The sequence below is a fragment of the Campylobacter concisus genome (assembly GCA_002092835.1).
GTDB classification, from domain to species: domain Bacteria; phylum Campylobacterota; class Campylobacteria; order Campylobacterales; family Campylobacteraceae; genus Campylobacter_A; species Campylobacter_A concisus_K.
In genome coordinates, this window is the sequence record LVWL01000019.1 from 1 (window position 1) to 57,671 (window position 57,671).

The 57,671-nt window shown below is 36.7% G+C and carries 54 protein-coding genes, 3 tRNA genes and 8 pseudogenes; 35 read left to right on the forward strand and 30 right to left on the reverse strand.

Features of this window, described 5'->3' with window-relative positions; all coding sequences use genetic code 11:
* Positions 1 to 205 precede the first annotated feature (205 nt).
* Genes A3835_04345 through A3835_04360 form a run of 4 tightly spaced genes read left to right on the forward strand, consistent with a single transcriptional unit; the run spans position 206 to position 4,056 of the window.
* Positions 206 to 883 (forward strand): DNA-binding response regulator, encoded by a 678-nt coding sequence (locus A3835_04345; protein ORI07742.1) that lies wholly within the window; start codon positions 206 to 208, stop codon positions 881 to 883.
* Entirely contained in the window at positions 883 to 2,124 is a 1,242-nt protein-coding gene (locus A3835_04350; protein ORI07743.1) for a two-component sensor histidine kinase, read from the forward strand. Before A3835_04345 ends, A3835_04350 begins: the two co-directional genes overlap by 1 nt.
* A 31-nt stretch (positions 2,125 to 2,155) precedes the next feature.
* Complete coding sequence (locus tag A3835_04355) at positions 2,156 to 2,593, forward strand: pyridoxal-5'-phosphate-dependent protein (protein ID ORI07744.1); 438 nt, start codon at positions 2,156 to 2,158, stop codon at positions 2,591 to 2,593.
* Between the two features lie 20 nt (positions 2,594 to 2,613).
* Entirely contained in the window at positions 2,614 to 4,056 is a 1,443-nt protein-coding gene (locus A3835_04360; GenBank protein ORI07745.1) for a K+/H+ antiporter, read from the forward strand.
* A gap of 243 nt (positions 4,057 to 4,299) precedes the next feature.
* On the opposite strand, the gene A3835_04365 is transcribed toward A3835_04360, so the two are convergent.
* Positions 4,300 to 5,571, reverse strand: coding sequence for an O-acetylhomoserine aminocarboxypropyltransferase (locus A3835_04365; protein ORI07746.1), 1,272 nt, complete (start codon positions 5,569 to 5,571; stop codon positions 4,300 to 4,302).
* 107 nt (positions 5,572 to 5,678) lie between these two features.
* Between A3835_04365 and A3835_04370 the strand changes: the two genes are divergently transcribed.
* The 11 genes and pseudogenes from A3835_04370 (at position 5,679) to A3835_04420 (ending at position 15,109) form a co-directional block, all read left to right on the forward strand.
* Positions 5,679 to 6,011 (forward strand): hypothetical protein, encoded by a 333-nt coding sequence (locus A3835_04370; protein ORI07747.1) that lies wholly within the window; start codon positions 5,679 to 5,681, stop codon positions 6,009 to 6,011.
* Positions 6,008 to 6,631 carry a haloacid dehalogenase gene (locus A3835_04375; GenBank protein ORI07748.1) on the forward strand — a complete coding sequence of 208 codons (624 nt, stop codon included), beginning with the start codon at positions 6,008 to 6,010 and terminating at the stop codon, positions 6,629 to 6,631. The genes A3835_04370 and A3835_04375 overlap by 4 nt, the downstream gene beginning before the upstream one ends.
* Positions 6,632 to 6,679: 48 nt before the next feature.
* Positions 6,680 to 6,934: a hypothetical protein gene (locus A3835_04380; GenBank protein ID ORI07749.1), complete on the forward strand. Its 255-nt coding sequence runs from the start codon at positions 6,680 to 6,682 to the stop codon at positions 6,932 to 6,934.
* Positions 6,927 to 7,357, forward strand: a pseudogene (locus A3835_04385) (hypothetical protein). Before A3835_04380 ends, A3835_04385 begins: the two are co-directional and overlap by 8 nt.
* Before the next feature lie 10 nt (positions 7,358 to 7,367).
* A pseudogene (locus tag A3835_04390) lies at positions 7,368 to 8,259 on the forward strand (octaprenyl-diphosphate synthase).
* Entirely contained in the window at positions 8,259 to 9,542 is a 1,284-nt protein-coding gene (locus A3835_04395) for a glutamyl-tRNA reductase (protein ID ORI07750.1), read from the forward strand. Before A3835_04390 ends, A3835_04395 begins: the two are co-directional and overlap by 1 nt.
* Positions 9,532 to 11,232, forward strand: a complete 1,701-nt coding sequence (locus tag A3835_04400; protein ID ORI07751.1) for a proline--tRNA ligase — start codon at positions 9,532 to 9,534, stop codon at positions 11,230 to 11,232. Before A3835_04395 ends, A3835_04400 begins: the two co-directional genes overlap by 11 nt.
* Positions 11,229 to 11,660: a hypothetical protein gene (locus A3835_04405; GenBank protein ID ORI07752.1), complete on the forward strand. Its 432-nt coding sequence runs from the start codon at positions 11,229 to 11,231 to the stop codon at positions 11,658 to 11,660. Before A3835_04400 ends, A3835_04405 begins: the two co-directional genes overlap by 4 nt.
* 8 nt (positions 11,661 to 11,668) lie before the next feature.
* Complete coding sequence (gene hemC, locus A3835_04410) at positions 11,669 to 12,598, forward strand: hydroxymethylbilane synthase (GenBank protein ORI07753.1); 930 nt, start codon at positions 11,669 to 11,671, stop codon at positions 12,596 to 12,598.
* A 2-nt stretch (positions 12,599 to 12,600) separates the two neighbouring features.
* A pseudogene (locus A3835_04415) lies at positions 12,601 to 12,966 on the forward strand (hypothetical protein).
* A 334-nt stretch (positions 12,967 to 13,300) separates the two neighbouring features.
* Positions 13,301 to 15,109, forward strand: a complete 1,809-nt coding sequence (locus A3835_04420; protein ORI07754.1) for a menaquinone biosynthesis decarboxylase — start codon at positions 13,301 to 13,303, stop codon at positions 15,107 to 15,109.
* Positions 15,110 to 15,254: 145 nt separating this feature from the next.
* Here the strand turns inward: A3835_04420 and A3835_04425 are convergent.
* The 4 genes and pseudogenes from A3835_04425 to A3835_04440 form a co-directional block, all read right to left on the reverse strand.
* Positions 15,255 to 17,346, reverse strand: a pseudogene (locus tag A3835_04425) (RNA degradosome polyphosphate kinase).
* A 190-nt stretch (positions 17,347 to 17,536) separates the two neighbouring features.
* On the reverse strand, positions 17,537 to 18,121 hold the full coding sequence (locus tag A3835_04430; GenBank protein ID ORI07755.1) for an NUDIX hydrolase: 585 nt from the start codon (positions 18,119 to 18,121) through the stop codon (positions 17,537 to 17,539).
* A complete protein-coding gene (locus tag A3835_04435) occupies positions 18,106 to 19,473 on the reverse strand; it encodes a magnesium transporter (protein ID ORI07756.1) in 1,368 nt (455 codons plus the stop codon). Before A3835_04435 ends, A3835_04430 begins: the two co-directional genes overlap by 16 nt.
* Positions 19,474 to 19,482: 9 nt before the next feature.
* Complete coding sequence (locus tag A3835_04440) at positions 19,483 to 20,652, reverse strand: hypothetical protein (GenBank protein ORI07757.1); 1,170 nt, start codon at positions 20,650 to 20,652, stop codon at positions 19,483 to 19,485.
* Positions 20,653 to 20,765: 113 nt separating this feature from the next.
* On the opposite strand from A3835_04440, the gene A3835_04445 reads away from it, so the two are divergent.
* Both A3835_04445 and A3835_04450 read left to right on the forward strand, forming a co-directional pair.
* The gene (locus A3835_04445; GenBank protein ID ORI07758.1) at positions 20,766 to 21,488 is read left to right on the forward strand and encodes a hypothetical protein; all 723 of its coding nucleotides are present in this window, start codon (positions 20,766 to 20,768) and stop codon (positions 21,486 to 21,488) included.
* 3 nt (positions 21,489 to 21,491) lie between these two features.
* Positions 21,492 to 22,313 (forward strand): hypothetical protein, encoded by an 822-nt coding sequence (locus A3835_04450; GenBank protein ID ORI07759.1) that lies wholly within the window; start codon positions 21,492 to 21,494, stop codon positions 22,311 to 22,313.
* A 90-nt stretch (positions 22,314 to 22,403) separates the two neighbouring features.
* Here the strand turns inward: A3835_04450 and A3835_04455 are convergent, their stop codons facing one another.
* The 11 genes and pseudogenes from A3835_04455 to A3835_04505 all read right to left on the reverse strand — a co-directional run bounded on the left by A3835_04455 (position 22,404) and on the right by A3835_04505 (position 32,212).
* Positions 22,404 to 23,429 (reverse strand): hypothetical protein, encoded by a 1,026-nt coding sequence (locus tag A3835_04455; protein ID ORI07760.1) that lies wholly within the window; start codon positions 23,427 to 23,429, stop codon positions 22,404 to 22,406.
* A gap of 2 nt (positions 23,430 to 23,431) precedes the next feature.
* The gene (locus tag A3835_04460; GenBank protein ID ORI07761.1) at positions 23,432 to 24,133 is read right to left on the reverse strand and encodes a serine/threonine protein phosphatase; all 702 of its coding nucleotides are present in this window, start codon (positions 24,131 to 24,133) and stop codon (positions 23,432 to 23,434) included.
* Between the two features lie 139 nt (positions 24,134 to 24,272).
* Positions 24,273 to 25,747: pseudogene (locus tag A3835_04465) on the reverse strand (aldehyde dehydrogenase).
* 127 nt (positions 25,748 to 25,874) lie between these two features.
* Positions 25,875 to 27,044 (reverse strand): two-component sensor histidine kinase, encoded by a 1,170-nt coding sequence (locus A3835_04470; protein ORI07762.1) that lies wholly within the window; start codon positions 27,042 to 27,044, stop codon positions 25,875 to 25,877.
* Positions 27,037 to 27,699: a two-component system response regulator gene (locus A3835_04475; GenBank protein ID ORI07763.1), complete on the reverse strand. Its 663-nt coding sequence runs from the start codon at positions 27,697 to 27,699 to the stop codon at positions 27,037 to 27,039. Before A3835_04475 ends, A3835_04470 begins: the two co-directional genes overlap by 8 nt.
* A gap of 9 nt (positions 27,700 to 27,708) precedes the next feature.
* Entirely contained in the window at positions 27,709 to 27,978 is a 270-nt protein-coding gene (locus A3835_04480) for a pyruvate kinase (GenBank protein ORI07764.1), read from the reverse strand.
* A 62-nt stretch (positions 27,979 to 28,040) separates the two neighbouring features.
* Positions 28,041 to 28,946, reverse strand: a complete 906-nt coding sequence (locus tag A3835_04485; protein ORI07765.1) for a hypothetical protein — start codon at positions 28,944 to 28,946, stop codon at positions 28,041 to 28,043.
* 96 nt (positions 28,947 to 29,042) lie between these two features.
* Positions 29,043 to 30,781: pseudogene (locus A3835_04490) on the reverse strand (response regulator).
* Positions 30,782 to 30,878: 97 nt separating this feature from the next.
* Positions 30,879 to 30,965 (reverse strand) — tRNA-Leu (locus A3835_04495).
* Between the two features lie 72 nt (positions 30,966 to 31,037).
* Positions 31,038 to 31,340: a DNA-binding protein gene (locus tag A3835_04500; GenBank protein ID ORI07766.1), complete on the reverse strand. Its 303-nt coding sequence runs from the start codon at positions 31,338 to 31,340 to the stop codon at positions 31,038 to 31,040.
* Between the two features lie 125 nt (positions 31,341 to 31,465).
* On the reverse strand, positions 31,466 to 32,212 hold the full coding sequence (locus A3835_04505) for a hypothetical protein (protein ORI07767.1): 747 nt from the start codon (positions 32,210 to 32,212) through the stop codon (positions 31,466 to 31,468).
* Between the two features lie 140 nt (positions 32,213 to 32,352).
* Between A3835_04505 and A3835_04510 the strand changes: the two are divergent.
* The 4 genes and pseudogenes from A3835_04510 to A3835_04525 all read left to right on the forward strand — a co-directional run bounded on the left by A3835_04510 (position 32,353) and on the right by A3835_04525 (position 37,173).
* Positions 32,353 to 34,667: pseudogene (locus A3835_04510) on the forward strand (flagellin biosynthesis protein FlgL).
* 131 nt (positions 34,668 to 34,798) lie between these two features.
* Positions 34,799 to 36,889 carry a cell division protein FtsK gene (locus A3835_04515; protein ID ORI07768.1) on the forward strand — a complete coding sequence of 697 codons (2,091 nt, stop codon included), beginning with the start codon at positions 34,799 to 34,801 and terminating at the stop codon, positions 36,887 to 36,889.
* A 108-nt stretch (positions 36,890 to 36,997) separates the two neighbouring features.
* A tRNA-Gln gene (locus A3835_04520) sits at positions 36,998 to 37,072 on the forward strand.
* A 26-nt stretch (positions 37,073 to 37,098) separates the two neighbouring features.
* Positions 37,099 to 37,173: transfer RNA gene (locus A3835_04525), tRNA-Met, on the forward strand.
* Between the two features lie 46 nt (positions 37,174 to 37,219).
* On the opposite strand, the gene A3835_04530 is transcribed toward A3835_04525, so the two are convergent.
* The 10 genes from A3835_04530 to A3835_04575 all read right to left on the reverse strand — a co-directional run bounded on the left by A3835_04530 (position 37,220) and on the right by A3835_04575 (position 45,829).
* Positions 37,220 to 38,092 carry a ferredoxin gene (locus A3835_04530; protein ORI07769.1) on the reverse strand — a complete coding sequence of 291 codons (873 nt, stop codon included), beginning with the start codon at positions 38,090 to 38,092 and terminating at the stop codon, positions 37,220 to 37,222.
* The gene (locus A3835_04535; GenBank protein ID ORI07770.1) at positions 38,092 to 38,325 is read right to left on the reverse strand and encodes a hypothetical protein; all 234 of its coding nucleotides are present in this window, start codon (positions 38,323 to 38,325) and stop codon (positions 38,092 to 38,094) included. Before A3835_04535 ends, A3835_04530 begins: the two co-directional genes overlap by 1 nt.
* 10 nt (positions 38,326 to 38,335) lie before the next feature.
* Positions 38,336 to 39,550, reverse strand: coding sequence for a radical SAM protein (locus A3835_04540; GenBank protein ORI07771.1), 1,215 nt, complete (start codon positions 39,548 to 39,550; stop codon positions 38,336 to 38,338).
* Positions 39,551 to 39,601: 51 nt separating this feature from the next.
* The gene (locus tag A3835_04545; protein ORI07986.1) at positions 39,602 to 40,789 is read right to left on the reverse strand and encodes an ABC transporter ATP-binding protein; all 1,188 of its coding nucleotides are present in this window, start codon (positions 40,787 to 40,789) and stop codon (positions 39,602 to 39,604) included.
* A 25-nt stretch (positions 40,790 to 40,814) separates the two neighbouring features.
* On the reverse strand, positions 40,815 to 41,939 hold the full coding sequence (locus A3835_04550; protein ORI07772.1) for a zonular occludens toxin: 1,125 nt from the start codon (positions 41,937 to 41,939) through the stop codon (positions 40,815 to 40,817).
* 1 nt (position 41,940) lies between these two features.
* Positions 41,941 to 42,387, reverse strand: a complete 447-nt coding sequence (locus A3835_04555; protein ID ORI07773.1) for a hypothetical protein — start codon at positions 42,385 to 42,387, stop codon at positions 41,941 to 41,943.
* The gene (locus A3835_04560) at positions 42,384 to 44,576 is read right to left on the reverse strand and encodes a hypothetical protein (GenBank protein ORI07774.1); all 2,193 of its coding nucleotides are present in this window, start codon (positions 44,574 to 44,576) and stop codon (positions 42,384 to 42,386) included. The genes A3835_04555 and A3835_04560 overlap by 4 nt, the downstream gene beginning before the upstream one ends.
* A gap of 238 nt (positions 44,577 to 44,814) precedes the next feature.
* A complete protein-coding gene (locus tag A3835_04565; protein ORI07775.1) occupies positions 44,815 to 45,120 on the reverse strand; it encodes a hypothetical protein in 306 nt (101 codons plus the stop codon).
* Positions 45,121 to 45,157: 37 nt separating this feature from the next.
* Positions 45,158 to 45,379 (reverse strand): phosphonate transporter, encoded by a 222-nt coding sequence (locus A3835_04570; GenBank protein ORI07776.1) that lies wholly within the window; start codon positions 45,377 to 45,379, stop codon positions 45,158 to 45,160.
* A gap of 123 nt (positions 45,380 to 45,502) precedes the next feature.
* Positions 45,503 to 45,829, reverse strand: a complete 327-nt coding sequence (locus tag A3835_04575; GenBank protein ID ORI07777.1) for a hypothetical protein — start codon at positions 45,827 to 45,829, stop codon at positions 45,503 to 45,505.
* Between the two features lie 286 nt (positions 45,830 to 46,115).
* On the opposite strand from A3835_04575, the gene A3835_04580 reads away from it, so the two are divergent.
* Genes A3835_04580 through A3835_04600 form a run of 5 tightly spaced genes read left to right on the forward strand, consistent with a single transcriptional unit; the run spans position 46,116 to position 47,344 of the window.
* Complete coding sequence (locus A3835_04580) at positions 46,116 to 46,367, forward strand: cobalt chelatase (protein ORI07778.1); 252 nt, start codon at positions 46,116 to 46,118, stop codon at positions 46,365 to 46,367.
* Positions 46,364 to 46,615, forward strand: coding sequence for a hypothetical protein (locus A3835_04585; protein ORI07779.1), 252 nt, complete (start codon positions 46,364 to 46,366; stop codon positions 46,613 to 46,615). Before A3835_04580 ends, A3835_04585 begins: the two co-directional genes overlap by 4 nt.
* Entirely contained in the window at positions 46,612 to 46,848 is a 237-nt protein-coding gene (locus A3835_04590; GenBank protein ORI07780.1) for a histidine kinase, read from the forward strand. Before A3835_04585 ends, A3835_04590 begins: the two co-directional genes overlap by 4 nt.
* A gap of 45 nt (positions 46,849 to 46,893) precedes the next feature.
* On the forward strand, positions 46,894 to 47,100 hold the full coding sequence (locus tag A3835_04595; GenBank protein ID ORI07781.1) for a hypothetical protein: 207 nt from the start codon (positions 46,894 to 46,896) through the stop codon (positions 47,098 to 47,100).
* Positions 47,101 to 47,110: 10 nt separating this feature from the next.
* Complete coding sequence (locus A3835_04600; GenBank protein ID ORI07782.1) at positions 47,111 to 47,344, forward strand: histidine kinase; 234 nt, start codon at positions 47,111 to 47,113, stop codon at positions 47,342 to 47,344.
* Positions 47,345 to 47,396: 52 nt separating this feature from the next.
* Here the strand turns inward: A3835_04600 and A3835_04605 are convergent.
* The 4 genes and pseudogenes from A3835_04605 to A3835_04620 all read right to left on the reverse strand — a co-directional run bounded on the left by A3835_04605 (position 47,397) and on the right by A3835_04620 (position 48,914).
* Positions 47,397 to 47,540: pseudogene (locus tag A3835_04605) on the reverse strand (addiction module antitoxin).
* 82 nt (positions 47,541 to 47,622) lie between these two features.
* On the reverse strand, positions 47,623 to 47,862 hold the full coding sequence (locus tag A3835_04610) for a hypothetical protein (protein ORI07783.1): 240 nt from the start codon (positions 47,860 to 47,862) through the stop codon (positions 47,623 to 47,625).
* A gap of 117 nt (positions 47,863 to 47,979) precedes the next feature.
* Complete coding sequence (locus A3835_04615) at positions 47,980 to 48,312, reverse strand: hypothetical protein (GenBank protein ID ORI07784.1); 333 nt, start codon at positions 48,310 to 48,312, stop codon at positions 47,980 to 47,982.
* 299 nt (positions 48,313 to 48,611) lie between these two features.
* Entirely contained in the window at positions 48,612 to 48,914 is a 303-nt protein-coding gene (locus A3835_04620) for a cytochrome C (GenBank protein ID ORI07785.1), read from the reverse strand.
* A gap of 91 nt (positions 48,915 to 49,005) precedes the next feature.
* Between A3835_04620 and A3835_04625 the strand changes: the two genes are divergently transcribed.
* The 9 genes from A3835_04625 (at position 49,006) to A3835_04665 (ending at position 57,654) form a co-directional block, all read left to right on the forward strand.
* A complete protein-coding gene (locus A3835_04625; protein ORI07786.1) occupies positions 49,006 to 49,521 on the forward strand; it encodes a D,D-heptose 1,7-bisphosphate phosphatase in 516 nt (171 codons plus the stop codon).
* A complete protein-coding gene (locus tag A3835_04630) occupies positions 49,518 to 50,507 on the forward strand; it encodes an ADP-glyceromanno-heptose 6-epimerase (GenBank protein ID ORI07787.1) in 990 nt (329 codons plus the stop codon). The genes A3835_04625 and A3835_04630 overlap by 4 nt, the downstream gene beginning before the upstream one ends.
* Positions 50,500 to 51,918, forward strand: a complete 1,419-nt coding sequence (locus A3835_04635; GenBank protein ID ORI07788.1) for a bifunctional heptose 7-phosphate kinase/heptose 1-phosphate adenyltransferase — start codon at positions 50,500 to 50,502, stop codon at positions 51,916 to 51,918. The genes A3835_04630 and A3835_04635 overlap by 8 nt, the downstream gene beginning before the upstream one ends.
* Positions 51,893 to 52,462, forward strand: coding sequence for a phosphoheptose isomerase (locus tag A3835_04640; protein ORI07789.1), 570 nt, complete (start codon positions 51,893 to 51,895; stop codon positions 52,460 to 52,462). The genes A3835_04635 and A3835_04640 overlap by 26 nt, the downstream gene beginning before the upstream one ends.
* A gap of 1 nt (position 52,463) precedes the next feature.
* Positions 52,464 to 52,859: a transporter gene (locus A3835_04645; GenBank protein ORI07790.1), complete on the forward strand. Its 396-nt coding sequence runs from the start codon at positions 52,464 to 52,466 to the stop codon at positions 52,857 to 52,859.
* A 98-nt stretch (positions 52,860 to 52,957) separates the two neighbouring features.
* Complete coding sequence (locus A3835_04650; protein ORI07791.1) at positions 52,958 to 55,576, forward strand: DNA gyrase subunit A; 2,619 nt, start codon at positions 52,958 to 52,960, stop codon at positions 55,574 to 55,576.
* A gap of 43 nt (positions 55,577 to 55,619) precedes the next feature.
* Positions 55,620 to 56,120, forward strand: coding sequence for a lipoprotein required for motility (locus A3835_04655; GenBank protein ID ORI07792.1), 501 nt, complete (start codon positions 55,620 to 55,622; stop codon positions 56,118 to 56,120).
* On the forward strand, positions 56,096 to 56,488 hold the full coding sequence (locus tag A3835_04660; protein ID ORI07793.1) for a hypothetical protein: 393 nt from the start codon (positions 56,096 to 56,098) through the stop codon (positions 56,486 to 56,488). Before A3835_04655 ends, A3835_04660 begins: the two co-directional genes overlap by 25 nt.
* A gap of 11 nt (positions 56,489 to 56,499) precedes the next feature.
* Positions 56,500 to 57,654, forward strand: coding sequence for an AAA family ATPase (locus tag A3835_04665; protein ID ORI07794.1), 1,155 nt, complete (start codon positions 56,500 to 56,502; stop codon positions 57,652 to 57,654).
* Positions 57,655 to 57,671: the final 17 nt, after the last annotated feature.

Here is a 57,671-nt window from a genome sequence, read left to right on the forward strand (position 1 = left end):
TTCAGCAAGTTCCATATCATCTTCTATCATTAAAATTCTAGTCATGATCTTTCCTGTTGTAAATTTATTTTTAAGGATTATAGCAGATTAAGATTTTAAAAATTTAAAAGGATTAAGAGCTGAAATTTCAGCTCTTAATCCTTTTAAATTTTTAAAATCTTAATCTGCTATAATCCTTAAAAATAAATTTACAACAGGAAAGATCATGACTAGAATTTTAATGATAGAAGATGATATGGAACTTGCTGAAATTTTAACTGAATATCTAGAAAACTACGATATTGAAGTAGTGACTGCTGAAGAGCCATATATCGGACTATCTACGCTGAATACAAGTAAATTTGACCTAGTTATACTAGATCTTACATTGCCTGGTATGGATGGATTAGAAGTTTGTAAAGAGATCAGGAAAAATCACAATATTCCTATTATCATATCAAGTGCAAGACATGATATAACGGATAAGGTAAATGCTCTTGATAACGGAGCGGATGATTATTTGCCAAAGCCATATGACCCACAAGAGCTTTTGGCTCGTATCAAAAGTCATCTAAGAAGGCAGAGTATCACCCCAGCAAGTGAGGCGAGAAATTTAAATAAAGACCTAGTTTTAAAAGAATTTGAGCGTGAAATTTTATTTAAAGGAAACGTGCTAAATTTAACTGCCGCAGAATACGACATCTTAAAATATCTACTTTTAAAAGAGGGCGGAGCGGTTACTAGAGAGGAACTCATCTACAATTGCGAGAGCATAAATGAAGATAGCTCAAACAAAAGTATTGACGTCATCATCGGCAGGATTCGCCAAAAATTAAATGAAAATCCAAAAGAGCCAAAATACATCCACGCGATCCGCGGTATCGGCTATAAATTGGTTCTTTGATGCCAAGATCGTCTATTTTTATAACCATAACTTTTATCTTTGCTCTTGCGCTCGTTTCGATATTTCTAGCTTTTTTATGGCTCATGGGCTTTGATAAGCAAAACTATACAAGAGAGCTAAATAACAAATACTCAAACGTTGCTAGGACAAATTTGTTTTATATGGGTGGCATCATAAATAAAACTCAGTACGACCGTCAGCTTTCAAATATCGATATGCCAGAGATCAAAGACGAGAAGAAAAAAGATGAAATTTTAAAACAAGCGACCGTTTTAGAAGAAATTTCAAGCGATTTAGGCTCAAGTGCGATCTTGCTTTATGACAAGCACCACTACTTAAGGATTGAGCATTTAGACGAGCTAAAGCTTTTAATGGATAAGGAATTTCAGCCTTACAGATACGAGGTGATAAAGGCTGTTTTTCTAGTGGTTGCGGTCATTTTGCTAGGTGCTTACATTTTTGTCATATATAAGATAAAACCACTTAGAAAGCTAAAGCGTCAGATCGTAAAATTTGCAAATGGTGAGCTTGACGGCGTACAAAATGTTGGCAACGGCAAGGATGAAATTTCTGAAGTTTCAGAGGCATTTTATGAGGCAGTTTGTCAGATCAAGGCGCTTAATGACTCAAGGCATCTTTTCTTAAGAAATATCATGCACGAGCTAAAAACTCCTATCACAAAAGGCCTAATAGCTGCTCAAATGATAGAAAAAAGTAAAAATCAAGAGAGGTTAATCTCTGTCTTTCACAAGCTTGAAAATTTGATAAACGAACTTGCTGCGATAGAGCAAATAACATCAAAAATAGGACTTAGCAATAAAACGCCATGTTTTATGAGGGATCTCATCGATGAGGCCATAGATATAGCCATGGTAGAAAAAGAGTGTGTTGGTGTCAGTGAGCTTGATGAGGTTAGGGTGCTTGTTGATTTCAAGCTATTCTCAGTTGCTATAAAAAATATGATAGACAATGGCATAAAATACTCAACTGATAAGCACGTAAATATCGTTGTTAGCAAGGATCATATGAAATTTATAACTCAAGGCGAGAAGCTAAAAAATGATCTTGACTTTTATATCCAGCCATTTATTAAAGGAGAGGATACGCAAAAGAGTTTTGGCCTAGGTTTATATATAGTTAGCAATATACTTGATGCTCATGGACTCAAATTTAGATACGAATATAAAAACGGAATGAATGTCTTTGTTTTTGAAAATTTACAAGATATAATAGTGACTTAAATAAAACATAATAAACAAAAGAGGGCTAAAAATGGCAGCAAAAATTTTCTCACCAGTTGATATCTTATCAATAATAGATCTTGAAATAGCTTTTATAAATCGTTATAAAAATGTAAAAGATTATGCAAAAAATTTATCTTTGATATATTTTTCTTTGCCAAGTACTAAAGAGTATAGTGAGCTCTTTGAAAAATTTTTAAGACAAACTGACGTCGTTGTAAGAGAGAATGAACATTATGTGGTCGTGCTTCATGGAACAAATGAAAGAGGAGCTAGCGAACTATTATCAGGTATTCAGGAGTTTTTAAACGCTGAGCCAATTGATTTGATTGTAAGCTATCCAAAAGACGGAATAAACGCTAAAGAGCTTACTACTAAGCTTCAAGATGAGATAAAAGATAATTACGGCGTATTGCTTGAAATGCTTTCAAATCAAGAAAAATTTGAAGCTTTTGAAAGCATGATTTAATATAATTTTGTGGAGTTTGTTTGGAGAATTTACTACTATTTTTTGCAGTTTTGCTTATAACCAGTATTCTTCTTAGCAAGATCTCTGATAAATTTGGAATTCCATCTTTAATAATATTTTTAGGCGTTGGTATGCTGGCTGGCTCAGATGGGCTGCTTGGCGTAAATTTTGATGATCAAATGATTGCTCAAAATGTCGGCATGCTAGCACTTATCTTTATACTTTATGCTGGTGGGCTAGATACCGATTTTGCAGCGATTAAACCTATTTTTGCTAGGGGTTTGGCTCTTGCAACACTTGGTGTTTTTTTAACCGCACTAGCTATCGCTCCAGTTGCAAAATATTTGCTTGATTTTACCTGGGTGGAGGCCTTTTTGCTAGGCTCCATCATCTCTTCAACGGACGCAGCAGCGGTATTTGCCATACTAAGAGCTAAGAAAATTTCACTTAAAAATAGCATTGCGCCATTGCTTGAACTTGAATCTGGCTCAAACGATTCAATGGCGATATTTTTAACTATGACGATTATTCAAATGATCTCACTAAATAGTACTCCAAGTGCGTCAGAGTGGGCGATTACACTGGTTAAGCAGTTTGGCATAGGTATCGCTATGGGCTATTTATTTGGCGTTGCTTTGCCGGCCATTTTTAATAGACTTCGCCTAAAAAGCTGGGGCCTTTATCCAGTTTTTTCTATCGCTTGGATATTACTTTTATACACACTTTGTTTTAAGGTTGGTGGCAATGGCTACTTGGCTGTTTATATTGCTGGAATTTTTATAAATAAAAAAGAGTTTTCTCATAAGAAAAATTTAGTCGGTTTTCACGATGGTATCGCTTGGACAATGCAGATAGTTGTCTTTTTGACGCTTGGTCTTTTGGTAAATCCTTCCGAGCTTCCAGCAACAGCACTAATGGCGCTTGTTTTGGCCTTGTGGCTTATGTTTTTTGCAAGGCCACTTGGTGTTTTTGCATCGCTTGCATTTTCAAAATTTAAGATAAATGAGCAAATTTTTATCTCCTGGGTTGGGCTAAGAGGCGTTGTGCCAGTTGTGCTAGCTACCTATGTTTATGTCGATGGCGTACGTGATGCAGATATGATTTTTAACATTATATTTTTTATGGTTTTGATTTCTATTTTGATACAGGGCATGTCGCTTGGCTTTGCAGCTGATAAATTTAAGGTTAAAGAGAGTGAGCAAGAGGATGTTAAGGCAGTAGAAAACTCTCCGATCTTAAGCTACACACTTCGTCAGCATACCATCCACTATGGCTCAAAACTAATTGGCAAAGATTTGGCTCAGCTTGAGCTTCCAACTGAGTTTTTAATAATCCTAATAAAGCGTAAAAACGAGTATCAAAAGCCGACTGGCTCAACAATCTTTGAAGAAAATGACTTGCTACTGATACAATGCGAAAATCAAGTGCTTTATCAAGATACGATTAAGTATTTGACTTATTAAAATTTTTGATAAAACTTGCCACATTTCATTTCTCTTTGTAAATTTTTAAAACTTTACTCGCTTGCCTTAGCAGACTACTAAATTTAACTCTCGCAAGCTTTTTTACTAAATTTAGAGTCGTGATATACTCGCTCGTAAATTTTTAAAATTTTTCTAACATAAACACATACAGTGTGTTAGCATAATTGCATGCTGTCTATAACGTAAGTTAAATTTCTAGCCCAAAATGAGCTAGAAATTTCTTTATTCTAGGGCTTGAGCCAGATCAGCTATCAGATCCTCGGCGTTTTCAAGGCCTATACTAACTCTTATCAGCTCTTTTGTGATGCCAGCTTTGATGAGCTCTTCGCTGCTTAGCTGCTGGTGAGTTGTCGAGGCTGGGTGTGTGATGAGCGACTTTGTATCGCCGATATTTACCACGATCTTAAAGAGTTTTACACGCTCTAGTATCTTTTTTGCACGCTCAAAGCTATCAGTCTCAAAGCAAAATAGCCCATTTGCCATGCCGTCTTTAAAGTATTTTTGTGCCTTTGCATGATCTACGTTGTCGGCAAGTCCTGGGTATGCCACACTTTTTATATGTTTGTGAGAGTTTAGAAATTTAGCCACTTTTAGCGCGTTTTGCGAGTGTCTCTCAACCCTAACAGCAAGCGTTTCAAGCCCTTGTATGAGCTGCCAAGAGTTAAACGGAGAGATCACAGCGCCGATGTCGCGCACGATGGCAAGCCTCATTCTTAGCGTGTAGATATCAAAACGATCCGTCATATCAGCATATACGATGTCGTGATAGCTCGCGTCTGGCACGTTAAAGTGCTCATATCTCTTGTTGCCTTTTAGCTTCTCGTTTAGGTGGTTTGCGCTGACGACTACGCCTGCTAGGCTAAGGCCCTGACCGCTCATATATTTGCTAGCACTATGCACGCAAACATCGACGCCGTGGCGAAGTGGCTGAAAGATGATAGGCGTTGGCACGGTGTTATCAGTGATGCTGATGATGCCATATTTGTTTGCGATTTCTACGATTTTTTCGATATTTGGGATAGAAATTTGCGGATTTGAAAGCGTTTCAAAAAATATAGCCCTAGTTTTTTCGTCTATCAAACTCTCCAGATCATCAGCGCTGTCGCTGTCAAAGACTCTAGCCTCTATGCCAAATCTTTTTAGCGTGTGCGTAAAAAGCACCGTCGTGCCGCCATAAATTTTCTTAGCGATGATGATATTATCGCCTGCTTGGGCTAAATTTATGATGCTGTAAAACAAAGCTGACTGACCGCTTGCAGTCGCTATCGCAGCAGCTCCGCCCTCAAGTGCGGCGACCCTTTTTTCAAAGATATCTGTCGTTGGGTTGCTAAGTCTTGTGTAGATGTAGCCGTTATCTTTTAGATCAAACCTAGCAGCTGCTGTCTCGGCACTTCCAAAGTCATAAGCTGTGCTTTGAAAAATAGGCACAGCCATCGTGCCAAAGCCCTCGTTTGTGTCGTAGCCTACGTGGATCGCAGCGGTTTCTTGCCTCATTTTTGCTCCTTGTTTAAGTAATTTTGGCGTAAATTATACATTAGCAAAGCCAAAATTTAGGGGATAAAATCAAATTTTGATATAATTTGCCAAAAAAAAGGAAAAATTTGAACCAAGTCACGGACAAATTTAAGCGTGTAAAATATCTTCGTGCGCTAGAAAAATTTGCAAAATCAGCGATAAACGGGCTAAAAAGAGATGACTTTGACGAGGCTGAATTTCGCCAAAGAGTGGAGAAAAACGCGAAAGTTATCGAAAAAGTAGAGGCTGTTTATCTTGACCAACCATACTCAAAGGCGCTAGAAAGTTTTATAAATTTGCTTATCAAAAATGCCCCAAAAGAGGAGCTTTTAAAGGCGGCAAATCTACTTGATAAGCTAAAAAATCAAAAGACATATAAAAAAGAAAAACATAAAAATAAATTTAAGGATGAGGATTGAAAGTAGTTATTTTTGATATGGATGGCACGGTGATAGATAGCGGCGAGGCGATATATAAAACGGTAAATGAAGTAAGAGATGAGCTAAATTTGCCGCCACTTGAAAAAGAATTTATCATAAAAGCGATCAACGAACCAGGTAGAAATTTAGCCCTTGAGTTTTACGGCATCGACACGCCATGCAAGAGCTTAAAAGAGGGTTTTGAAGAGAAATTTAAGAAATTTTACGATGAGTGTGCGACTACCTATGAGGGCGTAAAAGAGCTTTTGCAAAAGTGCAGAGATGCTCACTATAAGGTCGTTTTGGCAAGCAACGCACCGCATGATACGCTAGAGAAAATTTTAAAGAAAAATGAAATTTATGAGCTATTTGACGAGGTCATCGGCGCTAGTAAGGAGATACCGCAAAAGCCAGATCCTGCGATGCTTCATCTAGCTGTTAGTAAAACTGGGGCTAGCAAGGCGATCTTTGTAGGAGATAGCCTAAAAGACGAGCTAGCCGCCAAAAATGCAAATATGCCTTACGTGCAAGTTTGCTGGGGATTTGGCGAGGAGAGCAAAACTGCCACGTATAACGCCAAAAATGTTAGCGAGGCTTGGGAGATAATATTAAATTTTTAACTTAGTTTTAATTGGCTATAATCTTAAGAAATTTTCAAAGAAACAGCGATGATAGATATATTTGAGGGCAGTGCGAGGGATAAATTTTATGACATTTTGTTTAACGCAAATGCCGTTTTAGTTAAAAACGAGATAGATAAAATTTTTGAGAAATTTGTGGCTATGAGTGAGCTTTGCGAAAAGCATGGCCTTAGCGAAGACGAGATCAGAAATTTTATAGCCTCAGAGCAAGATAAAGTTTATAACGGAGTAAATGACCTATATATCGAGCTTAGCGGAGAAATTTTAAGCCAAAATGAGTAAGATTTTCGCGCTCATTGCTTTGCTGGTCGCTCTTGTCTTTGCAAAAGAGCCAAATTTTGACCCAAGCTCAGTGCATACATTTGAGCTTAAAAAAGATGAATGGGCGAGGGTCTTTATAACTGAAAAGCGAACCCAAAGGGTGAAACGTTTGACTTTCGCTGGACGCTATTTGATAGTACAAATATCACTGTGCAAAGCTTTTTTAGGCGCTATCCAAGGCAGATGGTCTTTTCGCTAAGACAAGGACAAAACACCTATATGCAGCGAGTTTTGCCTGATTTTACGATGCCGCCAAATGAGAGCGTAAGCCTTTATATATCATTTATTGATTTTAAGGATAAAAAGGCGCATTTTAGGGTGGCTCTGCTAGATGAGAGCAAGCGTGTGGATGTGGGTTTTAGAGATCCAGATGAGGATAAATAGAAGGATAAAAATGGATAAAATCGATGAAATAATGAGTGAATTTATAAGAGAGCTTGGCTACAAAGAGGCGTTTGAGATGTTTTTAAAGATAAGCTCAGGCAAGAGCTGCGCTCAAAACTTTTTTTAAAAATCGCGGGCGAGAGTGAAATTTCTCTTAAACTTTGCGCTATCATCGAACTTATCCACCTTGCAAGCTTACTGCACGACGACGTCATAGATGAAGCAAATATAAGACGCGGCAAGCCAAGCATAAATGCACTTTTTGGTAGTAAAAACTCGGTTATGTTGGGCGACATCCTCTACTCAAAGGCTTATTTTGAGCTTACTAAATTTGATCCAAGCATCGCAGCTATCATATCAGACGCAGTCAGTAAACTAAGCATCGGCGAGATGATGGATGTGAAAATGGCTGAAAATTTTAATGAAAACGAGCAAGAATATTTAAAAATGATCTACTATAAAACAGCTGTTTGATAGAAGCCACGGCTATTTGCGGAGCAAAGCTAGCTGGCAAAGATAGCGAGAAATTTGGAATTTATGGCAAAAATTTAGGCCTTGCGTTTCAGATCGTTGATGACATATTAGACATAATTCAAGATGAGAAAACGCTTGGCAAGCCAGCACTCAATGACTTTGTCGAAGGCAAAACGACACTTCCTTACATTTATCTTTATAAGAGCTTAGACGAAGCTGGTAAGATAAAGCTTAAATCGCTTTGGTCAAAGAAACTAAACGCGGGCGAAATTTCATGGCTAAAAGAGGAATTTGTTAAGACAAATTCGCTTCAAAAAGCAGTAAATGAAGCAAAAAGGCTTGGAAATGAAGCGATAGAATCGATAAAAGAGTATAAAAACGCCGAGCTTGAAGGGATCATAAAAAGCATGATAGATAGGGAATTTTAATGCACTATTTAGATATAAGTTTTACATATAAAAATACTGATATTTCAGTTAGAGAAAAGCTTGCATTTGATAGCGATGAGAAAAAAGAGCAAATTTTAAAACTACTAAGATCAAACAAAAGTATAAACGAATGTATGGTTTTAAACACATGCAACCGCGTCGAGATAATTGCAAGCGTTAGTGATCTAGAAAGTGCAACGACGCATGCGTTTAGATGCATGTCTGTATTTTCAGGTGTTTTTGAAGATGAGCTTTATGAGAGGGCTGATATTTATGAAGATAGCGGAGCAGTGCACCACCTCTTTGCAGTGGCAAGCTCGCTTGATAGCCTAGTCGTCGGCGAAACTCAGATCGTTGGCCAGCTAAAAAATGCCTTTAAATTTGCTTACGATAGCTCAGCTTGCGGCGAACAAATCAGTAAAATCATCCATTATGCATGTAAATGTGCTGCTAAAGTTAGAAATGAAACTCAAATTTCTAAAAACCCGATCTCTGTTTCAAGTGTAGCCGTGGCAAAGGCAAAAGAAATTTTTGGTACGCTTGAAGGAAAAACTGCTATCGTCGTAGGAGCTGGCGAGATGGGCGAGCTAGCAGCGAAACACCTAATCTCAAGTGGCGCAGAGGTAATCATTATAAACAGAAGCTCTGAGCGTGTTGAGCAGCTAGTTGATAGTCTAGGAGATAACGCTAGCTGGGATAGCATTTTAAAATTAAAAGAGTATGTAAATAATTACGATCTAATATTTTCAAGCACCGCAGCTCCGCACGCTATCATCACAAACGCCATAATCGAACCAAGAGAATTTCACAGATACTTTTTTGATATTGCCGTACCAAGGGATATTGATCTTATAAATACAGAATTTATTAGCGTCTATACGGTCGATAGTTTAGAGGAGATAGTAAGGAAAAATTTGGCCCTAAGAGAGGAGCAAGCACAAAAGGCTTATTCGATCGTAGGTCAAGGCACAAGCGAATTTTTAAAAATTTTAAAAGAAGATATGAGCGTGCCACTCATAAAATCTATCCGCAAACAAGCTGAAATTTGCGCTAAAAACGAGCTAGAAAAAGCGATAAAAAAAGGATATTTAAAGCATAGTGATTATGAGGAGGCACAAAAGCTCATTCATCAAGTTTTTAAAGCATTTTTGCACCAGCCAACAATGAAGCTAAAAAGCCTTGCGGACGAGGAGAGATCTAGCGAGCTTTCAAATGGAGTTAGATTTTTATTTGATATAAAAGAAGAGCAAAATTTTCAAGTGGGAGATATAGATGAGATTTAGTAAATTTTATGCACCAACGACCAAAGAAGCGCCAAAAGACGCATCTTTGCCAAGTCATAAATTTTTAATAAGAGGTGGATTTGTCGAGCAAATAGGCTCTGGTCTTTATAACTATCTACCGCTTGGAAAGATCATGCATGAGAAAATTTCTCGTATCGCGCGAGAGGAGATGGATGAGGCTGGTGCGCTAGAGGTGAGCTTTAGCGTGGTTACTTCAGGCGAGCTTTGGAAGCAAAGTGGTCGCTACAACGTCTTTGGCAAGGAGCTTTTGCGCTTTAAAGATAGAAAAGAAAATGATTTTGTTATAAGTCCTACAAACGAAGAGGCAGCCGTTGCTTTGGTACGCGGCAAGGTGACTAGCTACAAGCAGCTACCACTAAATTTATACCAGATAAATACTAAATTTCGTGACGAAGCAAGGCCACGCTTTGGCTTGCTAAGAGGACGAGAATTTACGATGAAAGATGCTTATAGCTTTCACTCAAGCAAAGAGGATCTAAAGCGTGAGTTTGACCTTATGGAGGCAACTTATAGTAAAATTTTCACTCGTTTAGGGCTAAATTTTAGAGCTGTTGAGGCTGATAGCGGAGCCATTGGTGGTAGCGGTAGTAAAGAATTTATGGTGCTTGCAAGTAATGGCGAAGATGATATCCTTTGCTGTGAGGCTTGTAAATACGCTGCAAACATAGAGGCTGCTAGAAGAAAAGCTAGAACGACAGATGCTGAAGCGCCAGAGGCTGACGCGGCTAAATTTAAAACGCTAGATACAAAGACTATAAAAGGTGTGGCTGAGTTTTTTAAAGTTAGCGAGTTTTACTGCATAAAAGCTGTTATTAAAAAAGCTATTTATGAAGACAAAGAAGAAGTTGTGGTCTTTTTTGTAAGGGGTGATGACGAGCTTCAAGAGACAAAGGCACAAAATGCTTGTAATGCGCTCGAACTTGTCGATGCTAGCGAAGAAGAGATTATAAAAGCTGGGCTTGTGGCTGGATTTTGCGGGCCAGTTGGGCTAAAGGATGTAAAATTTTACATAGACAACGAGCTAAAAGGCGCAAATAATATGATATGTGGTGCCAACGAAAAGGACTACCACTTTGTTGGCGTTAGCGTTAGCGGATTTAACGAAGAGAGATTTAAAGACCTTATAAAGGTAAAAGAGGGCGATAAATGCCCAGAGTGTGGTGGAAATTTAAAACTTAGCAAGGGTATAGAAGTCGGTCATATCTTTCAGCTGGGCGATAAATATTCAGCTACGATGAATGCGACATATCTTGATGAAAACGGCAAGGCAAAGCCATTTTTGATGGGCTGCTATGGCATCGGTATCAGTAGGCTGATCGCTGTGATGATAGAGGCTAGCCACGATGAGAAGGGCTGCGTTTGGAAAAAAGAGTGCGCACCGTTTGACGTGGAGATCATCATCTCAAATTTAAAAGATGAAGAGGGCGTAAAATTTGCATTTGAGCTTTATGAGAGTCTCAAAAAAGCTGGCGTTAGCGTCATCATCGATGATAGAAACGAGAGATTTGGCGTTAAGATAAATGATTTTGAACTCATCGGCTTCCCTTTTGCGCTACTTGTAGGTAAAGAATTTGCAAATGGTAAGGTTGAGTTCATAACAAGAGATGGTTTAAGCAAAGAAACGATTGGTGCAAACGAAGCCTTTAAAAAGATAAAAGAAAGCTTATGAGATTTTTTGCATTTTTGTTTTTTTTGATAGAAGCGGTCTTTATCTATCTTTTTGTTGATAAATTTGGCTTTTTAAACTACTTTCTTGAGGTTCTAGTCTCTGGATTTGTGGGTATCGCACTTCTTTTAAATGCTGGATTTTCTAGCTTAAATTCACCTCAAGTGGCGTTTAAAAGCTTTTTTGGTGGAAATTTATTTAGCCAGTTAGGGCTTAGCTTTGGCGGAATGCTTTTATTTTTGCCAGGAATTTTAACAGATGTTTTTGGTCTTGCTGTGGTCGTTTTTTCTTTGATATTTAAGAAAAATGTGGCAAAAAACGAGAGTTATCAGGAGTTTAAATTTCAAAATTTTAGCGAGCGTGCCCCAAGAGAAAATGAGGGCGAGATCATAGACGTTGAGGTCGTTGAAGAGCCAAAAAGAGTAAATTAGGAGTGATGATGAAAGAGATAAAAATAGCAACTAGAAAGAGTATCTTAGCACTTTGGCAAAGCGAGCATATCAAGGCTAGGATCGAGGCACAGCACAAGGGCATGAAGGTCGTGCTAGAGGGCATGAAGACAAAGGGTGACGTGATCCTTGACACGCCGCTTGCGAAGATCGGCGGTAAGGGGCTTTTTACAAAAGAGCTTGAAGATAGCATGCTAAAAGGCGAGACTGACATCGCAGTACATAGCCTAAAAGACGTGCCTGTCGTATTTCCAGAAGGGCTTAAACTTGCAGCCATCTGCTCACGTGAGGACACGAGAGATGCTATGATAAGTGAGAAATTTGCTAAATTTAGCGACCTACCGCACGGCGCAAAAGTTGGCACAACGAGCCTACGCCGAAAGATGCAGCTACTTATCATGAGGCCTGATCTTGAGATCATCTCGCTTCGTGGAAACGTACAAACTAGACTTAGAAAGCTAAAAGAGGGCGAATTTGACGCGATTATTTTGGCGATGGCTGGCATAAACCGCCTAAATATCAAGGCTGAAGTGGCACATATCTACACATTTGGCTTTGACGAGATGATACCTGCGATGGGGCAGGGTGCTCTTGGGGTAGAAGCCAGAGATGAGAAGCAAATTTTAGATGAGATCTCTTTTTTAAATGATGAAAATGCAGTCATAGAAACGACCATAGAGCGTGATTTTGTAAGCGTTTTAGAGGGCGGCTGCCAAGTGCCAATAGGCATAAGCGCAAGGCTAAAAGGCGATGAAATTTCTATCGATGCGATCGTTGGCCTGCCTGATGGAAGCGAGTTTATAAAAGATAGCTTAAAGACTAGCAAGGATAAATTTCAAAGCGTTGGCAAGGAGCTAGCGCATAAATTTATAGAAAAAGGGGCGAGAGAGCTTTTAAAACGCGCTGAAGAGATGGCGTAAGCGTGTTTGAGCTAAAATTTAAAGCAAAAGCCATAAGCGCCACCAAAAATAGCAAAGACAACTACTATATGATCGGTCTTGCAGACGACAAATATGACTACAAAAACTATATAATCTTTCAAAGACCGATCAAACTAAAAAAGTGCGATGACGAAAACGCCGAGATAAACGGCCTATACGCCGAGTGTAACGGCGACGTTTGCTACAACGCTTGCAAAAGGGTGAAGATCACTGATAAGAGCATCATTTTTGAGGTGTAAGATAGTCTCATTTGCGTAGATACCGAGGATGTAAAGATTAATGAGTGCTTTATGAAATATAGCAAAGAGATATTTGGCAAACTGCTAAAATGTAACATATCGGAGTAATTAAAAAATTTACTGCCGTTTTCAAAACCACGATGCTATCTAGTGTTTAACCTAACAAAAAATTTGTAATGAAGTACCTTTGAAAAAGATGTAAGTATATCGGCTATGTATGGGCGTACGTTGAGCGTAAGTTTGCGGACATTACGACAATAGAGTACAAATTTAGTGCTTGCGTCTATTTAAACGGCGAGGCAACATCGTAAAGACTGCGTCCAAAACAGCGATCGATACTCTGATAGCTATCGGTGCGTGCGGTAAATAATAGCCATCCGCTTTGCTTCGCCTTTTTCAGCTATTTTTGGCTAAAATCGCCCAAAAATCAAAAAGGCGAAATATGGACTACATCAAGCTTTTAAAAGAAAATAATCTGCTTCGTATTATCGACGAGCCAACAGATATTGATCTTGAGATCGCGCATGCAAGCTATATCGAGGTCAAGCGTGAGGGCTCGCAAGCGCTACTTTTTACAAACCCAGTCTGTAAAAAAACTAGGCGTAAATTTGCCCCAGTGCTTACAAATATCTATGGCTCAAAACGCACACTTGAGCTGATATTTGGGCTAAAGCCTGATGAGATAGCAGAAGAGATAGAAAAGCTTTTAAAGCCTAAAAAACCTGAAAATTTTAAAGAAAAGCTTGATTTTTTAGCCTATCTTTTTAGCATGAGAAAAATTTTTACTAAGAGATTAAAAGGTGAGGGTGAGTGCCAGCAGGTGAAATTTATAGGTGAGGATGCTGATTTGCTATCGCTTCCAGCACTAAAGACATGGCCACATGATGGTGGCGCTTTTATTACGATGGGGCAGGTTTATACGCAAAGCTTGGATGGAAATTTGCAAAATTTAGGCATGTACCGCCTACAAATTTATGACAAAAACCACCTTGGCATGCATTGGCAGATCCACAAAGACGGCGCAAATTTCTTTCACGAATACAAGCGTGCAGGTAAAAAAATGCCAGTCTCTGTAGCCATTGGCGGCGATCCACTCTACATCTGGTGTGGTCAAGCACCGCTTCCAAAGGGAATTTTTGAACTTTTGCTTTATGGTTTTATTCGCAAAGAGCCAGCAAAGCTTGTAAAGTCGCTAACTAATGAAATTTATGTCCCGTACGATGCCGACTATGTGATCGAGGGCTTTGTGGATACGACTAAGTGTGAGCTTGAAGGTCCATTTGGCGATCATACCGGCTTTTATACGCCTATCGAGCCTTTTCCGGTGATGGACGTAACGGTGATAACTAGTAAGCGTGAGCCGATATTTCACGCGACTGTGGTTGGAAAGCCGCCACTTGAGGATAAATATATGGGCTGGGCGACTGAGCGAGTTTTTTTGCCGCTTTTGCGAACGACCGTGCCCGAGCTTTTAGACTACAATATGCCTGAAAATGGCGTTTTTCACAACCTAATCTTAGCCAAGATAAATACGCTCTATCCAGCTCATGCAAAGCAGGCTATGCACGCATTTTGGGGCGTTGGACAGATGAGTTTTGTAAAACATGCCATTTTTGTTGGAGCCGATGCGCCTGAACTTAAAGATTATGATGAAATTACTAGCTTTGTTTTAAATCGTTTTGGTAGTCAGAGTGTGCTAATAAGCCAAGGTGTGTGCGATCAGCTTGATCATGCTAGTCCAAATTCGTGTTTTGGTGGCAAACTCGGCGTAGATGCGACGCAAGACTTTTGTAAATTTAGCCCTGTGGTTTTAAGCGACAGCGAGCTTTTGGCTAAATTTCAAAGCGTTACGCCAAATGTAAAAGAGCTTAAGCAGTTTAAAATGGTTACCAAAACACCTATTTGTGTGGTGAAATTTGAAAAAGATTGTGTGGTAAAAGAGCTTTTTGACAAGCTTTTGACATTTAGAGAATTTTTCAAACTCCTTATCGTTGTGGATATGCAAAATCACCTTGAAAACCCATATATGCTACTTTGGCGTGTGACAAATAATATCGATGCTTTACGTGATATTTTCATAGATGGTGAAAATTTCTGCGTAGATGCCACTAGCAAAGATGAGCGCGAAGGATATACTAGAGGCTGGCCGCTACAAACGGATTGTGACTGCGAAGTAGTTGCTGATCTAGTTAAGCGCAGCATAGTAAAAGACGAGCCAGAGTTATTTAAAAAATTTGAAATATTTGGCTAGCTTTGAGGGGCTTAAGTAAATTTATAAATTTTGCTTTTTGCTGCGGATTTGAAATTTTTAATAAGACTTACTTAATCAAATGCTAGTGTTTTTTATGCTGATTAAAAAATAGCTTTTAGACTAGGTCTAAAAGCTTAATTTGTTTTTAACTCTCTTTTAAGAGTTTGCTTGCGAGCATATCGGCTTTTGCTTTGTCGGTGTCTTTTTTTACGGATTTATAAATTTTAGATATATAATTTTCCAAAACTTCGTGACAAGATATTACTTTTTCATTTTCACTTCTTGCTACTTTTACGTATTCACCGCTATTTTGTAGCTCAAAAGCTAGATCGTTGTCGCTTAGCTGAAGCTCTAAAATTTCAAGTAGTCTCTCTTGAAGTCTTGGCTCAAAAATAGGCGTCATAAGCTCCAAGCGACGCTCTAGGTTTCGCGGCATCCAGTCAGCACTTGAGATATAAATTTTTGGCTGAGCATGTTTAAAATATAAAATTCTAGCGTGCTCTAAGTATTTACCGATGATCGAGCGAACTTTTATATTTTCGCTTTTACCTTTTATGCCAGGCCTTAGTCCGCACACACCACGAACTATAAGATCGATCTTTACACCTGCGTTTGATGCGCGGCTAAGCTCATTTATCACATCTTCGTCGATTAGTGCGTTCATTTTGGCAATGATCCTGCCCTCGCTGCCTTTGCTAGCTTCCACTCTTATCTTTTCGATGATACGCTCTTTTATCTGAAAAGGCGACATGCTAAGAGCGTTTAGACGGCGATTTTTATTATATCCTGAGAGGATGTGAAAAAACGAAGTCGTATCCTGGCTAAACTCTTCTTTGCTTGTAAACAGGCTGATATCAGTGTAAATTTTTGCTGAGCTGCGTTGTAGTTGCCTGTGCCAAAGTGCATATAAAATTTAAGCTTATCGCCGATTTGGCGGATGACCTGGCTAACTTTTGCATGCACCTTAAAGCCTGTGATGCCATATATCACGTGTGCGCCGGCGTCTTCAAGTGCCTTTGCCCAGTGCAAGTTATTTTCCTCGTCAAACCTTGCCTTTAGCTCAACCATCACGGTTACTTGCTTGCCGTCACTTGCGGCGTCTATTAGGCTTTGAATTATTGGTGAGCTCTTATCGACTCTATAAAGTGTCATTCTAATGGATATGACTTTTGGATCTTTGCTGGCTTCTTTTATAAAGCTTACAACTGGATCAAAGCTCTCAAATGGATGCACTAAGAGTACATCTTCTTTATCTATGGCGTCAAACACAGATATGCCATTGCCAAATGGTGGTAGCGTTTTTGGAACGTAAGGCGCATTTGCCAGATGGGTAAAATTTTTACTTCCAGCTATCTCCCAAAGCGAGCTAAGAGTGAGCGGAATGCTTGAAAAATAGACATCTTTATGAAAAATTTTCATATGAAAATTTAAGAAGTCCAAGATATCGGTGTCTACGTTTTTATCGATTTGCATACGAACAAAAGCTCCTTTTCTACGAAGCTTTAGCCCTTGCTCAAGTATCATCATAAAATCATCTGCTTCTTCTTCTTCGATGACGATATCAGCGTTTCTTGTCACTCTAAAAGCAGCCGAGCTAAGTAGCTTATACCCTGGGAAAATTTCTTCTGCGTGGCGATGCACGATCGTTTCAATCGGCACAAAAACATTGCTACTTGGCTGTGTAAAACGTGGCAAGACTCTTGAAATTCTTATCATGCCGTATTTTAAAATTTCTGGATGCTCGATGTCAGCAAGCTTAACTGCAAGCGAGAAGCTAAGGTTGTTTAGGTGCGGAAATGGATGAGTCGCATCGACAGCGATGGGAACGATGACTGGCAAGATATTTGAGAAAAAGTATTCGTCACACTTTTGTTTCAAGCTATCATCAAGCTCGTCATAATTTTTTATAAAAAGCCCCTCTTTACTAAGAGCATTTACTGTTTTTTTATAGTGATCTTCTACTAAATTCTGCTCATTTTGTAGATATTTTCTAATCTCTCTTAGCTGATCAAGTGGCTCATACCATCGCCACTGCTTGTAGTAGCTCCAGCTGCAAAAAGCTGCTTTAAGCCAGCAACTCTGATCATATAAAACTCGTCTAGATTTGTCATATAAATGGCTATAAATTTTAGCTTTTCAAGTAAAGGAATTTCCTTTTCACACTGAGCGAGCACCCTTGAATTAAAGCGTAGCCAGCTTAATTCTCGGTTTATAAAAAGAGTTTCATTTTCGCTCATCATCTTCTCCTTGTGTGTTTTTGAGTTATTTTATGATATGTGCGGTTATAAAGTTCTTACTTTATTTAAAATTTTGGTTACAATAAGCCAAAATTTAAATTTAAAGGCTTGTTATGTCTGATTATGTGATATTGGTTGGTATCTTTTTAGTGGCAGTCGTTGTTTTTGCGCTTATTAAAAAGATATCGTTTTAGCTTTTAAATTTCTCCCACCACAAATAAGCAAAGATAAGCCCAAAGCCTTTGACTTTGCTCTCGTCGAAGGCAAATTCCATCATATCTTCTCGCTTTATGAAAACAAGCTCGATATCTTCGCCGTCGACGCCACCACCAGAATTTACCTTCATGCTCTCATCGATCTTTGCGTAAAACATCGTTTGCATATTACCTCCAAAGCCAAAAGCACCGTATGTCATCGTAATACGCTCTATCTCTTTTAGCTCATAGCCCACTTCTTCGATCGCTTCTTCTCTAGCTGTTTGCTCTTCGCTAAGTCCTTTATCCATAAGCCCTGCGCAAAGCTCATAAGTAAAGCCTTGCTCATTTGTTTTGATGCCTTCTTTTTCTTGTGAGTACCAAACAGCAGGACGAAACTGCTTTACAAATAAAAAGGCATCTTTTTGCTCGTGATATAAAAAAATACTAACGCTATTCATCACCTTGACGCAATCCCAGTCTCTTTGGATGCCATTTTGCATAAATTTCATCTTAAATGGCTTTAAATATTTTGACTCGCCAAGAGGCAGAATTTCTAAATTAGTTATAGTAGTATCCATTTTGCAAGTCCTAAAAAGCTAAAAAATCCTATCGCGTCAGTAAAAGTAGTAAGAATGACGGCTGAGCCGACTGCAGGATCTATGTTAAAGCGTCTTAGCGTCAAAGGTATGATCGTGCCAAAAAAGCCAGCAAAGAATAAATTCGTAACCATGCTAAGCCCGATAACAACGCCAAGCATACCTTTGTCAAACCAAACAGAGGCGATTATGCCCATTACCACACCAAAGATTAGTCCATTTATGAGTGAAATACTAACCTCACGTTTTAAGACATTTTTGGCATCTTTAAACTCTATCTCGCCAAGTGCCAAACGACGAACCGTAACGGCAAGCGCTTGTGTGCCGGTATTTCCACCCATTGACGCAACTATTGGCATTAAAACAGCAAGAGCGACGTAGGCTGCTATTGTTTCGTCAAAAAGTCCGATTATAGATGAGCTAAAAAGAGCTGTTAGTAAATTTACACCAAGCCAAACCGCACGACCACGACCCGCTTTAAATAGAGTATCGTCCTCTTCTGACTCGTCATCAACGCCGGCTAGGTTATAAATTTGCTCAGTTGCACTCTCTTGGATGTAGTCGTGAATATCATCAGATGTGATACGACCAAGCAAAATTCCAGTGCTACTTGTAACTGCAATAACGTTTAGATCGTACTCTTGAAACATATCAGCGACATTTTGCATAAGGTCCATATCATTTGCAACATGTGGCTTGTAGTGATCAATCTGCGCTGACTCAATATTTTGCTTTAGCGTCTTTGTAAAATCAAAAAGTATAAGATCTTCAAGTGGGATAGCGTATTGTAAAACGCCATTTTTATCGATGATAAAAAGCTGAGAGATATTTTCTAGCTTACCTTCTTGCTTTTCTCGTCTAAGTCTTGCTACCGCATTGCCAAGCTTTTCTTCAAGGTGAGCTGAGAAAAGCTCTGTTTGCATGTGAGCACCAGCTCTATCTTCTTCGTAGCTTCTAAGTCTTAAAATTTCATTTTGGTTTTCTCTATCAAGCTCATTAAAAAGCTCTCTAGCTTTATCCTCGTCGATATCCTCGATGTATTGAAGCAAGTCAGTCGCATCATCACTCTCTAGCTCTTCAAGTGCTTCTACGATCTTTTCAGCTGGAAGCTGTTCGATCACATCTTTTAGCATGTGATCAGGTAACTCGATAGCAACATCACCTAAAATTTCAGGGTCTAGCTTCTCAAGATATTGAGCAAAAAGCTCTTCGTCGTGCTTTTTAAGTGTTTTTAGGTGTTGGGCTAGCTCATAAGGTGAGAGTTCGTTATCTTCTAAATTTTCATCTAAATGCTGATCTATCAGCTCTTTTGCTTCTTCTAGTTCTTGGCTCAAGTTTTACCTTTAAAATTCTATTACATTAGGGAAAAATTCCACTTTACGGTACTCTTTTTCATTATTTAAAGCATTTTTTATTAGCTCATCATTTTTGCTAACAACTGCTTTAAATTTAGCTGATTCTTTCTTATCCTCTAGGCTTTTAACAACCTTTATTGCACTTTCTGGATTGATAGGTTTATTGTCCCTATAAAGACCAAAATGTAGATGTGGTCCTGTGCTCATACCGCTTGTACCAACGTAGGCTATGAGCGTACCTTGCTTGACTTTTAGTCCGCCTTTTATGCCTTTAGCAAAGCCATTTAAGTGAGCATAAAGCGTCTCATAGCCACCAGCGTGAGAGATGATAACGGTTCTGCCATATCCACTTTTTTGTCCGACAAATTTAACCGTGCCATCGCCCGCAGCTTTGATTGGTGTACCTTTTGGAGCACCGTAGTCAACGCCAAGGTGCGCTCTATATCTTTGGAGAATAGGGTGCCATCTTTTTAGGGTAAAAGCCGATGTGATTCTGGCGTTTGCAAGAGGGCGAACTAGTAAAAATTTATCATTTTTCTTGCCATTTTTATCATAAAATTTATCTTCAAATTTATACATGACATATCGTTTATTTTTTGTTTCTATCATCGCAGCATAGATTTCTGGAGTACCAAAAGAGCGGCCCATACGTATTTTTTGATTATAAACGATAGCAATCGTATCGCCTTTATTTATCTTTTTAAAATCAATGCCACTTCCTTTAAAAATTTCCTTAAAGCCAAGAGCTAAAGTGCCAGAGCCAGTGTAGTCAAAAATGTCTTCAGAGACTGATTTGTCCACCTTTAAGGCTAAAAATTTATCCTCACTTTGATAAGAGATGGGGAGAAATTCTAGTTTAAATTTATCATTGTCATCTCTAAAAATATGCATTTGAAGCTCGTCACTAACAGGGATTAGTACCTGTTTGGTGTTACCGTTGTCATCTTTATAAATTTGATACTTTGTGCCAGCGATGATCTCTTCTGTTAGCTCTTGATCTTCGGTTGCTAAGTTATAGTAAAGTGAAAGTGGGATTTTGTTTGTCTCTAAGAAATTTAAGAAGTTACTTCCATTTGGCCAGCTAAGCTCGTCGACACTTGGCTTTATAGCGTATAAATTTATAGATAATATTGCAAAAATTATAAAAATACGAGGCATTAATGTCCTTTTAAAAAGCTGGTGGGATTTTAACTAAAACTTGCTTTAATTTTGCAAAAGATAAAGCATTTTAGGCTATAATCGCTCTAAAAATTTAAACTTAGGAGATATTTTTGAAACGTATATTTGTGATTTTATCGCTAGTTTTTGGCTTTGCTTTTGGGGCTGATTTTTCTTTAAATGAGTATAGAACTCCTATAATTAGCGTCGATAGTGATGGCACAGCGACGATAGTTGATAGCCCAGAAATTTTAATCGGCTCAAGCGGTGTTGTGCTTCATAAATTTGACACTGATAGCTCTATCATCGCGAGAGTTAGCGTTATCTCAAAAAATTCTGGCTTTGCTAAGATTAGATTTGAGGTGTTTGATCTACTTGAACAAAAGGCGCTCCCGCTTCCAGGCATTGCACCTGCAAATGGTGATATGGTCGTGCTAAACTATCTTTATAACCGCTCATTAATCATCGTGCCAAATAAAGAAATTTACGAAGAGATCACGTCTGCGTTTCCAAATATGATATTTATTCACCCAGATATTATAGGAGCATATCTAAGCTACGAGTACAAGCCAAATCCAAGCAGAGATGACTTTAGAAAAATGTGTGCTCAAAGTGCAGCTGGCCTCATTTTCGTAGCAATGGATGGCAGAAGCGTTTTTGCTGATTGCCAAAGCTTTAAAGTGCTAAAAGAATTTAAAAGTGGCGAGGTTGAGTACTATCAGCTACCATTTTATACAAGAGTTAGTGACATAGACACCGTCTTTTGGAAGCTAAATAGTGAGCACATCAACAACTACGACGCTCACTACGAAAAACTTTTCGAAGAAGATAACTGATAAATGAGCCGTTTGTCCTTAAGTAAGCAAAATTTAAAGGAGTTTTTAAATTTGCTCCCAACGCTTAAGGACAAAGAGCTTTTTCACTACGCCTCAAGTCTTAGTTTTCATACGATTTTATCGATTATTCCGATACTTCTTATATCGTTTTCTATCTTTACAAAACTGCCTAGTTTTGAGGATTATTACGCCAAGATTCAGGACTTTATCTTTTCGGCTCTTTTGCCAAGTAACCAAGAGATCATCTCAAACTACTTGCAAAATTTCTTACAAAATAGCGGAAATTTAGGCATAGTTGGCTTTGTAGCGATGATATTTACATCGGCCATGTTTTTTAGTGACTACGAGTATGTAGTTTTAAAAGTGACACGTGCAAGTAAGGCTAGAGGATTTTGGTCAGCACTTAGCTCGTATTGGACGCTTATCACGCTCGCACCACTTGGTCTTGCTGGTAGTTTTTATCTTTCAAGTCTCATTCAAGAGATGCTAAACTCAAACGTGATCACAAACTCGATAAATTTTTTAAGCATATTCCCATATCTCATCATCTGGGCGATATTTTGTGTCACATATCTCATCTCAGTAAATGACGAGATAAAATTTAAGAGCGCATTTTTTAGCTCATTTGTCGCCTCGCTTGTTTGGTATATTGGCAAGTCGGCCTTTGTCTATTATGTCCTTTATAATAAAACCTATCTAAGCGTTTATGGCTCGTTTTCAGCCGTACTTTTCTTTTTTGTCTGGATCTATATATCGTGGATCATCTTTTTATATGGGCTAAAGCTTTGTGCTTATCTCTCAAACAGCTCAAAATTTAAAAGATAAATTTAATAGTTAGTACCAGCTGGCAATATATTTTTATAAATTTACCAGCTAGTATGATTTGTATTATTTTATGTAGAATATTATGTAAAATCAGCGTTTAAACTCGCAAATTTCTATCTTTACGCCAAGTTCTTTGCTAAATTCTTTAGCCTTTTTCTCTAGCTCGTCTTTGTCAAAGCAGATAAGATCTATGTAAGATCGCATCTCGCCATTTGCTTCACCTATGATCTCGCAAATTTCACTCTCTTTTAGCGCATCTGAAATTTTGTTTTTGCTATCAACGCCAAACTGTATGTCGCCACCGTGAAATATGGCTAAAAAGCAAAAATTTATGCCAAGCTCAAAAGCTTCGTTATAAGTATCGCTTGCACCGTCGTAGTATTCGTTTAGTAGCTCGCTAAGAGATGTAAATCCTGTGAAAACGTCGTCACGTAGCTTGTTTGAACGAGGCTCTAGCTCATAGACCATAAAATTCTTAAGTGGCTCGTTTGAGGCTTCTTTACCAAATTTCTCATCTATAAGATCGGCAAAGTCGATCAGCGGCACACCTTTTTCTCTTGGCTCGTCTATTATCTCAAACTCTCCAAGCATATTTATCATAATCATCTCGCCAACTACGTTGTCACAAAGTATGAGCGATAATGTATAAGCCTTATTTTCATCTTCGCTTTTAAGCTTGCTTAGAGTCTCGTTATATAGGCACATATCTACACTTTTGTCGTTGAAATTTGCATAGACCATGACCTCATTTGCATCAACGCTTACGCCATACATCTGTATAGTAGCGACGTTTCGTGGTGCACGTGGTTTGCCAAGTGTGCAAGTAAGCTTTGCCTCATACTCTTTTGGCATGCGCGATTTTATAAATTTAAGCCACAAAAGCCTATGTTTAAGTCCTTCTGGAGTGAGTACCAGATCGATCTTTCCATCAATAAGGCCTATCATAAAAGTTGGATCAACTAAACATAAATTTAGCGCTTCTTCGGTCATTTTGCTTGCAGCTTCAAAATTTTTATCTTCTAAATTTTGTTTGATGGCGTCTAAATTTTTGCCAAACTCGCTCCAAAATTTATCAACTCTGCTTGCAAAACTAGAGCTCTTTTTAGAAAACCACATTTTTATCCTTGTTTATTAAAATTTTCAACATTTTTTTGCGTATAAATTTTCATCGATGGAAATTCTAAGGCACTTAGCTTGTCATATCCTTCTTCATTAAAAACACATCCCGTATCGATATTTACGCTATTTGTATAGAGCTTAGCCTCGCGCACTGGCGTGTGACCATAGACATTAAATATGCCTTCAACTTGTATCATATCGCCTCTGCCTGATAGTACATGCCTTCTAAACTCATCTCTTGAACTATCATCATCTCTTAAAGTCCAAAATTTGCCAACGGCCGAGTGCGAAACGACCAAATGCTCGCCATTTTGGTTTTTGTGATCTTTAAACTCTAAATATACTGGGATACTCTCTAAAAATTCTATGTGTTTTTCTCTGAAATTTATGCTTTGAATTAGATATGATCTGTATGTCTCTTCGCCGCCATTATTGTAAAACCAACTTGTATCAAATGGTATTTTGTTTTTTAAAAAGAAATCTTTGTTGCTTAGCAGCCTTCGCTCATGATTTCCCATTACCATTTTATAATTATTTTGTATGATTAGCTCGACTGTCTCGCAGCTACAAGGCCCTCTATCTATCACATCTCCTACAAAGCAAATTTGTGATTTTTCTTTGTTTGGAAACTGATCAATGAGCTTTAAAAGTGTATTAAAACAGCCGTGCACATCGCCTATAATATAAATTTGCTCGCTCAAATTTTCTCCTTTGTGCCAAATTTTAGTCTATTAAGCTTAAAAATGAAGGTTGTTGTTTGATGATAAATTTAGAAAAGGGTTAAATTTAAAAGGTTAAATTTAGAAATTTAAAGCAGTAGGGAGCCTAAGCTCCCTAAAATCATTGTGCGTAAAATCCGCTAACCTTGCCGGTAAGATCGATCATGATATTTTTCATCTGAGTGTAGTGCTCAAGGATGATCTTGTGTGTTTCGCGGCCGATACCTGAGTTTTTATATCCACCAAATGGGCTACCTGCTGGGATTTGGTTATAGGTGTTGATCCAGACTCTGCCAGTCTCCATAGACCTTGCAACTCTTAGCGCTTTTGTGATATCTTGCGTGAAAATTCCGCCACCTAGGCCGTATTCGCTATCATTTACCATTTTGATAAGTTCGGCTTCATCTTTAAATTTGATGACAACGCCAACTGGACCAAAAATTTCTTCCTGAGCCACTCTCATGTCGTTTGTCACATCAACTAGCAACGTTGGCTCGACAAATGCGCCCTTGTCGCAACCATTTGCAGTGTAGGCTTTGCCGCCGACTGCCACTTTTGCACCTTCTTTTTTGCCGATCTCGACGTAGTCTAGAATTTGCTCAGCTTGTTTTTTATTGATTTGTGAGCCCATTTGAGTGCTAGGATCTAACGGATCGCCAACTTTTATAGTGCTAAATTTCTTAACCGCAGCCTCTATAAATTTGTCATAAAAGCTCTCTCTACGAAAATTCTTGAACCTGCGCAGCAAACTTGACCTTGGTTAAACAAAATTCCAAGCTGAAGGCCGTCAAGCGCTTTGTCTAAATTTGCGTCGCCAAAGAAGATATTTGCGCTCTTACCGCCAAGCTCAAGTGTAGCTGGGATGATGCGACGAGCCGCAGCTATGGCGATATCACGGCCGATCTCGGTTGAGCCAGTAAATGCTAGCTTATCAAGGCCTGGATGATTTTTGATCCACTCACCACTCTTGCTACCTTTTCCAGTTATTATGTTGATAAGACCTTTTGGCAAAATTTTATCTATCAGCCTAAATAGCTCAAGCACGCTTAGGCTTGTCTCGCTTGAAGGCTTAAACACGCTTGCATCGCCTGCTGCGATCACTGGAGCTAGCTTCCAAGCTGCCATTAAAAATGGGAAATTCCAAGGCACGATCTGACCCACAACGCCTATTGGCTCGCGTAAAACGATAGAGAGTTGCTTCTCGTCAAGGACGTTTGCGCTGCCTTCTTCGCCCATGATAACGCCAGCAAAGTACCTAAAATGCTCTGCTGCAAAAGGAATATCAACATTTAGCGTTTCGCGGATTGGCTTGCCGTTATCCATGCTCTCAACTTTTGCCAAGTGCTCTTTGTTTTCATCGATGATGTCAGCGATCTTGTTTAAAAGCTTTGCACGCTCGCTAACTGTGGTGTGTTTAAATTTCTTAAAAGCCTCACGTGCAGCACGAACTGCGTCATTTACATCTTCTTCAGTCGCATCTGCGATCTTTGCAAGGTGCTCGCCGTTTGCTGGATTTTTTGCATCAAGTGTAGCGCCGTCTTTTGCGTCGCGCCACTCACCATTTATGAAAAGCCCATATTTTTCTAGTAGTTTCATACTTTTCTCCTTGATTAAGATTTTGTAAAAGGATTATAATATTAATAAAATTTATCAAAAATAAATTTTGGACATAAATTCTCTTTTTTAATAAATTTTATTGTTTAGAGTAGGATTGTTTTAAAATTTAACTCTGCCAAGAGAGTAAAAACGTAGTCTCGCCATCAAGTTCGCTTTGGCATTTTACGACGATATCATTTTTCTTGCAGCACTCTTTAACTAAATTTAGCCCTATGCCAAAGCCGCCTTGATCGTCGTTAAATCTCGTGTAACGATCAAAAATTTTCATCTGATCCTCTTTGCTGATGCCTCGACCGGTGTTACTTATGCTAAAGAAATTTGGCTCTAAAGTAATGCGTACTTTTGAATTTGGCGCTGCATATTTGGAGGCGTTGCTAAGAAGGTTGTCTAAAATTTTGCTCACATCCCCAAGATCTGCATTTATAAAGCTTGGCTTTAGGCTAGTATCTATCTCAAGCCCGCGTTTGGCAAAAAATGGCGAGAAATAGTTCAGTCTTTGTGTGGTTAGCAAATTTAGGTCTATGAGCTCTTTTTTGCCAGGCTTATCTAGGTTAAAGCTTAGATGAACGAGCGCGTCATAAATGTTATTTAGGCTCTTTGCGGCAAGGCTGATATTATTAAAACGCTTTAAATTTCGCTCATTTAGGTTGTCAAGATCGGCTGTTTCTATGCTCATCGAGATGACGCTTAGAGGCGTGTTTATCTCGTGTGTTGAGTCTTTTATGAAGCGGTTTAGTGTATCTATCTTTTTATAAAGCGGTCTTAGACTTAGTTTTGCTAGGTAAAAGGCGACAAAGAGCAGGGCAAAAAAGAAAAAGAGTGCCTTTAGTGTGGTTGAAATTTGTAAAGATAAAATTTCAGCCTTGATATCTTTGCCAACTAGAAAAATATCTGCGTGTGAGAGCTCGTCTGTGGTGTTGTCGTCCATGTACTGGATCTTTTCAAATATCGCGACCTTGCCGCCGATCAAATTTACATTTTTGCTTTTGTCGATTTTTTGGCAGTCAAAGTCTTTATAAATTTTCTCGCCATTTTTTAGCACGATGCAAGCATGCACGCCTTTTTCTTTTGTTAGACTTGAAATTGAATCAAGTCCATTCATTCTAGCTTTCATGTAAATGCCCATTTTTATCTCTTTTAAAGACTTCACCTCGTTTAAAATGAGCGCTTCTTTTTTGTTTTTATAGTCATGTATGAAAAAATATCCTAAAAATAGCACAGAGCTAACAAGATAAAGGGATAAAATTTTAAATAAAATTTGTGTCTTTTCAGACATAGACATAGCCGTCCCCACGCCTGTTTAAAATGGCATCTTTGCCTAAAATTTGGCGTAAATTTTTGATATAGACACGAAGGCTAAGCTCGCTTGGCTCCTCGTCAAATTTCCAAATTTTATTAAAAATTTCATCTTTGGTTAAAATTTTGCCTTTGTTTTGCAAAAATAGCGCGAGTAGGTCGCTCTCTTTACTTGAGATATTTACATTTTTGCCATCTTTGCTTAGTGTCTTGCTCTGCGGATGAAAGCTAAATTCGCTTGAAATTTTGATCGCATCGCCACTGTGATGAGAGAAATTTCTCTTTAGAAGTGCTTGTATACGTATGAGTAGTTCTTTTAGCTCAAATGGCTTTTTTAGATAGTCGTCGCAGCCACTTTTGTAGCCTTTTTCAAGATCGTCTATGGTATTTAGTGAGGTGGTAAAGATGCTAGGTGCGCTAACACCTAGCTCTCTTAAGGAAGAAAGAAGTGAAAAGCCATCTCCTTGTGGGAGTTTGACATCAAGTATAAGCAGGTCGAAATTTTGCTCGTAGGCGAGATCAAGCGCTTCTTTGGCGTTATCTGAAGTGGTTACTTCATAGCCATTTTCAACTAGATATTCACTGATGAGATCAAGTAAAATTTCATCATCTTCAACGAGCAAAATTCTAACCATTAAGCACCTTTACATGCCTTTTTTCATTTCGTCTTTTTTCATACCCATGTCGTCTTTTTTCATTTCGTCTTTTTTCATTTCGTCTTTCATGCCCATGTCATCTTTTTTCATTTCATCTTTTTTTATCATGGGTTTTTTGCCCATGTCATCTTTCATCATCTGCTCTTTCTTCATCATCTCGTCTTTGCCCATGTCGTCTTTTTTCATCATTTCAGTAGCATTTGCAAGACCACCAAGCATAAACATAGCACCAAGTGCAACTAGTAGTAATTTCTTCATAACGTCTCCTTTAAATGAAATATGATGAAATACTATCTCTTTAGTGTTAAGTAAGTGTGAATTTACGCAAATACAAAATAGATAACTGGAAGCGTGATAAATGAAAACAGCACGCCGATAGCCACTGAGGATATGGCTAGAGAGCTATCAAGGCCAGCTTTTATGATCATTGCGCTTGCAAGGGCTGATGTTGGCATTGCACATTGAAAAAGACCAACTACCCATGTTCTATCCATTTGGATACCTGAAAATTTTAATATGATGAAAAATATGATAGCTGGCAAGATCATCTTACATAAAAGCACGACGCTAACACCTTTGTATGTGCTTGTGATACTGCTAAAGTTAAGACCAACACCAATCGCAAAAAGTGCCACCGGAGTAACGCTACCTTCAAACATCCTAAGTGGAGCAAAGATAAACTCAGACAAAGGGACTTCTTTTAAGATAAGAGCCATAATAAGAGCGATAAATGGCGGAAATTTTAAAATTTTCATCGTATTTTGAAATAGCGAAACCTTTTCTGGTGCAGCAAAAGAGAGGATAAGTGGCCCAAGGATCGAAAGTGGGATACCAGTGGCTATTTGATCGTAAAAGATGACTTCATTTACCATCGCATCGCCAAAGAAGCCTTGAATGACAGGCATACCGACAAATAGGGTATTACCAAAAAGGCTTAGCATGACCATACTAACAGTTGTTACTTTAGTAAATTTAAAGATCTTACCAAGCACCAATGCCATGACAGCACTGATAGCTGTTGAGCCAAAGCCAATTAAAATTGTATTTATAAGCGAAACATCGACGTTTACGTGATAAATTTTGTCAAAGATTAGCGCAGGCATTGCAAAACAAAGGACAAAATCCACAAAAGGGATCGAGTGCTTTTGCTCAACAATGCCGACTTTTTTAGCAAAAAAACCAGTTGCGATTATGAAAAATATTGCAAAAAGTGGAGTGAAATTCATAGCATTCTCTTTTAAATCTAAATTTTACGGAAAATTGATTATATGCCCCATAAGATTAAATTACAATAAACCTTTTTTAAAATTTGCTCTCAAAATTTATGCCTTAATATCAACCTTTTTATAAAATTTATCTCTCTCATCTATCTTTTCTTTACCCTTTAAATCATTCTCAAGATAGCTGATATTATAAATTTCTCTTGTAGATATGCTTTTACCATTATTTAGACTGATTAAAAATTTACTCTCAAATTTATTAGATAGATTGGCAATGGCGATCGCTCCGGCATCTTTTAGACTTACGATTTTATCACCTTGCATGAAGCCAATATCTTTAAAATCCAAGCTATTTAGCTGCACATTATTCATATCTTTTGCCTCTAAATTTGTGCTAGTTTTTAGCTCACTCGATGTATTTAGCTTGCCAGTATCGTTATAAAGCTCTTTTACGTCTATCTCTCTACCACTATCAAATTTTAGCCTTATGGTGCCATCTTTGTTTAGCTTCATAGCTATGACGCTATCGCTATCTTGCAAAGATGCGGCAGCTGTGGCTTCATTTGCTATAAAAGCCTTTTTTACTTTTTTTAAATTTGAGATACTAAACTCAAGTCCAGTTGCTTGTTTAAATTCATTTTCCATCGCGATCATTTTGGCTGATTTTGTCTTCTCAAGCTTTGATATATAAGAGTCTGCATTTTCTTCAAATTTCTTTAAATTATTGCCAAGATTTTCTATCATTTTATTATATGCGTCAAACTCAGCGTTATAATCTTTGTAAAATTTCATAAAACTATCTTTTTGAAATTTTGTATATGAGAAATTTTCATCTTTTTTGTAATCTTTACTAGGCTCAATGATCGGATTAAATTCGCTTAATCTTGCAGTATCATCAAAACCCACTTTAAGATAGGCAAAATTTTTAAAAGAGCTATCTTTGCCAAAGATATTATTGTGTCTTAGATCGACCCAGCCGTCATTTTGGGCATATTTTTTAAAGAAATTATTTATATCATTTTTCTCTATCTTTTCATATCTGTTTTCTGCAGCGAACAAAGTATTTGGATCTGAGGCGTAGTAAGAGTGTCTATAATCAATATCTTTTGTATCCACATAAAGATCGGGATTATTTGTGATCGTTGCTTTACGATTTAGCTCTTCTCTTTCTATTTGGTTGTGGTTTATGACATTTGTGCTGATAAACTGCCTAAGATCAACCCTTGGCATTACATCGCTTAAATTTGCTATTTTTTCATTTCCGTCTTTGTCATAACCTCTTACTTTTAGCTTATCAAAGAGTATATCTTTTTGATCTAGCACTTCGTCATTGTTGCTATCAAAGCTAAAAAGATAGCTATTATTTTCTAATTTTGTAGTGCCAAGTTTATCGTTATCGCCGTAAATATCTAAAAATACTTCTACTTCTCCATATTTTGTTTTTAGAGTGTTTGAATAAGCGTAATCGTTTAAATTTTTAAATTTTGTATTTTCTAAGTATCCACTTTTTAGTGTAGATAACATGCTGCTACTATCTGAAGCTTTTATATTTTTAAAGTAGGCATTTTCACTAAAATGATAGCCTTTAGAAAGTTCATCGGAGTGGATTTTATTGTTGCTGTAGATGAGATTTTTTGAGTAGTTATTTAAAATTTCTTCTACTTTTTGTAGGATTTTATGTCTATTTTGCTCTTTTATCTCGCATCAGTGACATTTATAACTTTGCCTGTTTTTATACTTTCTTTTAGACTTGAAATTTGTTCGTTATTTATCTCTAAACCTTGTTTATCCTTAAAGGCATGGAGCATATCTGTAGGATTTTCTAAATCTTTTAAATTTATAAAGTTATATTTTAAAGGTGCAATATTCATCTAAAATCCTTTTTAAAGATGTTGTAGATAATATCGGATAAATTTAGAAAGTATTTAGGTTTATAAATGGTGCCCGAGGTCGGACTCGAACCGACACAAGGTTGCCCTTACCAGATTTTGAGTCTGGCGCGTCTACCAGTTTCACCACTCGGGCTAAGTTAAGATTGAAATTTTAGATTTGTGAGAAGAAAGAAAAAAGGGGAGAGTTGCTCCCCGGAAAAGAAAATTATTTCTTTTTACCTTTTTTAGCAGCACCAGCAGCAACTGCTTCTTTAAGTTTTTTGCCAACTTTGAATTTAACTGCTTTGCTAGCAGGAACGTCGATAACTTTTTTAGTTCCAGGAACTCTAGCTTTTCTTGCAGCTCTGTCAGCAGTACCGAAAGTACCAAAGCCTATAAAGCTAATTGTATCGCCTTTTTCAAGAACTGCTTGGATTGTCTCCAAAGTAGCATCAACAACTTTTAGAGTATCTTTTTTTGAAAGACCAGCCTTATCGGCAACAGCTTGAATAAATTCAGCTTTTTTCATGAACCATCCTTTTAAGAAGTTATGTGGCTATATTACACTCTTTTAAAAAAAAATACAATACTTTTTCCCTAAATTTAGCTCTTTTTTTACATTTTTTTAACAAAAAACGCAGTTTTTTAAAAAAATTACTCGCAAATTTCAAACGTAAGCTCGGTCTTTAGCCCAATTTTTTTCATATCAATAAGCCTTAAATTTTTAAAATTTAAGCTCATTAGTTCATCTTTATTTTTTATAAGTTTATTTGCTATCTGGCGCAAGACTTCGCCTCTATATGCTTTTGCGTGATGACTCACTATTTTTTTATTTTTTATAAAACAAAAAGTTATGTATTCTTTTTTTATAGTGTAAAATTTTTCATAAAACTTAGCTCTAAGGTCTAAAATCTCATCATTTTGCAAAAACTCATCAACCGCTTTACTAAAATTTTTTTCATAAAATTTTGAAATTTCAAAGCCACCCAGCTTTTCACCTTGTTTTAGTTTGTATTCTGGTATCTCATCTTTTGCTAAGATAGGCCCAAATAAATTTGAAAAAATCAAAACATTATCATCTATATAGGACTGTACTTTGTCACTTAAGCTTCGGTAGTTTAGGTGTTTGTAAGCTACGCCATCGTATCTTAAAATAGCTTTTATCGCTCCTTTGTCAAAGATATTTTTTCTTAGTTCTTCACACTCCTCAAGGTGTTTTAACCCAAAAAGTTTTTTTATTTCATCCAGGCTTGCTGTTTTTAAAAACTCATCATATTTTTTCAAAATTTCAGCTCTTTTACCAAAAAGCTCAGGAAAAATTAAATTTTTGCCATGAAATTTATCGCTTGTATTTAGAGAAATTTTACTTTCGCTTGGAGAAAAGAGAATTTTTAATGCCATTTTTCTTACCTATTTTATATGTAAATTTTTGTTGGATTATACAATAAACTTTTTGTACTAAAAAAAATCAAATTTCTACCGATATAAAAACAAGCGGAATCATTTTTTGCTTAGAGTGAATAAAAATTTAGGAAAAAATTATGAGAATAACAAACCAACTACGTTTTAGTCAGACTTTGCATGACTACCAAAAAAATATGACCGGTGTAAATAAAAGCTATAAGCAGCTCTCAAATGGTTTGAAAATTCAAGATCCATACGATGGTGCTGCGACTTATAATGATGCAATGAGGCTTGATTATGAAGCAACTACTCTCACTCAAGTAGTTGATGCCACTGGTAAATCTGTAAATTTCTCAAAAAATACAGATAATGCATTACAAGAGTTTGAAAAACAGCTTGAAAATTTTAAGACAAAAGTAGTCCAGGCAGCTAGCAGCGTGCATAGTAAGACATCGCTAGAGGCTTTAGCAAATGATCTTCAAGGCATAAAAATCACCTTGTAAATATTGCAAACACTTCGGTTAATGGGCAGTTTTTATTTTCTGGAAGCGCTGTTGATACAAGGCCAATAGATGGTGCAGGAAAATATCAAGGCAACCGTGATTATATGAAAACATCAGCTGGTGCTCAGGTTGAGCTTCCTTATAATATCCCAGGATATGATCTATTTTTAGGAAAAGATGGCGATTACAGTAAAATTTTGACTACAAATGTTCGTTTGGCTGATCAAACTAGAACCGACATCTCTTATGCACCAAAATTTCTAAACGATAACAGCAAGATAAAAAATATGATTGGACTAAATTACGCTAGTGATTCAGTGGTTAGAAGTGATGGCTCTTACAATGGCACAATAAATCCAGATTATGATTTTTTAGATAATTCAAATGTAAATTTTCCAGATACATATTTTTTCATGCAAGGCAAAAAGCCAGACGGCACGACATTTACTAGCAAATTTAAGATGAGTGCAAATACAACAATGGCTGGGCTTATGGAAAAAATCGGCATGGAATTTGGCAATACAAAAACAACAAAAGTTGTTGATGTAAGCATAAATAACGATGGACAATTTATTATAAAAGATCTTACCAAAGGCAACCAAACTATTGACTTTCATATGGTTGCAGCCACATCAGTAGCACCAAATCGCGGCGCAATCGCTCAAAACAACGCGCTTGATACGGTAAATTCTCTTGAAGATCTTGAAACTATGGCAAATAACGTTCCAAAAACGGTTCATATCACCGAGTTTGTAAAGAGCAAATATACCGATAAAGATGGAAATGCGACAAATGCATTTGACTATGATAAAGTTAGATTTGAGAGAAAAGATAATGAGCTAATCGCAAATTTACCTCAAGTAGCTAGAAGAACTGGCGAATTTGCAACCGATCAAACAAAGCTAAGTGAAGTCTCTGGTACAAAAGAGAGCTACGATAGAAATTTATATCCAAAAGATGTTGACGCTAGAAAGAGAGAGCTTTTTAATATCGACGACCAAGAGATAAATTTACAAGTAAAGTCAATCACTGGTACAAAATATGACATAAAGGTAAAAATGGGCACAGCAGGGGGTACAAATACTCCAGTGCAATTTGAAATAACATCTACACCACCAGGTGGCACACCTTCTGCAACTAGAACTTTAACAGTTTATAACTCAGATGAGTTTGGAAGTTATAGAACTTACGCTAGCGATTTTACTTATAGACAGCTCATGGATATCGTTGCTATGGCAGCAAGCGATAATATCCCAAACCCTCCACATGCAGAAAACGCAAATTTTGATACAGATATTGAAAAGTTAAAAAGAGATCAAAACTATAATGCCTATAAAGAGGCTTTATCAAAAACGAAGGGTGCTGTAGAGACAACTTTAGATGATAAAGGCAGAATGGTTTTAACTGATAAGACAAAATCAGTAACAAACATAGAAGTAACTATGCATGATGCAAAAAATAGTGATAAATTTGATGGTGATAGTACTGGTAGAGATACAGCTGGTAATGCTGGTCACCCTCAAGGAAAAGGTTCTGTCTTTAGCTTTAATGAAAATAATGCTTTAACTATTGATGAGCCAAGTACGAGCGTTTTTCAAGATCTTGATAATATGATCGAAGCTGTTAGAAAGGGATATTATAGAGCTGATGCAAATAGTAATGACCCACGAAATACCGGCATGCAAGGCGCATTACAAAGGCTTGATCATCTAATAGATCATGCAAATAAAGAGCTTACAAAGATCGGCTCTCAATCAAAACTTTTAACAGCTACAAAAGAGCGAGCCGAAGTAATGAAAGTGAATGTGCTAGCTGTTAAAAATGATGTAATTGACGCAGACTATGCGGAGTCATATCTGAAATTTACGCAGCTTTCACTATCTTATCAAGCAACCCTACAAGCAAGTGCAAAGATAAATCAATTAAGCTTGCTAAATTATTTAAATTAAAATTTAAATCAGCAGGCCACCTAGCTTGCTGATTTTTTAAAATTAAACTCAAGCGTGCTATAATAAGCCTTTTTTATAAAGGATCTAAAATTTTACGACATATCTTATTTACAATTTTTGTTTGCATTTTTATATATTTTGGTATCGCTACAGCTGCTCCAACTGCTGATTTTGTTGGCTCGCTTGGACAAAGCCTTGGTATTTTAAATATCAAATATTTTGGACTTATCGCGTATGTTTATCCATTTTTATTGATCATTTTGGGCTATTTTGTCTATAAAAATTTTAAGAAATTTGACTTTGATTTTGCTCAGTTTTTGGTAGGAATTTTTCTATTTTTTGTAGCTTTTTTGATGTTTCAAGCCTTGAGTGCTTCAAGTGTAAATGGCGGTATAATTGGAAATTTTATAGTTAGTGCCTTAAAAGAGGTGATCGGCTCTATCGGCACTGCGGTTGCTATACTTATGATGTTTATTATCTCACTTGGGCTTGCTTTTAGGGAAAATTTTATCATTGTTTTAAGAAAGGCTTTTGTAGATAAAGAGATAAAAGTCCATGAAGAGAGAAATTTAAAAGAGATAAAACAAAAGCAACTTCCAAAAATCGAACGCAAAAGACAAAAGAATAATGATATAAAAGAAGAAGAGCTTATAGAAGCTCAGGTGCTAAATGATGATGAACAGAATTTAGATGAAGAGCTAGAGCCTGAGCTAGAAAAAGAGAGCAGAGCTTCAACTATAAACGGAGTTGAAATTTTAAACGAAGTGGCTGAGAACAAGAAGTTGCTTGATCAAATAGAGCGAGGAAATGTGGAAAAGCCAAAGAATTTTATCTTACCACCGCTTAAATTTTTAAACGATCCGCCAAAACGCTCGCATAGTGTCAATGAAACGGAAATCGATCAGCAAATTTCTAATTTGCTTGATAAACTCCGTAAGTTTAAAATAGACGGCGATGTGGTTAGAACTTATACTGGGCCTATCGTCACGACATTTGAGTTTCGTCCAGCTCCACATATCAAGGTAAGTAAAATTTTAACACTTCAAGATGACCTAGCGATGGCACTAAAGGCTCAAACGATCCGTATCCAAGCGCCGATCCCTGGTAAAGATGTGGTAGGCATCGAGGTGCCAAATCAAAATTTAGAAACTATATACCTAAAAGAAATTTTAGAGAGCGAAGTCTTTAAAAATGCAAGTAGCCCGCTAACTATGGCGCTTGGCAAAGATATCGTCGGTGCCCCTTTTGTGACAGACCTCAAAAAGCTCCCACATTTACTAATCGCAGGTACAACTGGATCAGGCAAGAGTGTGGGTATAAATGCGATGCTTTTAAGCTTGCTTTATAGAAATAGCCCGCAAACTTTACGTCTAATGATGATCGATCCAAAAATGCTTGAATTTAGCATATATAACGACATCCCACATCTTCTAACTCCAGTTATTACAGAGGCTAAAAAGGCGATCACTGCACTTGCCAATATGGTCGCTGAGATGGAGCGAAGATATAAGATAATGAGCCAAACTCGTACGAAAAATATAGAGAGCTACAATGAAAAGATGAAAGAGGAAGGCGGCGAGCAGTTCCCGTACATCGTTGTGATCATCGATGAGCTAGCTGATCTCATGATGACTAGTGGCAAGGATGTGGAGCTTTATATCGGCCGTCTAGCACAGATGGCAAGGGCTAGTGGCATACACTTGATAGTGGCAACTCAGCGCCCAAGTGTTGATGTCGTGACTGGCCTTATAAAAGCAAATTTACCAAGCAGGATAAGCTATAGAGTAGGGCAGAGGATCGATAGTAAGGTCATCCTTGATCAAATGGGAGCTGAGAGCTTGCTCGGACGTGGAGATATGTTATTTACACCTCCAGGAAGCCCTGGTGTGATCAGGCTTCATGCACCATTTGCTAGTGAAAAAGAGATAGAAACGGTTGTAAATTTCTTAAAAGAGCAACAAGATGTAGTTTATGATGAGAAATTCTTAATAGAAGAAGGCACAAGCGGAAGTGTGGCTGCTGGTACTCTAGGAGAAGATGAACTTGATGAGCTTTATGAAGAGGCCAAAGAGATCATTTTAAGTGAGCAAAAAACGTCAATAAGCTATCTGCAAAGACGCCTAAAGATAGGTTATAACAAAGCTGCAAATATAATCGAACAAATGGAGAAAATGGGTGTTTTAAGCCCAGTGAATGCAAAAGGACAAAGAGAAATTTTATAGCTAAAGTCATAAATTATTTTAATTTTAGAATTTTAATTTTTTATTAAAATTCTAAAAAGTCTTGACAAAGCACATTAAAATCTATATAATTACAACTCTTAAAAACATTGGGGTATCGCCAAGCGGTAAGGCAACTGGTTTTGGTCCAGTCATTCAGAGGTTCGAATCCTCTTACCCCATCCACTTTTTAAATCCAAAATAATACTTATCGCGGAGTAGAGCAGTGGTAGCTCGTCGGGCTCATAACCCGAAGGTCGGCGGTTCAAATCCGTCCTCCGCAACCAAATGCCCATTTTATCGATATTTGAAACACTTTTTAAAATGCTTAAATTATTCTGAAATTGATTTTAGTAAATTTTCGATAGTTTCTTTTGATTTTTTGACGTTTGCAGTAATATATTTTTGTGTTGTAGTTATATTTGTATGCCCCAATGTAAATGATACTTGCTCGATCGGAATTTTTAAATAATTTATTGAATATGTGCCAATTAGATGCCTTATATCGTGAAGTCTGATTTTAGGAAGATTATTTCGTTTAAGAAGTGAAGACCAGCTTTTACGCAAATCTTTAAATTTATCGTTTGTCATAGAATTTATAAAGACGTAATCGTTTAGCTTATTTTCTTTCTTAGCTATCAAAAATCTTTTGTAAAGACGATTAAAAAGTTCATCACTCATTTTATAAATCATATTTCTTTTAGCCTTATTAATTTTAAAAGGGATCGTATACGTCCTTGTTTTAAAATTTATATCGCTAAATTTTAAGCTTAATACTTCGTTTTTTCGTCTGCCGTGCAGTAGAAAAAAGAATATATCAGAGCTTGGCTCGGTATTTTCACAAATAGCCTTAATAAAACGTTTTTGAATAGTGATCGAGTAATCAAAATACCTTTTATTATCAAACTTTGGAAGCTCAATAAAATCGCAAGGATTTTTATTTATTAGCTCCAGTTTGATACCAAGCTTGAAAATAACCTTTAGCTTTGCAACGATATTCTTAATAGTCTTTATCTTGTAATCTTGCTTTATAAGATCATTGCAAAACTTTTGAATATCGATAAAATTTATATCTTCTATTTCTCTTAAGCCAAGTGAGTTTTTAAAATGCTTGTTATAAGTAGCTATATCACTTCTTAAAGTAGTCGGACTTAAAATAAGCTCGTAAAAGCTAATGTAATTATTAAAAAGCTCATTTAGTGTCATTAAATATACTCAAAACAATCATAATCAAATTTTTTAGCAAAGGCATCAAGAAGATCACCAAAACTAGAAAAATCACATAACCCATATTCAGAAAAAGAATAATAAGTTTTAAAAAAGGTAGTATCAAATTCTTCATAATCATATAAATAATATTCTTCTACAACAATGCCTAAAACTAATTGCGGAAAATAACAAAAAGGATAGAAAGAACAATCAACTAATAATTTTTTCATAATATACTCCTTAAAATTCATTACATATCAAAAATCTATCTACAAAACTATCAATATCAGGGGCATTTAGATCGTGCTTTTTGTGATAGTGTGTGAAGTTGTCTAAATTACGATCTAGCATTAAATTTTCAACATAAGCCAAATGCTGAGCATTTACATCACCGCCCAAGCTTTGATAATAATTAACTAATTCGTAATCTTTCATTCTGCTTACTGGTTTAGGCTTTTCATCGCTTTTAAAAAGCTCATCGCAAAGCTTTAAAATTTGCCTTTGTTTTAAGGAGTTGCCAAAGCTCTTTATTTCATCGCTTGAATCTTCATATCGTTTAATAGTGTTGCTATCTTTAATTATTCTAGTCTTTTGCCAAAGTTCGCCAAATTCATCAAATATTTTTAAAGGCTTTTTAGTATCAGGATCAACAACAACAGTAACCAAGCCTTTATTATAATTTTTAGTAAGAGATATTAGGTCAATACTGCCGTTTAGTTTTCTATAAATTTCAAGACTTACAAACGTTTTTGACATTGTAAAACGTCTGATATTATGCTTTAGATACCAGTAGCTAATATCGGTCAAGTTATCTAAATCAGGATTTTGACGTAAATCATCAAGAGTCTTAAAGATATACTTCATAATATAAGCAGTAGCGTTTTTAATATCAGTTTCAACCCTGCTATGAGTATCTAAAAAACGACTTTTAATAGCTATAACACAATCATTTATTTTTTCTTTAGGAACAAAAACAAGCAAATTCAAATGACAAGTTCCGTCTAAATGTGGCTCTTTAGTAGTTATATAACATCTTTCATTTTGTAATATTCTTCTAAAATGCTTTGAGTTCATAATGCTTCTAACTAAAGTTTGAAGCTTACTAGCTCCTGCGCTAACGCTATGCTTATCATCATCGATATACTTTTTATTATAAACAAGCTTTTTTCTGCCACTCTTAAGAGTTATAAGCTTTTGTTGGTGGTATTCACTAGGCAAGGTAAAAACTGCGAAAATAGGACAAAGCCCTTGACTTTGAGCATAATCATTAAGGCTAGATACTCGATTATTAAGTTCAGCAATGTATCTATTAGAGTTATGCCAGCTGGAAAAATAAAAATTTGAGTAAGGGACATACTCGCCATTTATCATAAAGAAATTGCTGTCTAAAAATTTCTTTTGATTTTCTAGTTTAGCTTTTAAAAAGATTTTATCAGTTTCACTAATTCCATACATCTTATTCCTTTAGGGTACACACTTATATTATATATAGCCAAGAGCGCACGCTCATTCCCCACTACGTGGGGCCCCTTTTGCGTTGCGCGCTGCGCTCGTTAGGTAGCGTTCTAAGGCAAGGTGTTTATCTTTTGGATCATAATAAAACTCAGAAAAAATATCTTTTTCAGCTGGAAGCATTGTTATGAATATACTAAAGCTATAATCAGTTGTTTTTTCGCTTTTATATGTAGTTATATCACCAAGAATAGGAATATTTTCAACAAAAGGAATAGTTTTTGTTGATTTTATTGTTTCTTTGCTATTAATACCGCCAATAAGAAAAGAGTTTGAATCAGTAAGATATACATTTGTTTTTAGATGCCTACTAGAAATTCTAGGAGTCAATGTATCATCAAGCAAACTTTCTATATATAAATCCAAAGTAAAGCTAACGCTATCATTAGTAATTAAGACATTTGTAATATAAAGCTTTAAGCCAACATCTTGGTAATCAACTTGGTTTGTAGTCATTCTTTGATTGTTTTGAATTTCGATTGATGATTTTTGAATAGGAGTTTTTATAACGCTCTCGATTACGCTGTCTTTATTGTCAATTAGAGTAACTCTAGGATTATAAAGTAGATCAGATACACCCTTTTCTTTGAGTAAATTTATAAGGCTGGTGACGGAATCTTTATTAACTTTGGTGCTATCGACCGTAAGAACGTTGGTAATAATTTTAAAATAAAAATGATCTAGTGGATTTAAAAGTGATTCTATACGTGGGCCAATTTCTTTAAGTTTTGTATTGTCTGTGCTAATAATTGTAAAGCTAAGTTGCCTTAATTGATAGCTAGTGTCAAGCCCATTAATAAGATTATTAATAATCTCATACTGACTTTCAGTAGTAATAAGCAGTATCCTATCACTATAAACAGTGTATTTTATGTTTTCACTAAATAAAGAAAGAGCAGATACGACATCTTCTTTGGAAACGTGCTTAAATTTGATTATATAATCATTCAATACTGGCTTATCCTCAGTAGTTGGATTATATATCAACAAAACGCTATCTTGTATCAAATAATCAAGGCCATTAACGTTTAAAATATCTTTAAGCAACTTAGAAAAAGTATCGGTTTTACTTAGATCAAGCGTAGGTAAGAATACGTCAAAATTAGTATCGACGTTACCACTAATGACAATATTTTTGCCAGTTATAGAACTAATCTCGCCTAAAAAATCGTTAAAGGTAATGTTACGATATTCTAAGGCAGATAAACTACTTGAGAGCAGGAAGCATAGGACTAGAATCAGTCTTTGGAGATTTTTCATTTGCAAACCCTTGTGATGAATTTTCTAAGCTTTTTAAAACTCTTTCAAAATCTGCATGGCAAGAAACAAAATAATCAATGTAATTGCCTGACTTCTTATCTTGTAAGAATATATGGCAGTTTGAAAAAGAAAGAAGTTCTAAGAAGCTATCTAAAGATAAATCAATGGCATAATTTCTAAATTTACAACCATTTGGAAAGCAAGTTATCTTTAGATAGATTCTATTGTTATTAAAAATAGTGGTGTTTATATCTGAATTATCTACGCTATTTGAAATTGTTTTAGGCTTTTTAGAATCAGAAGTATTTAAATCAACAAACCTAGTATCTTGACTAGTTGATTGAGCTGGCTCATGCTTAGGCTCTAGAAATTTATATATAGCGTAAGAAGCTATAATAAAAATTATTAAAAATAAGATCTTTTTAGTTGCATAGCTTTTATAAATTTCTTTTGAGCCACTACTATATAAATCTGATACTTTTTGATTAAATTTTAGATTTTCAGAGCGAATAAGATTATAATTAAAATTAGATGAAGTGCTATAAACTTTATATTTAAAAAGACTACTAAAGAGCCTTTTGCCACTAGGCTGGGCCATATACATTAATTCAGTATGAACTAAATATTCTCTATTTGTCTGACGTTTAGACTGAAATAAAAAAATAATATCAATGCCAAAATGTCCGTGATAACTTAAAAACCTACCAAGACTATCATTAAATGTCTTAGTAAAGGTGTTGTAAGCTTCATCAAGAACTATCAAGCAATGATGATAATTTTCATAGATGCCATTTTTTAAAGCATATTCATCATAATTATCTACATTATCTAAAAAGCCATTTTCATATTGAGAACTAAGCGTATATTCTTGACTAACAGCGGTAAGAAAATCATTTTTATCATATTGCTTTACAAAGCCATCAAAATGATCAAATTTTAAGCCATTAATATTAGTATAAATAAATCTATACTTTGATTCATTTTTTAAATGTAGCTCATACTCATCATTTATTATATGAACCGCTTTATATGTTTTTCCAGAGCGTGGCGGACCTATAATCAAGCTTAACATTTTATCTACTCATTAATGTTAATAGGTCAGTTATGATCTTAGTAATGTTGGCTCTAACATACAAGATAACCTTATAAAGCTGCAGAGCAAAGAAAAGACTAAGAATAGATATAAATAAAGTCATAGCAGTTGAAAAAGCAGAAGCTAAACCACTTTGATGTAAAAACTCCATAGCAGAGTTTAAAACAGTTTGATTAGGCAAGCCACCAAAAGAACCGCTAACACTAGAGCCATAATCAAACATTTTAGGGATATATTCTCTTAGCAAATTCCAAATTTTCATAATAAATAAAATGGCATAGCCAGCAAATGCAATAAGAAAAGCCACAAAAGAAGCATAAATAGGCACAACAAAAGCTAAAATGGTATTTCTTATACCAATTTTCTTGACTAGAAATTCAATAAAATTAACTATAAAACCGCCAACAGCACCAATTAACCATTTCATGATTCACCGCCTACCCTAAAGAGATATTTCAAAGAAAACATAATGATCTCGAAGCTAAACCAAATCGTAAAAAATAGCGTAAGAATAGACCTATAAGGAGTAACAATACGACAAGGATCGATCTCAAATAAATTATTTTTCTCACTACCAGGAGTTGGGCCACTAATAGTAAAAGGACAAGTACCTTTAGGAATATCAGGAGATTCAATGCCTTTATTAAAAATTTCTAATGACTCGTTAAAATTATTCATTAAATTGTCAATATCGCTTTTAAAGTTGTTTAAAAAATTAAAAGCGTCATTAACAGACACATCAAATTTAGCAAGCTCGCTTTGTAGTGCCGAAAAAGAAGTGGCAGTATTAACATTAGGCTCATAGTTCCATTGCTCGAGCTGCTGATTTTTGATAGAGGTTAAAGTATCGTTTATAGAATCAAGCTTAGCACCATTTCTATTTATAGCTTGCTCCAAAGAGCTTAAATCAATAGACTGTGAGGGCTGGGTAGGTGTAGTAGTAGATGAACCACTACCGCCATTACCTGGACTAGACGAATTGCCACCTGAACTTGACGTCCCGTCTTTAGGAATAGAATTATTAACTCTATTATCAGAACCAATAGTATTAACATAACCAGTTGAAAATTTACTACTACCTTTTGGAGTTTTATAAGTATAAGAATAAGTTACATCTTGAACCCTTGAACCAGTTTGTGTGGTAGTTTCTACAACATCAACATCTATAATACTTTGATCAGGCGTAACAATATTACCTTTGTAGGTTGCTTTATTGCCAGTATTGCTAGTTTGCTTAATTGTCATCGGCAAATTAGGAGTAGGCTTATCAGAAGTTTTAAACATAGTATTTAGATCATAATCAAGATTTATATTTTTAACTTCATTTGGAACAGTGATCTCTTTTGTGGGGATAGGCTTAGACATATCCTTTAGCTTTGCGGTAACAATAGTATTATTTTCAATTTTAGAAACCGAAGCGTCTTTTGGCAAATCAAATTTTCTTAAATTTGGAGAAACATCGGCTAGTTTTTGTGGAGATTTTATAATATTTGATGAAGTTGAAATAGTAGAATCAATCTTGCCAGTTTCTCTAAAGGTATTATTTAAAGCAATAGCGGAATCATCAACTGGCTTAAAATCAAAAACTGGCTCAGGACCAGCCTTAGTAGCTTTAATATCAACTATTTGGGGTCTATATTCTAATAAATTTATCTTAGGTGCTTTAGAGCCACTAGCAAACAAACCTTTAAAAAAATTAGATAAAGAAGTAAGACCATTTTTTATAGAATTAATAGGCAAGGGGATCATAAATCCGCCCATAAGAAAAAGATCACTTTCGAGCTGTTGTTCGGCTTCAAGTTTATAAAGGGTAGAAGTTGTATAACAACCTTCAGGGAAACTCATACAAGCAGTCAATTCAAGACCATAAAGATCAGCACAATCATGATAAACCATGCCAAATGATTTACACTTATCCCTATCAATGTTAGGATCAGGAAGACACTCTTCAACAATTTTATCTCTTAAAAGAAGCTCAACCTTTCTTTCATTATAAATCATAGGAGAAGGACACCAGTCAGGACGTTTTAATTTAGGCTCACATTTACCAGTTTCTTTATTGAAAATTTGATCAGCAGGGCAAGAATCAACGCAAGTATTTTTTTCAACGTCCCATTTTTGACCAGCTGGACAAGAATCAACGCATTGCATAGTATCAGTGTTAAATTCTTGATTTAGCTTACATCTTGCAACATCATGTGAAACAAAGACAGTAAAATCATAATAATCAAAAACAGGATCTGTAGGATTATCAGAAGCAACAAAATAATCAAAAATACCACCACCACCACGCTGACCAAAACGGCCAGTTCTACGCTCGCCACCTATATAAACATGATTAGAGTTAAACCCAACATAAAAACCAGGAGTTTTTGAGCCTAAAAAATAATAAGCTTCTTGAGTAATTGTAAAAGAATAGATAAAGTAATAACCAGTTTCAGGCGATCTAAGACCGTAATAATTATTACCTTTTAAAAATTTGCCATCAATAGGCTTAAAAGAGCTATCAAAGTCTTTATCACGAATAACCGAACATAAGCCACCAGAACAAGCATTAGAAAAAGCAAAAGAGCATAAAAGAGATAAGAAAATGAAAGATCTAACTAGAAATTTCATATAAAATCCTTAAATAAAATTTTATTCATAAATATTTATCTCCTATAAATTACTGACGCCCTCGGTTGTCGCTTCATTTTTAAGAAAAAAATGAAGTTAAAAATTTAGTATCGAGCACCTTTAAAATTTAAAACCTATTTGACAAAAGAAAGAGCTATAACGTAAATAAAAATAGGAACGAAAAAGAGAGAAAAAACGTTTAAAAAATAGTTAAATACATCGTTATTAAATACTTCAATCATCGTGTAGCTCCGACTATGATTAAGCCAATAAGGAAAGAAAATGCTATAAGTATCGCAGAAAGACCCATTAAAAAATTAAATTGATATTCGTATATACCTAAGTTTGAAATTAAATCATTTTTTTGCATGTAGCAAATATTAGTTTCAGTATTAAAAATATAATTAGTTTGAAAATTAGAAAGAGAATCATAAGAAATAGAAACGCTACTATCGAAATTTTCAAGAAATATTGTTTTATCTTTTATATAAAAATCTTTAACGCAGATATTTAAATTAGGGATATATATAGCATTTTCTTTCATTATTATGCACCTTTAAAGGGGCAAGAAGCCCCTAAAATTACTTGATGAAAGATTTAACTCTGCCAGCTATCATAAAGATGAAAGCAACAGCGATAACACCAGCAAATACGTAGTCAAATAAAGCATAGTCAGCTTTTAACGGCGTAGTTGGAATAACTGGAGCATCTCCAGCGAAAAGAGCAGGAGCTGAAAGCAATGCAGAGCCAACAGCAGCAACTTTAACCTTAGTAGATTCTAGAAAATTTTTAGTTTTTTCCATATCTAACTCCTTTTTATAAAATTATGAGTTTAAACTCTAGAAAATCTATAAAAATAAACTTTCTAGAGATTAATGCGGGAGAGTGGTTTGCTACTCACATTAAGGCATAGCCCCCGCTTTTTGTTATTTAGATGGCTTTGTTTCCTTTAAAAAAGGGTTTTCATTGAAAACTTGGAAACTCAAACTCTCATCAGGGAACATATAAGCACCATTACGAGTATTTAAAAAACGATATGGAACAGCAATATATTTGCCTTTGACGGAATCAAATTTAGGCTTTAAAGAAAAGTCATAATTGATAGTTTCGGTTGATTTAACAAGATAGCCATGCTGGTCACGACTTTCAAATGTAATAGTTATATCAATAGATGATGAAACTTCGCCGGTCTTTTTGTCGATACGAGAAATTGGACGAACTTCGTCACAAAGGCCTAAAAGGTAAGTGTACATGTGTAGCTCCTTAAGAAATATTTATTTGTAGCTTAGTATTTTAGGGGCAGAGCTACACCACCCCCAACAGTTTTACAACGTATTAAGGTTGAAACAAACAAGCCCCAAAACATCTTCACTCTGTTGCGGGCGGTTTGTCAATTTATAAATAGTTTAAAGCCATATTAAGGGCAAAATTTACATACCTTCGATAGAATCGAAAATATGAAATCATTTCATACGAACAATGAAATTATTTCATAATGTAACTTAAATAAAAATTAAAAATGAAAGAATTTCAAAGAATATGGAAAAAAAAGAAATCGCAAATTTACTTGAAATAGAGCTAAGAACTCTCTATAACTGGGAAAAATCAAGACCTAAACTATATAATTTTATTATGGAAAATATTAACTCTACACAAGAAAATGCTTCAAAAATAGATGAATTAAAAAAATATTTTGAAAAATTATCAGACATAGAACAAGAATATTTTTTATCTAGCCTAAAAGTAAAAGTATTAGAAAAAGAAATAAAACAAACAGAAACATACAAATGACAAATGCAGAAATCGCAAAAAAGCTCAAAATAGCCGAAAAAACTATATACAACTGGCGTAAAAATAGAAAAGAACTTTTTGAAGTTATAGAAAATGGATTAAATTCAAAGAAAAACAAAGAAAGCTTATATGTAAATGATACATATAAAGAATTAATACAGCTCTTTGAAAAACTATCAGAACAAGAAATTCAATACTATATCCTAGATATAAAAACAAGAATTTTAAAAAAAGAAATAGATAAATGAATAAAAGAGAGGCAGCCAAATTTATCGAAAAAGATATAAGCACTATCTATAACTGGAAAAAAACTAACCCCAACCTATACAAAATACTAGAATTTTATTTTCAAAAAGAAAGTGAAACTAATCCAAAGCACAAAGAGCTAATAGAACTATTTGATAAGCTAAGTGAGATAGAACAAGAATTTTATTTATCAGACATAAAAGCAAGAATACTTAAAAAAGAGATGGATAAATGAAAAAATCTAATAAAATGCAAAATAATTTGTTAAAAAGTATAAAAAATGACTAGACAAGAGTTAGCAGAAAAATTAAATATTACAAGAAATACACTCACAAACTGGGAAAAAGAAAAGCCAGAATTAATCAGATTAATAAACCAAGGTCTAGCACTAGACGATCAAATTTTGGAAACTCAAAAATTCTTAGAAAAATTAGAAAAAATAAAAGAAAAAGCAAAAAATGGAAAACTAAATATAAAAAATAAATAGAGATAGGTAAATGAATAAAAGAGAAGCAGCTGAATTTATTGGAAAGGATATAAAAACTATATACAACTGGGAAAAAACTAACCCAAATCTATACAAAATACTAGAATTTTATTTTCAAAAAGAAAGTGAAATTAATCCAACGCACAAAGAGCTAATAGAACTATTTGATAGGTTGAGTGAAATAGAGCAACAATTTTATTTATCAGACATAAAAGCAAGAATACTTAAAAAAGAGATAGGATAACAGGGTGAAAATACTAAACTTTATTATTGCTTTGCATTTTTTTAATAGCAGATCCAATTGATTTTACTATATAGAATAATGCTCTTTTAAATTCTTTGATATCGCCATAAACCAAAACTTGATTTAAATATTCTTTTCTAAGTTTATCGGTTGTTAAATAGTCTTCTAGATTAAATTTTGTAAATTCTTCTTTCAAGATCAAACCTTAGATATTTTTACACCAGCCCAAGTTACTAAAACAGCAAAAACAACTATTAAGAATAAACCAAATATTGACATTATAATAATCCTTTCATTTCTTTTAATACGTCTAAACATGCTTTTAAAAGATAACAAAATAAAATACTTACCAAAAAGATTGCAATGGTAGAGCAAAAATTTAAGATAAACCCATTTTTATCAAAATTAAGAAAGATAAAACCTATTAAACCAGCATCTAAAAGTAAAAGCGTGGTAAGAAAAGGCTTTAAGAAATCGAGTTTAATTTTTAAAAACTCCCATAAATTCTTATTTTCCATAACTATCCTTTGCGAACATTATAACATAAAATAAGTCCTTAACGCTCATAACCCGAAGGTCGGCGGTTCAAATCCGTCCTCCGCAACCAAATGCCTCATATCTTTATCATTTAAAAACTAAACGCCAACTCCTATACCGTCACGTATATCATCAACATTGAGATGAACGTAGTGTAAGCTACTTTTAATATCTGTATGACCCATAAAAGCCATCAGTTTATGTGCATTAAATCCCTTCAAACTCACTAACCTAGAAGCCACTGTATGGCGTAATACGTATAGTCCGTGAGTGTTGTTTTCTCCCTTATATCCTAGATGGTTTCTTACGGCCCACCACATACGATTTGCTGTATCATGGTTTAGATGAGTTATAGGGCACTTGTTTAAGGGTAGGTCTTTGCAGTTACCATAAGCACCTTGAGATACCCAGCAGTAAGCCATACGAAGCACTTGGTCGTCTTTTGTTTCAGTAAAGAGTTTGCGAGCCTCTATTTTACTTACGCTCTTAGCTATCTCTAAGCGTTGTTTTATGGCTCTAAAAATTTCTCTGTAAAGTAGAATATTTAATATGTAAAAAGGAAGATTAGTAAAAAATAGGCATCATCTCTTTATAAATACAAAAAGTAAAATTTGTATTAACTCTTGGCAAAATATTTCATAAATATATAAAGAAGATTTATCATCTAGTATTATTTTATGGATTATTAGTATAAATTTAAAAATGCAGGAGGGGCGAATGCCCCTAATTATTATTTTAAAGTTTGGATGTATTCAGCTACTGCTTTTGCATCTTCGTCGCTCATTGGAGTAGCGATTGGTTTCATCATAGCGCCAAGACCAAATTTATTTGCTCCTGTTTTATAACCCTTTAGTGCCTCTTCGATAGCTGCTGCATCAAGAGATGTTAAAGCTGGAACTTTATTATTAAACATTTTTTCAGCTTTTGCACCATGACAGGCGATGCATTTTTTGTAGATAGCAGCACCATCTGCAGCAAAGGCAGCAGTTGAAAGTAGAGCCGCAACGCTAGAAACAATTAGTAATTTTTTCATTTTTCATCCTTTGTAAAAAAGTTTGTGCATTATAGTACAAAAAGGTAAATTCGCAAGAAGCTAGTTAAAATATTTTGGCTATAATCACCAAATGAATAAAAATGAGCCTATTAAAGCACTTTTTCTAGATAGAGACGGCGTAATAAACGAAGATGCTGGATATGTTTACGAGATAAAAGACTTTAAATTTATCGATGGCATTTTTGATGCGTTAAGAGAATTTGCTGAGGCTGGCTACAAGCTCTTTGTCGTGACAAATCAATCAGGCATCGGCAGGGGCTACTACACGCAGGAGCAGTTTGACGCTCTAAACAAATTTATGCTAGAAAGCTTTAAAAAAGAGCAAATTTTTATCACCAAAGTCTATTTTTGTCCGCACGCTCCAGAGGCGGATTGCGCTTGCAGAAAACCAAATCCAAAAATGATACTTGATGCTTGCAAAGAGTTTAACATCGACCTTGAAAACTCGATCATGATAGGCGATAAGCCAAGCGACATCGAGGCTGGCAAAAGAGCAGGTGTGGGCAGAAATTTCTTGCTTGATGGCATAAATTTTAAAGATGTAAGAGATGTTTTAAATAAGCTAAAAAAGGAAAAATCACTATGAATTTAAACGGAAAAAAAATAGTTATAACTGGCGGCGCTGGCTTTATCGGCTCAGCTTTGGCGCATTATTTTGATGAAAACTTTAAAGACGCTCACGTGCTTGTAGTGGATAAATTTAGAAACGACGAGACATTTAGCAATGGCAACCTAAAAAGCTTTGGACATTTTAAAAATTTACTTGGCTTTAAGGGTGAAATTTACGCTGGTGGCATTAACGATCGCAGCACGCTTGAGAAGATAAAAAACTTTGCTCCAGACGTCATCTATCACGAGGCAGCGATCTCAGATACGACCGTTAAAGAGCAAGACGAGCTAATAAAAACAAATGTAAATGCCTTTGTAAATTTACTTGACATCTGCGAGAGTTTGGGCGCAAAGATGATCTACGCAAGCTCAGGGGCGACTTACGGTAACGCAAAGAGCCCACAAACAGTTGGCGAGTGCGAAGCGCCAAATAACGTATATGGCTTTAGCAAGCTAAGCATGGATAATATCAATAAAATTTATGCAAAGCGCGGCGTGAGCGTGGTTGGACTGAGGTATTTTAACGTCTTTGGCAAGGGCGAGTTTTTCAAAAATAAAACAGCCTCGATGGTGCTTCAGTTTGGCCTGCAAATTTTAGCTGGCAAGACGCCAAGACTCTTTGAAGGGAGCGACCAGATCAAAAGAGACTTCGTTTACATAAAAGACATTATTGACGCAAACATAAAAGCACTTGACGCGCCAAGTGGTGTCTATAACGCAGCTACTGGCAAGGCTAGAAGCTTTCAAGATATCGCTGACATCTTGCAGCGTGAGATCGGCGTAAATTTAGGCAACGAATACATCAAAAACCCATTTATCGGCTCATATCAGTTTCACACAGAGGCCGATGTCGCCCCAGCTCGCGAGGCATTTGGTTTTAGCGCGACTTGGAGCCTAGAAGAGGCGATCAAAGACTACTTACCAGAGATAAAGAGAATTTATAAGGAAGAGCTAAATGGCTAAGAGAGTTAAAATTTTAGTCGTCGGCGATCTCATGCTGGATCACTATATTTGGGGTAGCTGCGACCGTATCTCGCCAGAAGCGCCAGTGCAGGTTGTTAAGATAAATAACGAAACCTACACGCTTGGTGGCGCTGGCAATGTAGTAAGAAATTTACTCTCGCTTGGCGCAAATGTGAGCGTGGCTAGCGTTTTAGGAGATGACGAGGCTGGCAAAAAGATAAAAGAAAAGCTTGCTGAGCTAAATGTAAAAGATGAGCTGATCCTCACCGAAAAAGGGCGTGAAAGCTCGATAAAAAGCCGCATCATGGCATCGCACCAGCAAGTTGTCAGGATCGATAAAGAGAGCGTTGTCAAGATAAATTTAGAAGATGAGCTCATCTTAAAAGTCAAAGAAAACCTTGTAAATTTCAAGGCTGTCTTACTAAGCGACTACGGCAAGGGCGTGCTTAGCAAAAAAGTCTGCCAAGAGATCATAAACGAGTGCGTGAGGCTAAATATCCCAGTACTTATTGATCCAAAAGGCAGCGACTACTCAAAATATAAAAACGCGACCCTTCTAACGCCAAATAAAAAAGAGGCGAGCGAGGCTACAAATTTAAAGATAAAAGATAAAGCTGAGCTTGAAAAGGCGATAAAACAGCTAAAAGACGAGCTAAATTTGACCTATTCTATCATCACGATCTCAGAAGAGGGCATCGCGCTATATGATGATAGGCTGCACATCTTTGCCGCCAAAGCAAAAGAGGTCTTTGATGTCACAGGTGCCGGAGATACGGTGCTTGCCACACTTGGCTACATGCTAGCAAACGAGGCTGATATAAAAGAGGCAATAAAGATAGCAAACCTCGCTGCAGCCGTCGTCGTAGCTAAGATAGGCAGTGCAACGGCTAGCTTTAGCGAAATCGAGCAGCTGCTAAATAGCTCATTTGGGGCAAATTTCGAACACAAGCTTAAAAGTGTTGAGGAATTAGAAGAAATTTTGAGCCAAAAGGATAAGAAAAAGGTTGTTTTCACAAATGGCTGCTTTGATATCTTGCACGCTGGACACGTAAAATACCTAGCGCGCGCAAGAGAGCTTGGCGATCTTTTGGTCGTTGGGCTAAACTCAGATGCTTCAGTTAAGAGGCTAAAAGGCGAGGCTAGGCCTATAAACTCGCAAGATGATAGAGCCTGCGTGCTAAGCGGGCTTGGATTTATCGATTATGTCGTGATATTTGATGAGGATACGCCATTAAATTTGATAACAAAGATAAAGCCAGACGTGCTTGTAAAAGGGGCTGACTACAAGGGCAAAGAGGTAGTTGGCAGCGAGATCGTAAAAGAGGTCAGGCTGATCGACTTTGTCGAGGGCAAAAGCACAACAGGGATAATAAAAAGGATAAAAGATGCTAAAAACGATGATAAAAAATGAGCTCGAGGCTCACCAAAAGACCTTTAGCGAGCATGTAAATTTGCTAGGTAGCTTGGAGTGTGCTTGCCAGATGGTGGCTGATACGCTAAAAAATGGCAAAAAGGTGCTGATATGTGGTAACGGTGGCTCTGCGGCGGATGCTCAACACTTTGCAGCCGAGCTAACTGGCAGATATAAAAGCGAGCGTCAAGCGCTCCCTGGCATCGCGCTAACTACCGACACTTCGGCACTTACTGCCATTGGCAACGACTACGGCTTTGACTATGTCTTTTCACGCCAGTTTGAGGCCTTAGCTCAGTCTGGCGACTTGCTCGTGGCAATCTCAACAAGCGGCAACAGCAAAAACGTTCTTGAAGCTATAAAAAGTGCCAAGAAAATGGGCGTATCAGTGCTTGGACTTAGCGGCAAAGGTGGCGGCGCGATGAATGAAGGATGTGATCTAAATTTAGTCGTTAGCTCAAGCGATACAGCAAGAATTCAAGAGTCGCACATATTTTTCATTCACACGATATGTCAAGCCGTAGATGAGGCTTTTAGGGGCTAAAATGCAAGAAGCGATGGATAAATTTTTAAATGATCCAAGCCAGCAAAATGAGATAAATTTGATATCTGCTTTAAAAAAGGCTACTTTTTTCGCTCCGGTGCTTTTAAACCAAGCGCTTGTAAAACCTGATGGCGGCGTAGTTTATGAGGAGGAGGGCTCAAATATCAAATTTATCCTTCTTGAAGATGAGGGCGAGAAGCTTAGTTATTTTCCAGCATTTACTAGCAAAGAGGCGATGAAGCTTTGGCGAAACGATAGCGAGCAAGAGAGCATTGAGATAGGGCTAAAAGAGTATCTTGCGATGCTACGAGAGAGCAGTTACGCTGGAGTCGTGGTTGATGCTTTTAGCTATGATTTTATTCTTAAAAAAGAGCAGATAGCAAGAATTTTAGACTAAAATTTTCATCGCACTATTGCCAAAGTCGCTGATTTACTATTTAGCAAGTTTTTATCAATTATTGGCTAAAATCAGCCAAGCTAAATTTAAGGAAAAAAATGAAAGACAATCTACTTGAATTAACCCAAGATATTGCGTCTGTTGATATCGAAGAGTCTATAAAAACTAGCTATCTTGACTACTCTATGAGTGTTATCGTCGGACGTGCCTTGCCTGATGCTAGAGACGGCTTAAAACCAGTCCATAGAAGAATTTTATACGCTATGGACAATCTTGGTGTTGGCAGCAGAAGTGCCTACATGAAGTCAGCTCGTATCGTCGGTGAAGTCATAGGCAAGTACCACCCACACGGCGACACAGCAGTTTATGACGCTCTTGTTCGTATGGCGCAGAAATTTTCTATGCGTTATCCAGTCGTTGACGGACAAGGAAACTTTGGCTCTATTGACGGCGACAGCGCAGCTGCGATGCGTTATACCGAAGCTAGAATGACAATGCTTACTGAAGAGCTTTTAAAAGATATAGACAAAGATACGGTTGATTTTGTACCAAACTACGATGATAGAGAGATCGAGCCAGATGTACTTCCAAGCCGTGTGCCAAATTTATTATTAAACGGCTCAAGCGGTATCGCTGTCGGTATGGCGACAAATATCCCACCACACAGCCTTGATGAGCTTATAGACGGTCTTTTGCTCCTTCTTGAAAACAAAGAGGCGACACTTGAAGAGGTGATGGAATTTATCAAAGGTCCAGACTTCCCAACAGGTGGTATCATCTTTGGTAAAAAGGGCATCATAGAGGCCTACCGCACAGGTCGTGGCAGGGTCAAACTAAGAGCAAAAACCCACATAGAAAAAAAGCCAAATAAAGATGTGATCGTCATCGACGAGCTACCATATCAAACAAACAAAGCTAGGCTTATCGAGCAGATCGCTGAGCTTGTAAAAGATAAGCAGATAGAGGGCATCAGCGAGGTTAGAGATGAGTCTGACAAGGACGGTATCCGCGTAGTTATCGAGCTAAAACGCGACGCGATGAGCGACATCGTGCTAAATAATCTTTTTAAATCAACCACGATGGAGAGCACTTTTGGCGTTATTATGCTTGCTATTAATAACAAAGAGCCAAAGGTATTTAATCTTATCGAACTACTTAAGCTATTTTTAAATCACAGAAAAACCGTTATCATTAGAAGAACGATATTTGAGCTTGAAAAAGCGCGCGCAAGAGCCCACATATTAGATGGTCTAAAGATCGCACTTGATAACATCGACGAGGTGATCGAGCTTATTAGAAATAGTGCCGATACGTCGGTTGCTAGAGAGGGCTTGATGAGTAAATTTAACCTCTCAGAGCTTCAAGCAAACGCTATCCTTGATATGCGTCTAAGCAAGCTCACAGGCCTAGAGAGAGAAAAACTAGAGGCCGAGCTAGCTGAGCTTGTGGCTGAGATCGCAAGACTTGATGAAATTTTAAAGAGCGAGACATTGCTTGAAAATTTGATCAAAGAAGAGCTTCTTGAGATCAAAAATAAATTTAAAGTGCCAAGAGTGACTGAGATCGTTGATGACTACGATGATATCGACATCGAAGATCTTATACCAAATGAAAATATGGTCGTAACAATAACTCACCGAGGCTACATCAAGCGTGTGCCAAGCAAGCAGTACGAGAAGCAAAAGCGTGGCGGTAAGGGCAAAGTAGCGGTCACTACATATGATGACGATTTTATAGAGAGCTTCTTTACTTCAAATACCCATGACACGCTTATGTTTGTGACTGACCGCGGACAGCTATACTGGTTAAAAGTCTATAAGATCCCAGAGGGAAGCCGCACAGCAAAGGGCAAGGCAGTTGTAAATTTGATCCAGTTGCAGCCTGATGAGAAGATCAAAGCGATCATCCCAACGACTGACTTTGACGAGAGCAAATCTCTAGCATTCTTTACTAAAAACGGCATCGTAAAACGCACAAATTTAAGCGAATTTAAAAACATCCGCTCAGTTGGTGTAAGAGCGATAAGTCTTGATGAGAACGACGAGCTAGTAACTGCGCTCATCGCTCAAACATACGATGATATGCCAGTCACTGACCCAGAAAATGAGCTAAGCGTTGAGACTGAAGTGCTAGAAGTAGAAGAGCTTCAAAATGAGATCGACGAAGATAATGTAAATGCTGAAGAGGATGCAAACTCAAGCGATGAGACAATGCTATTTGTCGTTACTAAAAAGGGTATGTGTCTAAAATTTAAGATTAGTAAGGTTCGCCAAATGGGAAGAACTGCACGCGGCGTAACTGGTATCAAATTTAAAGAGCCAGGTGATGAGGTCGTAGGTGCAGCAGTCATCGAAAGTAACGATCAAGAAATTTTAAGCATATCTCAAAAAGGTATCGGCAAACGCACAACTGCTGATGAGTACCGCTTGACAAATCGCGGCGGCAAAGGCGTCATCTGCATGAAGCTAACAAGCAGAACAGGCGATCTAGTGGGCGTTGTGATGGTTGATGAAGAGCAAGATCTAATGGCTCTAACATCAAGCGGCAAGATGATAAGAGTCGATATGCAAAGCATCCGCAAAGCAGGACGTAATACAAGCGGTGTGATCGTCGTAAATGTCGATGGCGATGATGTTGTAAGTATCGCAAGATGCCCTAAGGCTGAAGATGGTGATGATGAAGAAGCATCAGGCGAAGATATGGGGCTTTTGGAATAAATTTTGCTGTTAAATTTTAAATAAAAGCATAAAAAGGTTGTTTATGAAGATTAAAATTTTATTTTTTGCTGTAATGGCGACACTTTTTAGTGGTTGTACATTTAATGGCTTTATGGGCGAGCCGACAAGCACATCAAACCGCAATGTAGTCATCCAAAAGGTCGATAAAGACGATCTTAGAGAGGTGATGAAAAAAGAGAAGATGATATATGATAGCGCTCCAAGAGAGACTACTTTTAGAGCCACAGGCGAGGGCATAGCTCCGCTAAATTCGCTCTCGTACGCTCAGTCAGTCACTCTTGCAAAAAGAGCAGCAATGGCTGATGCTTATTCTCAGCTTGCTGGCAAGCTTTATGGCGTAAAGATCAACGCTGAAGACACAGTAAGAGACGCTATGCTAAACGACTCATCTATCACTTCAAAGGTTCAAGGTCTTGTTAAAAACGCAAGGATCGTGAATGAAAATTTCAAAGACGGGCTTTATAAGGTAAATATGGAGCTTAAGATAGACGAAGATAAGTGGCGAGAAGTCTTTTCTTACTAACGATACTTTTAAATTTTGCCTTTTGCTTGGAAGAATTTATCTTCTGGGCGAAGGTCGATACAAAAAACCAAATAGTTGCCTTTGAAGAAATTTCATTTTCAATGGCGATGACTCTAACACCAAATCCAAAACCAAAATTTCTTTGTCAAATAGACGCTTTTAAAGATGAAAACACCACAACTCTTGGCTTTTTAAATTTACACAAAGATGAAATTTTTGACTGCTTTGCCTTAAAAAAAGTGATGATAAAAAATGAGCTTAATGTCAAAAATGCACAGGTCACAAACGCTTCAAATTTGAAAATTTTGCCAGTTAGATTTATGGTGGAATTTAAGCCAAAATCCGCTATCATCGGCACACTTCAATAAAAAGAGATCAAATGAATATCGTCATAGTAGAAGATGACATCAATATGCGAAAGTCGCTTGAGATCGCACTTGGCGAGTATGAAGAGCTAAATATAAAAAGCTATAAGAGCGCAGTTGAAGCCCTAAAAAAGCTAAGCGACGACACTGATCTAATCATCACCGATATAAACATGCCAAAGATGGATGGACTTGAGTTCATTAAAGAGTTAAACGGCAAATTTGACGTCATTATAATGACAGGAAACGCGACACTTAACAAGGCGATAGAGAGCGTTAGGCTCGGCGTAAAGGACTTTTTAACCAAGCCGTTTGACGTCTCAACGCTTTACGAGGCGATAAAAAGGGTCGAGCTTCTTAAGCAAAAAACTCCAAAAACCATAAAAAAAGTTGAAACCAAAAACGAAAACAATGGCTTTTTAGCCACTTCAAAAGCTCTTGAAGCGACACTAAATATCGCGCTAAAAGCTGCAAGGACTGATGCTTCAATAATGCTTAGTGGTGAAAGTGGCGTTGGTAAGGAGGTCTTTGCTAAATTTATCCATGCAAACTCGCCTAGAAAAGATGCAGCATTTGTTGCTTTAAATATGGCAGCGATCCCTGAAAATTTGATAGAAAGTGAGCTTTTTGGCTTTGAAAAAGGCGCATTTACTGACGCTGCGACTACCAAAAAAGGGCAGTTTGAACTGGCAAATGGCGGAACGCTATTTTTAGATGAGATCGGCGAGATGCCTATAAATTTACAGCCAAAATTACTTCGTGCCTTACAGGAGCGCGAGATAACAAGGCTTGGTGCCACAAAGAGCGAAAAGATAGATGTTCGCATCATCTGTGCTACAAACGCAAATTTAGAGCTTGCTATGAAAGAGGGCAGGTTTAGAGAGGATCTTTTCTACCGCCTAAATACGATCCCGCTTTTCATCCCGCCACTTCGCGAGCGAAAGGATGAAATTTTGCCTATCGCGCAGGATGCTTTAGAAAAATGTTGCAAAGAGTATGGCTTTGAGGCTAAAAATTTCTCAAAAGCGGCAAAAGAGGAGCTTTTGAGCTATGACTATCCAGGCAACATAAGAGAGCTCATCTCAGTCGTGCAGCGTGCAGCGATACTAAGCGAGGGTGATGAAATTTTGCCAAAAGATCTATTTTTACAAGCCAGAAGCAAAAAATAGCCATAAATTTAAGTAAA

What these genes read in the sequence shown, in the direction of transcription:
- A3835_04625 (ORI07786.1), top strand. Translation starts at nt 49,006, where the DNA reads ATGAATAAAAATGAGCCTATTAAAGCACTTTTTCTAGATAGAGACGGC.
- A3835_04475 (ORI07763.1), bottom strand. Translation starts at nt 27,699, where the DNA reads ATGGTTAGAATTTTGCTCGTTGAAGATGATGAAATTTTACTTGATCTC.
- A3835_04560 (ORI07774.1), bottom strand. Translation starts at nt 44,576, where the DNA reads ATGAAATTTCTAGTTAGATCTTTCATTTTCTTATCTCTTTTATGCTCT.
- A3835_04430 (ORI07755.1), bottom strand. Translation starts at nt 18,121, where the DNA reads ATGGATACTACTATAACTAATTTAGAAATTCTGCCTCTTGGCGAGTCA.
- A3835_04555 (ORI07773.1), bottom strand. Translation starts at nt 42,387, where the DNA reads ATGAAATGGTTAATTGGTGCTGTTGGCGGTTTTATAGTTAATTTTATT.
- A3835_04400 (ORI07751.1), top strand. Translation starts at nt 9,532, where the DNA reads ATGAGATTTAGTAAATTTTATGCACCAACGACCAAAGAAGCGCCAAAA.
- A3835_04350 (ORI07743.1), top strand. Translation starts at nt 883, where the DNA reads ATGCCAAGATCGTCTATTTTTATAACCATAACTTTTATCTTTGCTCTT.
- A3835_04540 (ORI07771.1), bottom strand. Translation starts at nt 39,550, where the DNA reads ATGTATGGAATTAGTGAAACTGATAAAATCTTTTTAAAAGCTAAACTA.
- A3835_04635 (ORI07788.1), top strand. Translation starts at nt 50,500, where the DNA reads ATGGCTAAGAGAGTTAAAATTTTAGTCGTCGGCGATCTCATGCTGGAT.
- A3835_04395 (ORI07750.1), top strand. Translation starts at nt 8,259, where the DNA reads ATGCACTATTTAGATATAAGTTTTACATATAAAAATACTGATATTTCA.
- A3835_04405 (ORI07752.1), top strand. Translation starts at nt 11,229, where the DNA reads ATGAGATTTTTTGCATTTTTGTTTTTTTTGATAGAAGCGGTCTTTATC.
- A3835_04365 (ORI07746.1), bottom strand. Translation starts at nt 5,571, where the DNA reads ATGAGGCAAGAAACCGCTGCGATCCACGTAGGCTACGACACAAACGAG.
- A3835_04580 (ORI07778.1), top strand. Translation starts at nt 46,116, where the DNA reads ATGGAAAAAAAAGAAATCGCAAATTTACTTGAAATAGAGCTAAGAACT.
- A3835_04665 (ORI07794.1), top strand. Translation starts at nt 56,500, where the DNA reads ATGAATATCGTCATAGTAGAAGATGACATCAATATGCGAAAGTCGCTT.
- A3835_04345 (ORI07742.1), top strand. Translation starts at nt 206, where the DNA reads ATGACTAGAATTTTAATGATAGAAGATGATATGGAACTTGCTGAAATT.
- A3835_04530 (ORI07769.1), bottom strand. Translation starts at nt 38,092, where the DNA reads ATGACACTAAATGAGCTTTTTAATAATTACATTAGCTTTTACGAGCTT.
- A3835_04500 (ORI07766.1), bottom strand. Translation starts at nt 31,340, where the DNA reads ATGAAAAAAGCTGAATTTATTCAAGCTGTTGCCGATAAGGCTGGTCTT.
- A3835_04380 (ORI07749.1), top strand. Translation starts at nt 6,680, where the DNA reads ATGATAGATATATTTGAGGGCAGTGCGAGGGATAAATTTTATGACATT.
- A3835_04595 (ORI07781.1), top strand. Translation starts at nt 46,894, where the DNA reads ATGACTAGACAAGAGTTAGCAGAAAAATTAAATATTACAAGAAATACA.
- A3835_04585 (ORI07779.1), top strand. Translation starts at nt 46,364, where the DNA reads ATGACAAATGCAGAAATCGCAAAAAAGCTCAAAATAGCCGAAAAAACT.
- A3835_04550 (ORI07772.1), bottom strand. Translation starts at nt 41,939, where the DNA reads ATGTTAAGCTTGATTATAGGTCCGCCACGCTCTGGAAAAACATATAAA.
- A3835_04420 (ORI07754.1), top strand. Translation starts at nt 13,301, where the DNA reads ATGGACTACATCAAGCTTTTAAAAGAAAATAATCTGCTTCGTATTATC.
- A3835_04590 (ORI07780.1), top strand. Translation starts at nt 46,612, where the DNA reads ATGAATAAAAGAGAGGCAGCCAAATTTATCGAAAAAGATATAAGCACT.
- A3835_04620 (ORI07785.1), bottom strand. Translation starts at nt 48,914, where the DNA reads ATGAAAAAATTACTAATTGTTTCTAGCGTTGCGGCTCTACTTTCAACT.
- A3835_04575 (ORI07777.1), bottom strand. Translation starts at nt 45,829, where the DNA reads ATGTACACTTACCTTTTAGGCCTTTGTGACGAAGTTCGTCCAATTTCT.
- A3835_04655 (ORI07792.1), top strand. Translation starts at nt 55,620, where the DNA reads ATGAAGATTAAAATTTTATTTTTTGCTGTAATGGCGACACTTTTTAGT.
- A3835_04355 (ORI07744.1), top strand. Translation starts at nt 2,156, where the DNA reads ATGGCAGCAAAAATTTTCTCACCAGTTGATATCTTATCAATAATAGAT.
- A3835_04650 (ORI07791.1), top strand. Translation starts at nt 52,958, where the DNA reads ATGAAAGACAATCTACTTGAATTAACCCAAGATATTGCGTCTGTTGAT.
- A3835_04570 (ORI07776.1), bottom strand. Translation starts at nt 45,379, where the DNA reads ATGGAAAAAACTAAAAATTTTCTAGAATCTACTAAGGTTAAAGTTGCT.
- hemC (ORI07753.1), top strand. Translation starts at nt 11,669, where the DNA reads ATGAAAGAGATAAAAATAGCAACTAGAAAGAGTATCTTAGCACTTTGG.
- A3835_04470 (ORI07762.1), bottom strand. Translation starts at nt 27,044, where the DNA reads ATGTCTGAAAAGACACAAATTTTATTTAAAATTTTATCCCTTTATCTT.
- A3835_04480 (ORI07764.1), bottom strand. Translation starts at nt 27,978, where the DNA reads ATGAAGAAATTACTACTAGTTGCACTTGGTGCTATGTTTATGCTTGGT.
- A3835_04505 (ORI07767.1), bottom strand. Translation starts at nt 32,212, where the DNA reads ATGGCATTAAAAATTCTCTTTTCTCCAAGCGAAAGTAAAATTTCTCTA.
- A3835_04535 (ORI07770.1), bottom strand. Translation starts at nt 38,325, where the DNA reads ATGAAAAAATTATTAGTTGATTGTTCTTTCTATCCTTTTTGTTATTTT.
- A3835_04630 (ORI07787.1), top strand. Translation starts at nt 49,518, where the DNA reads ATGAATTTAAACGGAAAAAAAATAGTTATAACTGGCGGCGCTGGCTTT.
- A3835_04640 (ORI07789.1), top strand. Translation starts at nt 51,893, where the DNA reads ATGCTAAAAACGATGATAAAAAATGAGCTCGAGGCTCACCAAAAGACC.
- A3835_04600 (ORI07782.1), top strand. Translation starts at nt 47,111, where the DNA reads ATGAATAAAAGAGAAGCAGCTGAATTTATTGGAAAGGATATAAAAACT.
- A3835_04440 (ORI07757.1), bottom strand. Translation starts at nt 20,652, where the DNA reads ATGCCTCGTATTTTTATAATTTTTGCAATATTATCTATAAATTTATAC.
- A3835_04645 (ORI07790.1), top strand. Translation starts at nt 52,464, where the DNA reads ATGCAAGAAGCGATGGATAAATTTTTAAATGATCCAAGCCAGCAAAAT.
- A3835_04450 (ORI07759.1), top strand. Translation starts at nt 21,492, where the DNA reads ATGAGCCGTTTGTCCTTAAGTAAGCAAAATTTAAAGGAGTTTTTAAAT.
- A3835_04485 (ORI07765.1), bottom strand. Translation starts at nt 28,946, where the DNA reads ATGAATTTCACTCCACTTTTTGCAATATTTTTCATAATCGCAACTGGT.
- A3835_04610 (ORI07783.1), bottom strand. Translation starts at nt 47,862, where the DNA reads ATGGAAAATAAGAATTTATGGGAGTTTTTAAAAATTAAACTCGATTTC.
- A3835_04565 (ORI07775.1), bottom strand. Translation starts at nt 45,120, where the DNA reads ATGAAAGAAAATGCTATATATATCCCTAATTTAAATATCTGCGTTAAA.
- A3835_04455 (ORI07760.1), bottom strand. Translation starts at nt 23,429, where the DNA reads ATGTGGTTTTCTAAAAAGAGCTCTAGTTTTGCAAGCAGAGTTGATAAA.